Source organism: Streptomyces sp. WAC 04229 (assembly GCF_003947455.1).
Taxonomy (GTDB): domain Bacteria; phylum Actinomycetota; class Actinomycetes; order Streptomycetales; family Streptomycetaceae; genus Streptomyces.
In genome coordinates this window covers 1-42,838 of the sequence record NZ_QHJH01000054.1, presented here as the reverse complement: position 1 = coordinate 42,838, position 42,838 = coordinate 1, and the positions used below count along the sequence as shown (strand labels likewise).

At 71.5% G+C, this 42,838-nt stretch carries 40 protein-coding genes and 1 pseudogene; 23 read left to right on the top strand and 18 right to left on the bottom strand.

Annotated elements, in window-relative coordinates; all coding sequences use genetic code 11:
• The 6 genes from DMH12_RS17125 to mmsA form a co-directional block, all read right to left on the bottom strand.
• On the bottom strand, positions 1-1,321 hold a 1,321-nt coding region (locus DMH12_RS17125), incomplete at its 3' end, for an AMP-binding protein (RefSeq protein ID WP_260474235.1).
• Positions 1,322-1,440: 119 nt separating this feature from the next.
• Positions 1,441-3,030, bottom strand: a complete 1,590-nt coding sequence (locus DMH12_RS17120) for a VWA domain-containing protein (protein ID WP_125492444.1) — start codon at positions 3,028-3,030, stop codon at positions 1,441-1,443.
• 177 nt (positions 3,031-3,207) lie between these two features.
• On the bottom strand, positions 3,208-4,089 hold the full coding sequence (locus DMH12_RS17115; RefSeq protein WP_125492443.1) for an ABC transporter permease: 882 nt from the start codon (positions 4,087-4,089) through the stop codon (positions 3,208-3,210).
• Entirely contained in the window at positions 4,086-6,737 is a 2,652-nt protein-coding gene (locus DMH12_RS17110) for an alpha/beta fold hydrolase (RefSeq protein ID WP_185832365.1), read from the bottom strand. Before DMH12_RS17110 ends, DMH12_RS17115 begins: the two co-directional genes overlap by 4 nt.
• 113 nt (positions 6,738-6,850) lie before the next feature.
• Positions 6,851-8,278 (bottom strand): APC family permease, encoded by a 1,428-nt coding sequence (locus tag DMH12_RS17105; RefSeq protein WP_125492442.1) that lies wholly within the window; start codon positions 8,276-8,278, stop codon positions 6,851-6,853.
• A gap of 286 nt (positions 8,279-8,564) precedes the next feature.
• Positions 8,565-10,067, bottom strand: a complete 1,503-nt coding sequence (mmsA, locus tag DMH12_RS17100; protein ID WP_125492441.1) for a CoA-acylating methylmalonate-semialdehyde dehydrogenase — start codon at positions 10,065-10,067, stop codon at positions 8,565-8,567.
• A 346-nt stretch (positions 10,068-10,413) separates the two neighbouring features.
• Here mmsA and DMH12_RS17095 point away from each other — a divergent pair, with 346 nt between their 5' ends.
• The 5 genes from DMH12_RS17095 to DMH12_RS17075 all read left to right on the top strand — a co-directional run bounded on the left by DMH12_RS17095 (position 10,414) and on the right by DMH12_RS17075 (position 13,731).
• Positions 10,414-11,877 (top strand): condensation domain-containing protein, encoded by a 1,464-nt coding sequence (locus DMH12_RS17095; protein WP_125492449.1) that lies wholly within the window; start codon positions 10,414-10,416, stop codon positions 11,875-11,877.
• Between the two features lie 202 nt (positions 11,878-12,079).
• Positions 12,080-12,325 (top strand): hypothetical protein, encoded by a 246-nt coding sequence (locus tag DMH12_RS17090; protein ID WP_125492440.1) that lies wholly within the window; start codon positions 12,080-12,082, stop codon positions 12,323-12,325.
• A 56-nt stretch (positions 12,326-12,381) separates the two neighbouring features.
• Positions 12,382-12,738, top strand: coding sequence for a hypothetical protein (locus tag DMH12_RS17085; protein WP_125492439.1), 357 nt, complete (start codon positions 12,382-12,384; stop codon positions 12,736-12,738).
• 151 nt (positions 12,739-12,889) lie between these two features.
• Positions 12,890-13,153: a hypothetical protein gene (locus tag DMH12_RS17080; RefSeq protein WP_125492438.1), complete on the top strand. Its 264-nt coding sequence runs from the start codon at positions 12,890-12,892 to the stop codon at positions 13,151-13,153.
• A gap of 242 nt (positions 13,154-13,395) precedes the next feature.
• A complete protein-coding gene (locus tag DMH12_RS17075) occupies positions 13,396-13,731 on the top strand; it encodes a hypothetical protein (RefSeq protein WP_260474234.1) in 336 nt (111 codons plus the stop codon).
• A 167-nt stretch (positions 13,732-13,898) separates the two neighbouring features.
• Here the strand turns inward: DMH12_RS17075 and DMH12_RS17070 are convergent, their stop codons facing one another.
• The 3 genes from DMH12_RS17070 to DMH12_RS17060 form a co-directional block, all read right to left on the bottom strand.
• A complete protein-coding gene (locus tag DMH12_RS17070; RefSeq protein WP_125492437.1) occupies positions 13,899-14,177 on the bottom strand; it encodes a hypothetical protein in 279 nt (92 codons plus the stop codon).
• 144 nt (positions 14,178-14,321) lie between these two features.
• On the bottom strand, positions 14,322-14,603 hold the full coding sequence (locus DMH12_RS17065; protein WP_125492436.1) for a hypothetical protein: 282 nt from the start codon (positions 14,601-14,603) through the stop codon (positions 14,322-14,324).
• Positions 14,604-14,782: 179 nt separating this feature from the next.
• On the bottom strand, positions 14,783-15,262 hold the full coding sequence (locus DMH12_RS17060; protein ID WP_125492435.1) for a hypothetical protein: 480 nt from the start codon (positions 15,260-15,262) through the stop codon (positions 14,783-14,785).
• On the opposite strand from DMH12_RS17060, the gene DMH12_RS17055 reads away from it, so the two are divergent.
• The 3 genes from DMH12_RS17055 to DMH12_RS17045 all read left to right on the top strand — a co-directional run bounded on the left by DMH12_RS17055 (position 15,245) and on the right by DMH12_RS17045 (position 16,871).
• Positions 15,245-15,517 (top strand): hypothetical protein, encoded by a 273-nt coding sequence (locus DMH12_RS17055; protein ID WP_125492434.1) that lies wholly within the window; start codon positions 15,245-15,247, stop codon positions 15,515-15,517. The genes DMH12_RS17060 and DMH12_RS17055 overlap by 18 nt on opposite strands.
• 214 nt (positions 15,518-15,731) lie before the next feature.
• Positions 15,732-16,520: a hypothetical protein gene (locus DMH12_RS17050; protein ID WP_125492433.1), complete on the top strand. Its 789-nt coding sequence runs from the start codon at positions 15,732-15,734 to the stop codon at positions 16,518-16,520.
• Between the two features lie 78 nt (positions 16,521-16,598).
• Entirely contained in the window at positions 16,599-16,871 is a 273-nt protein-coding gene (locus DMH12_RS17045) for a hypothetical protein (protein ID WP_122620022.1), read from the top strand.
• A 102-nt stretch (positions 16,872-16,973) separates the two neighbouring features.
• Here the strand turns inward: DMH12_RS17045 and DMH12_RS17040 are convergent, their stop codons facing one another.
• Positions 16,974-17,714: a chaplin gene (locus tag DMH12_RS17040; RefSeq protein ID WP_125492432.1), complete on the bottom strand. Its 741-nt coding sequence runs from the start codon at positions 17,712-17,714 to the stop codon at positions 16,974-16,976.
• Between the two features lie 367 nt (positions 17,715-18,081).
• Between DMH12_RS17040 and DMH12_RS39100 the strand changes: the two genes are divergently transcribed.
• The 4 genes from DMH12_RS39100 (at position 18,082) to DMH12_RS17020 (ending at position 21,610) form a co-directional block, all read left to right on the top strand.
• The gene (locus DMH12_RS39100) at positions 18,082-18,273 is read left to right on the top strand and encodes an AlpA family transcriptional regulator (protein ID WP_161326861.1); all 192 of its coding nucleotides are present in this window, start codon (positions 18,082-18,084) and stop codon (positions 18,271-18,273) included.
• Between the two features lie 66 nt (positions 18,274-18,339).
• The gene (locus DMH12_RS17030) at positions 18,340-18,909 is read left to right on the top strand and encodes a GNAT family N-acetyltransferase (protein WP_185832364.1); all 570 of its coding nucleotides are present in this window, start codon (positions 18,340-18,342) and stop codon (positions 18,907-18,909) included.
• Between the two features lie 115 nt (positions 18,910-19,024).
• Positions 19,025-19,264: a heavy-metal-associated domain-containing protein gene (locus DMH12_RS17025; protein WP_125492430.1), complete on the top strand. Its 240-nt coding sequence runs from the start codon at positions 19,025-19,027 to the stop codon at positions 19,262-19,264.
• A 78-nt stretch (positions 19,265-19,342) separates the two neighbouring features.
• A complete protein-coding gene (locus DMH12_RS17020) occupies positions 19,343-21,610 on the top strand; it encodes a cation-translocating P-type ATPase (RefSeq protein WP_125492429.1) in 2,268 nt (755 codons plus the stop codon).
• Positions 21,611-22,261: 651 nt separating this feature from the next.
• Here the strand turns inward: DMH12_RS17020 and DMH12_RS17015 are convergent.
• The 3 genes from DMH12_RS17015 to DMH12_RS17000 all read right to left on the bottom strand — a co-directional run bounded on the left by DMH12_RS17015 (position 22,262) and on the right by DMH12_RS17000 (position 26,834).
• Positions 22,262-23,572, bottom strand: coding sequence for a citrate synthase (locus DMH12_RS17015; protein WP_185832363.1), 1,311 nt, complete (start codon positions 23,570-23,572; stop codon positions 22,262-22,264).
• A gap of 225 nt (positions 23,573-23,797) precedes the next feature.
• On the bottom strand, positions 23,798-26,065 hold the full coding sequence (locus DMH12_RS17005; protein WP_125492428.1) for an ATP-dependent RecD-like DNA helicase: 2,268 nt from the start codon (positions 26,063-26,065) through the stop codon (positions 23,798-23,800).
• Between the two features lie 91 nt (positions 26,066-26,156).
• Positions 26,157-26,834, bottom strand: a complete 678-nt coding sequence (locus tag DMH12_RS17000; RefSeq protein ID WP_260474236.1) for a TetR/AcrR family transcriptional regulator — start codon at positions 26,832-26,834, stop codon at positions 26,157-26,159.
• A gap of 111 nt (positions 26,835-26,945) precedes the next feature.
• Here DMH12_RS17000 and DMH12_RS16995 point away from each other — a divergent pair, with 111 nt between their 5' ends.
• Both DMH12_RS16995 and DMH12_RS16990 read left to right on the top strand, forming a co-directional pair.
• Complete coding sequence (locus DMH12_RS16995; RefSeq protein WP_125492426.1) at positions 26,946-27,335, top strand: VOC family protein; 390 nt, start codon at positions 26,946-26,948, stop codon at positions 27,333-27,335.
• A gap of 39 nt (positions 27,336-27,374) precedes the next feature.
• Entirely contained in the window at positions 27,375-27,974 is a 600-nt protein-coding gene (locus tag DMH12_RS16990; protein ID WP_125492425.1) for a dihydrofolate reductase family protein, read from the top strand.
• 150 nt (positions 27,975-28,124) lie between these two features.
• On the opposite strand, the gene DMH12_RS16985 is transcribed toward DMH12_RS16990, so the two are convergent.
• Positions 28,125-28,652, bottom strand: a complete 528-nt coding sequence (locus tag DMH12_RS16985; protein WP_125492446.1) for a sugar O-acetyltransferase — start codon at positions 28,650-28,652, stop codon at positions 28,125-28,127.
• Positions 28,653-28,765: 113 nt separating this feature from the next.
• Between DMH12_RS16985 and DMH12_RS16980 the strand changes: the two genes are divergently transcribed.
• Positions 28,766-29,695 carry a LysR family transcriptional regulator gene (locus DMH12_RS16980; RefSeq protein WP_125492424.1) on the top strand — a complete coding sequence of 310 codons (930 nt, stop codon included), beginning with the start codon at positions 28,766-28,768 and terminating at the stop codon, positions 29,693-29,695.
• Between the two features lie 178 nt (positions 29,696-29,873).
• Here the strand turns inward: DMH12_RS16980 and DMH12_RS16970 are convergent, their stop codons facing one another.
• Positions 29,874-30,881 (bottom strand): RNA polymerase sigma-70 factor, encoded by a 1,008-nt coding sequence (locus DMH12_RS16970; protein WP_260474233.1) that lies wholly within the window; start codon positions 30,879-30,881, stop codon positions 29,874-29,876.
• Positions 30,882-31,011: 130 nt separating this feature from the next.
• Here DMH12_RS16970 and DMH12_RS16965 point away from each other — a divergent pair, with 130 nt between their 5' ends.
• From DMH12_RS16965 to rbsD, 7 genes are all read left to right on the top strand, one after another.
• Complete coding sequence (locus DMH12_RS16965) at positions 31,012-31,497, top strand: carboxymuconolactone decarboxylase family protein (protein WP_125492422.1); 486 nt, start codon at positions 31,012-31,014, stop codon at positions 31,495-31,497.
• 238 nt (positions 31,498-31,735) lie between these two features.
• Positions 31,736-32,263 carry a DUF1062 domain-containing protein gene (locus tag DMH12_RS16960; protein WP_185832362.1) on the top strand — a complete coding sequence of 176 codons (528 nt, stop codon included), beginning with the start codon at positions 31,736-31,738 and terminating at the stop codon, positions 32,261-32,263.
• 146 nt (positions 32,264-32,409) lie between these two features.
• Positions 32,410-33,444 (top strand): LacI family DNA-binding transcriptional regulator, encoded by a 1,035-nt coding sequence (locus DMH12_RS16955; RefSeq protein ID WP_125492420.1) that lies wholly within the window; start codon positions 32,410-32,412, stop codon positions 33,442-33,444.
• On the top strand, positions 33,441-34,976 hold the full coding sequence (locus DMH12_RS16950; protein WP_125492419.1) for a sugar ABC transporter ATP-binding protein: 1,536 nt from the start codon (positions 33,441-33,443) through the stop codon (positions 34,974-34,976). Before DMH12_RS16955 ends, DMH12_RS16950 begins: the two co-directional genes overlap by 4 nt.
• Positions 34,966-36,921, top strand: coding sequence for a substrate-binding domain-containing protein (locus tag DMH12_RS16945; protein WP_125492418.1), 1,956 nt, complete (start codon positions 34,966-34,968; stop codon positions 36,919-36,921). Before DMH12_RS16950 ends, DMH12_RS16945 begins: the two co-directional genes overlap by 11 nt.
• Before the next feature lie 121 nt (positions 36,922-37,042).
• Entirely contained in the window at positions 37,043-37,945 is a 903-nt protein-coding gene (locus DMH12_RS16940) for a ribokinase (protein ID WP_125492417.1), read from the top strand.
• A complete protein-coding gene (rbsD, locus tag DMH12_RS16935) occupies positions 37,942-38,331 on the top strand; it encodes a D-ribose pyranase (RefSeq protein WP_125492416.1) in 390 nt (129 codons plus the stop codon). Before DMH12_RS16940 ends, rbsD begins: the two co-directional genes overlap by 4 nt.
• A 175-nt stretch (positions 38,332-38,506) precedes the next feature.
• Here the strand turns inward: rbsD and DMH12_RS16930 are convergent, their stop codons facing one another.
• From DMH12_RS16930 to DMH12_RS16920, 3 genes are read right to left on the bottom strand one after another with little or no spacing between them, the layout of a single operon-like run.
• Positions 38,507-39,322, bottom strand: a complete 816-nt coding sequence (locus tag DMH12_RS16930) for a sugar phosphate isomerase/epimerase (protein WP_185832366.1) — start codon at positions 39,320-39,322, stop codon at positions 38,507-38,509.
• 47 nt (positions 39,323-39,369) lie between these two features.
• Positions 39,370-40,530: a dihydrodipicolinate synthase family protein gene (locus tag DMH12_RS16925; protein WP_125492414.1), complete on the bottom strand. Its 1,161-nt coding sequence runs from the start codon at positions 40,528-40,530 to the stop codon at positions 39,370-39,372.
• A complete protein-coding gene (locus DMH12_RS16920) occupies positions 40,527-41,678 on the bottom strand; it encodes a Gfo/Idh/MocA family protein (RefSeq protein WP_185832361.1) in 1,152 nt (383 codons plus the stop codon). The genes DMH12_RS16925 and DMH12_RS16920 overlap by 4 nt, the downstream gene beginning before the upstream one ends.
• A gap of 191 nt (positions 41,679-41,869) precedes the next feature.
• On the opposite strand from DMH12_RS16920, the pseudogene DMH12_RS16915 reads away from it, so the two are divergent.
• Positions 41,870-42,820: pseudogene (locus DMH12_RS16915) on the top strand (LacI family DNA-binding transcriptional regulator); the annotation flags it as partial.
• Between the last annotated feature and the right edge of the window lie 18 nt (positions 42,821-42,838).

Genomic DNA, 42,838 nt, shown 5'->3' with positions numbered 1-42,838 from the left:
ACCAAGCACAGGCCACACGAGGTGCAGCGCCGCGTGTCTGATGTGATGCAAGGACGGGGGGTGCCTGAGGGGGCGGAGCGCCTGGCGGGCGCGGACCCGCGGCGGAAAAGGGGGGGGGTGAGGGCGCGGGGCGGGGGGGGGGCCCCGGCGGGGAGGCGGGCGCCGGCGGGCCGCCCAGTTCGGCCCGCACCCGCCGGTAGACCAGCAGGTCGTACAGGGCCCAGCCGGCCCACAGGCCGAGGGTGGGACGCTTGCCGCGGCCGAGGAAGCGTTCCAGGTGGGCGCCGCCGAAGCGGACGGCGAGGCGGTGGGCGCGCTCGAAGGAGGCGCCGCGGCCGATCTTCTCCGCGGTCGCCCGGCCGGTGTCGTGGATCTTCTCGAAGAGGTACGGGACGCCGACCAGGAAGGTGGGGCGGAACGACTTGAGCGCGGGGCGCAGTTCGTCGGGCCTGATGCTCGGGAAGTGGCCGATCTCGATGCGGGCCAGCAGGCAGGCGATCTGGATCGTGCGGCCCAGGATGTGGGCGAGCGGCAGGAAGAGGAGCGTCGAGGCGGTCTGGCCGGTGACCTCCTTGAAGATCGGGTGCAGCAGTTCGACCGTGTTGGCGGCCTCGGCGTGCAGGTTGGCGTGGGTGAGGACGCAGCCCTTGGGGCGGCCGGTGGTGCCGGAGGTGTAGCAGACCGTCGCCACCGCGTCCGGGGTCAGGGCGGTGCGGCGCTTGGTGACCTCCTCGTCACTCACGCCCGTGCCGAGGGCGGTGAGGTCGGCGAGCGCGCCCGCGTCGAGTTCCCAGACGCGCGGGCGTTCGGGGTGGGCGGCGGTGCCGGCCAGGACGGTGGCGGTGTTGGCGGCGGTCTCGGTGACGAGGTGCCGGGCGCCCGAGTCGCGGACGATCCACTCGACCTGGTCGGCGGAGGAGGTGGCGTAGACGGGGACGGTCTGGCCGCCGGCCGCCCAGATCGCGAAGTCCAGGACGGTCCACTCGTAGCGGGTGCGGGACATGACGGCGACCCGTCCGCCCGGTTCCAGGCCGCCCGCGATCAGGCCCTTGGCCACCGCGGTCACCTCGCGGGCGAACTCGGCCGCGGTGACGGGCCGCCAGGCGCCGTCCGCCTCGCGGCGCAGGACCACCGCGTCGGGGGCCTCGGCGGCGTTGGTGAACGGGATGTCGGCGATGCTGCCGGTGGTGGGGCGGGGCGCCAGGGGTGCGGTGCGGGCCTCGCGGACGGCGCCGTAGGCGTCCCTGACGGTCTCGGTGCTCGCGCGGGACACCAGGGCACCGCGGTTCCTCGCCCGTTTCAGGTCCTTGCGTACGCCCATGTCGGCTCCCGGTCGCTGATCGGCTGGCGTTGTGTCGTGCGCACCCAGACTTGCTTACTCCTGAGTAAACTTACTCAAGAGTAAGCATAGGTCAATGGGTGCGGCCGGACCGGGGCCCCTCAGGTCAGCCGGTTCGCCGTGCCGATCGCCTCGGCCAGCCGCCGGACGTCCTCGTCCTCGGTACGGCCGGCCAGAGAGCCGGCGCGCTCGGCGAGTTCACCGAGGCCGGGCGCGCCCGGCAGGGAGCCGTGGCGGGTGTCGCCGTCGTAGGAGGACGAGGAGGCCGACGAGGGCGAGGACCGGAGCGCGTCCGCGAAGTACGCGGCGGTCGCGGTGACCCGCAGGCCGCGGTCCGCCTCCCAGACCGAGTCCCCGAGGGCGTCGGTCTCCACGTCGCCGGACTCCTCGTGCGGGGTCCGGCTGTCGGGGTCGAGCCAGCGGACGGTGGCCGTCGCGAGGTGTCCGTCGGCGCCGGGCCGGGTGCGCACGGCGTACAGCGCGGTGACGGTGTGGCCGGGGCCCACCTCGCCGCCGTCGACGCGGTCGTCGCGGAAGTCCTCGTCGGCCACCTGCCGGTTGTCGTAGCCGACGAGACGGAACTCGGCGACCGTCTCCGGATCGAAGGCGACCTGGGCCTTGGCGTCGCGGGCGGTCAGCTCGATGTGGCGCGGGAGCTGCTCGCAGAAGACCTCGCGGGCGTCCTCGGCATCCGAGACGTACGTGGTGTGGCCGTCGCCCTTGTCGGCGAGGCGTTCCATCAGGGCGTCGCCGTAGTCGCTGCCGACGCCGACCCCGAACAGGGTGATGCCGTGCTCGCGGCGCTCGTCCGCGATGCGTTCGAGGATGGTGTCCGGGTCGGTGTCACCGGTGTTGGCGAGGGCGTCGGAGACGAGGACGACGCGGTTGGTGGCGCCCTCGCGGCGGCCCTCGACGGCGGTGTCGTAGCCGGTCTCGACGCCCGCGCCGAGGTTGGTGGACTCGGCCGGCTCCAGACTGTCGATCGCGTCGTGGACCCGGCCTCGGTGATCGCCGAGCCGGGTCATCGGCAGCACCGTCTCGGCCTCGTCGCTGAAGGTGACGAGCGCGACCGAGTCGTCGTCGCGCAGCCGGTCGGTCATGGTGGCGAGGGAATCCTGGGCGAGGTCCAGACGGCCGGGCTCGCCCATCGAGCCGGAGACGTCGATGACGAACGTCAGTGCGGCCGGCGGGCGTTCGCCGCGCTGCTCGGCGGTGCGGGTGGCGAGGCCCACGCGGACCAGCGACCAGTCCTTCTCGTCGGTTCGGGCGCCGTCCACGCTCACCGTGAAGCCGTCGCCGTCGGGGCGGTCGTAGTCCTGGCGGAAGCTGTTGACGAACTCCTCGGGCCGGACCGTCGACGGGTCCGGAAGCCGGCCCTCGGAGAGGGTGCGGCGGGCGTAGCCGTAGGAGGCGGTGTCCACGTCGAGGGCGAAGGTGGAGAGGAGGTCGGGGTCGGGGGCGACCTCACGGGAGTCGCCGTTCTCGCCCCTCTCCCCGGCCTCCCCGGTGGATGTGCCGCCGCGCGGGCCGTCGGGCGCGGGCGCGTAGCCGCCGCCCCGGGAGTCGGCGGCGGTGTCCTTCGCCCCCTGGGCCGCGTCGTCCCCTCCCCCGCAGCCGGTGAGCAGCAGGCCGCCCGCCGCCGTGAGCGCGAGCAGCGCGCCGACCGGCCTTCGTGTCCGGTACCGCTTCATCGTCCCTACCCCCTGGTTCCGTTGACGCCGACGTACGTGACTGTGACGGCGGGGCGGGGCGGAACGTGCGGGACGGGGCGTCACGGCTGTGTCTCGAAGTGGGCACGGCGGCGGGCCCGCGTGACCGGTGGGTGACCCTCCGGTGACCGGGCCGATGTCCAGCCTGTGGCACCCGGCCTACGACACCACGTCCTTGCGCGAGAAGTTCCGGAAGGCCAGGGCGAACAGGACCAGTGCGTACGTCACCGAGAGCGAGGTGCCCTGGATCAGGCGGGTCCAGTCCAGCTCGGGGCGGACCGTGTCCAGCCAGGCGTACTGCCAGTGGGCGGGCAGGAAGTCGCGCCAGTCGCCGAGGGCGGTCACCTCGTCCAGGACGTTGCCGATGATGGTCAGGCCGACCGCGCCGCCGACCGCGCCCAGCGGGGCGTCGGTCTTGGTGGAGAGCCAGAACGCCAGCGCGGCGGTGACCAGTTGCGAGACGAAGACGTACGCCACCGTGAGGGCGAGGCGCTCGGCGGCGGTGCCGGTGGGCAGGCTGCCGCCGGTGGGCAGCTCCAGCGGGCCCCAGCCGTAGGCGGCGGTGCCGACGGCGAGGGCGACCAGGGGGAGCAGGACGATCGCGGCGAGGCTGAGGGCGAGGGCGACGACCAGCTTGGACCAGAGCAGGCGGGCGCGGGGCACCGGCGCGGCGAGCAGGTAGCGCAGGGAGGACCAGCCGGCCTCGGAGGCGACCGTGTCCCCGAAGAAGAGGGCGACGGGCACGACGAGCAGGAAGCCCGCGGAGGCGAACAGGTTCACCGCGGCGAAGTTCGCCCCCGACGCGGTGGCCGAGTCCATCAGGCTGACCTGGTTGTTCGACCCGCCCGGTTCGCCGCCGATCCGGAAGGCGACGAGCAGCACGAACGGGAGGGCGAAGAGGATGCCGCCCATGACGAGGGTGCGCCGCCGCTTCAGCTGCCGGACCATTTCGACCCGGACGGGCAGCGTGCGGCCCGCGCGGTACCCCTCGGCGACCTCCTGGGCGCCGGTGGGCTCGGCGCGGTCGGCCAGCGTGCTCATGCCGAGTCTCCGATCAGGGTGAGGAAGGCGTCCTCGAGGCGCCGGTGGGGGCCCACCGACTCCACGGGCACGTCCAGGCGGACGAGTTCGGGGATGAGGTCGCGGGCGGTGCCGGTGGAGTCGAGGCGGACCAGGAGGCCGCCCTCGGTGACGGCCGCCGAGGCCACGCCGGGCAGCGCGGCGACCTTCTCGACGAGGGGCGCGTCCACGCGCGCGTGGGTGCCGACCAGCAGGGTGTCCCCGGAGCCGACGATCTCGCCGACCGGACCGGCCTGCACGAGCCGGCCGTGGTCCATCACCACCAGGTGGGTGCAGCTCTGCTCGACCTCGGACAGCAGGTGGCTGGAGACGATCACCGTGCGCCCGGCGGCCGCGTAGCGGATCATCACCTCGCGCATCTCGCGGATCTGGGGCGGGTCGAGGCCGTTGGTCGGCTCGTCCAGGATGAGCAGGTCGGGCAGGCCCAGCATGGCCTGGGCGATGGCCAGACGCTGCCGCATGCCCTGGGAGTAGGTGCGCACCGCGCGGGCGAGCGCGTCGCCGAGGCCGGCGATCTCCAGGGCCTCGTCCATGTGGGCGTCCTCGGCCGGGCGGCCGGTGGCCCGCCAGTACAGCTCCAGGTTCTCCCGGCCGGACAGGTGCGGCAGGAAGCCCGCGCCCTCGACGAAGGCGCCGACGCGGGAGAGCACGGGGGCGCCGGGCGCGATGGCGTGGCCGAAGACGCGGATGTCGCCGCCGTCCGGCGCGATCAGGCCCATCAGCATGCGCAGGGTCGTCGTCTTGCCCGCGCCATTCGGCCCGAGGAGGCCGAGCACCTGGCCCTTCTCCACGCGGAAGGACAGGTCCCGTACGGCGTACCGGTCGGCGGACTTGGCGTACCGCTTGGTCAGGCCGGTGATCTGGAGGGGTACGCCGGCCAGCGCGGGGTCGGGGGGCGGGGCCGAGGTGCGGCGGCGGGCGGTCAGCAGCAGGGCCGCGGCGACGGCGGCTCCCGCGAGGGGCGCCCACCAGACCCAGGCGGGCAGCCCGGCCGTCGCACCGGTGTCACCGAGGGCGGTCGGTACGGACAGGCCGCCCTGGAGGGAGACGGTGTAGGTGGCGGGGGCGGCCGGTGAGGCGTAGCCGAGGTCGGTGGAGGCGAGGACCAGGCGCAGCTTGTGGCCGCGTTCCACCTCGTGGTCGACGGCGGGCAGGGTGACCGTGACGTCCTCGCCGGCCTTGGCGTCCGCCACCCGCAGCGGCGTGACCAGTTGCGAGGGAAGCACCTGCTGGGCGCCGCCGGGGCCGACGTCGTACACCTTGGCGAAGAGCACGGCGTCCTCGGCGGTGGACTGCACGCGGACGGTCGCGGTGGGCGAGCCGGTGATCTGGAGGTCCTCGCGCAGGGGCGCCGACTCGAAGGCCGCGTACTGGCCGGGGAAGTCGAGGGAGATGCCGACGCCGAGCGAGGAGAGCTGGGAGAGGCCGCCGGATCCGCCGATGCCGGGCAGGGCGGAGACGGCGGGCGGGGCGGCCCCCGCCGGGTTCTCGAAGGTCTGCTCGCGTCCGCGCAGTTCGATCGCGCGCGGCTCGCCGCCGAGGCCGGGGTAGGAGTCGGCGCTCACGCCCTCCAGGCGGGGCTCTCCGTCGCCGCTGCCGGTGCCGACGGTGCGGGAGACGCGGAAGGCGGGGCCGGTGCCGGCCGACTCGTCGCCCTTCAGGTGGCGGTCGAACCACGCTCCGGTACGGGCCTCGACGCGGTCGGCCTCCAGGTCGCCGCCGTCGTGGCCGCCCGAGACCCAGTCGACGTCCACGGGGGCGCCGTTGGCGCGGATCGCCTTGGCGGCGGCGTCGGCCTGGCCGAGCGGGAAGAGCGAGTCGGTCTGGCCCTGGGCCAGCAGTGTGGGCACGTCGATCCGGTCGCCGACGGCCTGCGGGCTGCGCTCCTGGAGGAGCTTCACCGCCTCGGCGTCCGGCGCCCCCTTCTCGGCGACGCGCTGGTACATGCGGCAGAGCGCGGGCTCGAACTTCTCGCAGCCGCCGCCCATGTTGACGAAGATGCCGGCCCAGAGCTTCTTGAAGACGCCGTTCGGGAAGAGGGCGTCCGCCAGGTTCCAGTACGTGATGGCGGGGGCGATGGCGTCCACGCGGTCGTCGTGCCCGGCGGCCAGCAGCGCGACGGCGCCGCCGTAGGAGCCCCCGGCCATGCCCACGCGCGGGTCGCCCCTGCCGTCCAGCCGGACCTCGGGCCGCCCGGCGAGCCAGTCGATCAGCCGGGACACGTCGGCGACCTCGCCGTCCGGGGCGTTGAGCCCGATCTTCCCGGTCGACCTGCCGAAGCCGCGCGCCGACCACGTCAGGACCGCGTACCCGTCCTGGGCGAGGCGCTCCGCCTGGTCCCGGACGTCGGCCTTGCTGCCGCCGAAGCCGTGCGCGAGCAGGACCGCGGGGCGGCGGCCGTCGGATCCGGCCGTGAAGTACGAGGTGTCCAGGCGCACTCCGTCGCCCACTTCCACGACCCGGTCGGCGCGGTGGACCGGGGGCGGGTCGTCGCCGGCGACGGCCGTCCAGGTCCCGGCACCGGCGAGCACGACGACAGCGGCCGCGGCGGAGAGTATCCGCCGCGGCCCCCGTAGCAGCCCTCGCACGCGGGGCAGTCGAAGATCCATGCGTCAACGGTACGGGCAGCCGCCGACAACCGAGGCCCTCCCGGGGGTGAACCACCGCCCCTCCCAGGGAGGTACGAGCGCGGTGGCGCGTACCGCGGACGCGGTAGGCCGGGTCACGGCCCGGCGGGCTCCCGTACGTCGTCGGGGACGGAGACCAGCCAGCGGGTGTCCCGGCGCGGGCGCAGGTACAGGGCCCAGTAGAGCGTGGCCACGGCCGCGATGCCGCCGGTCCACAGCAGGTGGCTCGCCTCCTGCTGGGTCAGGATGTAGGCGAGGACCGAGATCAGCAGGACCGGCACCACCGGCCACAGGGGCATGCGCCACGCGTGCGTGTGCCCGTGGGCGCCGCGCCGGGACAGCAGGGCGGCGACCGCGACCAGCAGGTACATCGCGGTCACGGAGACGCCGGTGACGCCGTACAGGGTGTCGAGGTTGACGTAGCACAGCGCGGCGCCCGGCACGCCCACGGCGAGGGTGGCGACCCACGGCGAGCCGAACCGGCCGAGCCTGGCGAAGAGCCGGTTGACCGGCGCGGGCCACGCCTTGTCGCGGGCGGAGGCGAACAGGACGCGCGAGTTCTGGATGACCATCACGATGCCGGCGTTGATGATGGCGAGGGCCACGCAGAGGCTGACGAAGGTGCCGACGGCGGAGTTGGACCAGGCGGTGACCATGGCGCCGATGTCGCCGCCGGTCAGCTCCGCCAGGTCGGAGGCGCCGAAGGTGATGGCGACGACCGGGACGAGGATGATCACCGTGGAGATGGCGAGGGTGGCCAGCACCGTCCGGGCGACGTTGCGGCGTGGGTTCTCCAGTTCCTCGGAGAGGTAGACGGCGGTGGAGAAGCCCTGCGTGATGAAGAGGGCGATGGCGAGCCCGGAGACGACCAGCATGGCCGTCACGGGGTCCGTTCCGCCGCCCGCACCGCCCACCTCCATCGACGTGAGGCTGCCGGGGCCGCGCTCGGCGTGGGCGAAGCCCAGCACGGCGACGACGGCCGCGGCGATGACCTCCAGGACCAGGAAGACGCCGGTGATCCAGGCGTTGGCGCGCAGGTCGAGGAGGCCGGCGAGGGTGGCGAGCAGCATGACGGCTGCGCCCGCCAGGGACGGATCGAGGTGCAGGATCGGTTCGAGGTAGTCGGCCGTGCCCATCGCGATCACCGGCGGGACGATCATGACGACCAGCAGGGACAGTACGAAGACCAGCCAGCCCGCCAGGCGCCCGGCCATCGTCGACACCATGGCGTACTCGCCGCCCGCGCTGGGGACCAGAGTGCCCAGCTCCGAGTAGCAGAACGCCACGGCGACGCAGAGGAGCGAGCCGACGGCGATGGTCAGGGCGGTGGCGGTGCCGAGCGAGCCGAACAGGTCGGGGACGACCACGAACAGCGTGGAGGCGGGGGTCACGCAGGAGAGCGTGAGGAGCGTGCCGCCGACGACCCCGATGGACCGCTTCAGCGTCCGCGACCGGTCCGGATGGTCCCCGAGGTCCTCGGGTGCCGTCGCAGCGGTCTGGGCGGGACGGAGCGTGTCGGTCATACGCGGTTTCCGATCGACTCGTGCGGCACGGTGCGCGGCGGAGCGCCACCGCCTCCGGTTCGCTCCCGCGGCAAGATGGAATACCGACGGAAACCAGTGCGTCAATGGCAGTTCATCTACGGAATCCGTCGCCTGAAGCGCGTAGAGCTTTCGAAAACGGCATCAGATGCGTAGGCCCAACGGCCGTTCCGGGTGCGCGGGATCCGTTGCGGACGGAGGAAAAAAATACGGCCGTCCGGATGACGGACGGCCGTACGGGGCTTCCCCGGGCTCTGCCGGGCAGTCCTCAGTGGTTGCGCGGGAAGCCCAGGTCCACGCCGGCGGGGGCGTCGGCCGGGTCCGGCCAGCGGGTGGTGACGACCTTGCCGCGGGTGTAGAAGTGCGTGCCGTCGTTGCCGTAGATGTGGTGGTCGCCGAAGAGCGAGTCCTTCCAGCCGCCGAAGGAGTGGTAGCCCACGGGGACCGGGATCGGGACGTTCACGCCGACCATGCCGGCCTCGATCTCCAGCTGGAAGCGGCGGGCCGCGCCGCCGTCCCGGGTGAAGATCGCGGTGCCGTTCCCGAACGGCGAGGCGTTGATGAGGGCGACGCCCTCCTCGTAGGTGTCCGCGCGCAGCACGCACAGCACCGGGCCGAAGATCTCGTCCTGGTAGGCCTTCGCCGTGGTCGGCACCCGGTCGAGCAGGGAGATGCCGATCCAGTGGCCGTCCTCGTGGCCGTCGACCGTGTGACCGGTGCCGTCCAGGACGACCTCGCAGCCCTCGGCCGCCGCGCCCTCGACGTAGGAGGCGACCTTGTCGCGGTGCGCCTTGGTGATGAGCGGGCCCATCTCGGACGTCGGGTCGTTGCCGGGGCCGATCTTGATCTTCTCCGCGCGCTCGCGGATCTTCTCGACCAGTTCGTCGCCGACGGCGCCGACGGCGACGACCGCGGAGATCGCCATGCAGCGCTCGCCCGCGGAACCGTAGGCCGCGCTCACGGCCGCGTCGGCCGCCGCGTCGAGGTCGGCGTCGGGCAGCACCAGCATGTGGTTCTTGGCGCCGCCGAGCGCCTGCACGCGCTTGCCGTTGGCGGAGGCGGTGGTGTGGATGTAGCGGGCGATCGGGGTCGAACCGACGAAGGAGACGGCCTTGACGTCCGGGTGCTCCAGGAGGCGGTCGACGGCCACCTTGTCGCCGTGCACGACGTTGAAGACGCCGTCCGGCAGCCCGGCCTCGGACAGCAGCTCGGCGATCCTGACGGCCGCCGACGGGTCCTTCTCGCTCGGCTTGAGCACGAAGGTGTTGCCGCAGGCGATGGCGAGCGGGAACATCCACATCGGCACCATGGCCGGGAAGTTGAACGGCGTGATGCCGGCGACCACACCGAGCGGCTGCCGGATCGAGGACACGTCGACGCGGGTGGCGACCTCGGTGGACAGCTCACCCTTGAGCTGCACGTTGATGCCGCAGGCCAGGTCGACGATCTCCAGTCCGCGGGCGACCTCGCCGAGCGCGTCGGAGTGCACCTTGCCGTGCTCGGCGGTGATCAGCGCGGCGATGTCGTCGCGGTGCGCGTCCAGCAGCGACCGGAACCTGAAGAGGATCGAGGTGCGCTGCGCCAGCGAGGACTGGCCCCAGCTCAGGTACGCCTCCTTGGCGGCGGCGACCGCGGCGTCCACCTCGCCGACCGAGGCGAAGGCGACCTTGGTGGTGACCGCGCCGGTGGCCGGGTCGGTCACCGGCCCGTACGTGCCCGAGGCGCCTTCGGCGGGCTTGCCGCCGATCCAGTGGTTGACGATGTTCGTCATGACCGAGAACTCCTTCACAGATGGCGGCGACGGGTACAGACGTGCCGTTCGTACAGCTCAGGGCCTTTGACCACGGACGGTCCGGCCGCGGTCTCGGCCATGTCTCCATCTCACCAGGCGCGGGCCCTCCCATGCGCCCGACACAGTGTCTGCGGTTTGGGTGCGGGCGTAGACACATGTTGCGGGCGTCCGGCAGGGCGGGCGCTGCGGGCGCCCGCCGCGGAGGATTCGGCTCGTTGTTCGGAGTGTCGCTCGTTGTACTGGAATGCGGGCGACACAGTGGTCGTCGCGTGTATGGCGCGCTGCCTTGATCAAGCTGGTGTCTTCTGCGAATGGAGACGCCGTCATGCGAGTTTGCGACATTCAGCGGTGTGAGGTGCGGCCGGGGCGGCTGGTCGAGTTCACATTCAGTGAGGCGACAGTGGGGGCCATGGCGTCACTGGCGCCGGACCCGCGGCCGCCGGCGTACATCCAGGAGTCGCACATCAGGACAGCGCGGTCGGTGCGCGAGGGCGGGCTGTTCGTGCCGACGTGGCTGGGGGCGGCGTTCGATCTGCCGGGCCGGGTGGATCTCGATGTGCTGGAGCGGGCGTTGCGGGGCTGGACGCTGCGCCACGAGACGCTGCGCAGCGGCTTCAGGTGGGCCGGTGACGAGATGCAGCGGTTCACGCTGCGCGAGGGCGATGTCTCGCTGCGGCGTGAGGTGATCGGTGACTTCGCGGACGCGGGCGCGCTGGTCCGGTATCTGCAGAACCGATTCGACACGGCAGCGGACGCGCTGCGCTGGCCGAACCTGATCTACACCGCGGTCGTCCGGGACGATTCCACGAGCGTGTACATGGCTTTCGACCACACGAACGTGGACGCCTACTCCCTCCAGCGCATTCCGGAGGAGATCCACGAGCTGTACTCGGCGGGTCTCACGGGGCGGCCCGTCGCCGGGATGCCGACGGGCAGCTATGTCGACTTCTGCCGGCAGGAGCGCAGGGACGCGGACGGGATCGGTGACACACACGCAATCGTCGCACGCTGGCGGGAATTCATCGGCCGGTGCGGTGGGCGGCTGCCGGCGTTCCCCGTCGATCTCGGCCTGCAGCCCGGTGATGTGCTGCCTGCGCAGAAACTGGTGTGCGAGCCGCTCGTCGACGCGAACGCGGCCGCGGCGTTCGAGGCGTACTGCCGGCCCTACGGCGGCAGCCTGGTGGGGATCCTGGCCGCGACGAGTCTGATCGTCCACGAGATCGGCGGCGAACCCGTCTACCGCACGGTCGTGCCGTTCCACACCCGGCTGAAGTCGGCGTGGTCGGATTCGGTGGGCTGGTACGTCGGTGGCGCACCCATCGAGGTGCCCGCGGCGCGCGACTTCCGCGGGGCGCTGGAGACGGTCCGCGCCGAGTTGCGCGCCAACCGGTCGCTGGCACGCATTCCGCTGGCCCGGGTGCTGCCGCTGCTGGGCGCGGAATTCCGCCCGACGTCGCCCGACTTGTATTCGATCGTGTCGTACGTGGACGCCCGCCTGCTCCCCGGATCGTCCCGCTGGACCGAGAGCAAGGCGTACGGGCTGATCAGGGTTTCGTACGGCGACCAGGTGTGCGTATGGGTCAACCGGCTGCACGAGGGGCTGTGGTTCGCCTGCCGCTACCCGGACACCGACATCGCCTACAAGAACGTGCGCATGTACATCGAGAGGCTGCGGGACGTGATCGCGTCCGTGCCCACCCATGACGCTTCTCCGCCGCCCAGCCGACGCCCTGTTGACGCAACGCCACTTCCCTTGAGCGGTGTTGGTACGGCGCCGGGACGTGCGTGACAGCCAATTCACACGATGTGAAGGCATCTACTGCAGAGCAACCCAGCTTTTAATAGGGGGATTTACTTCCACTCGGTGATGCCGTCAATTCGTTGTCCCCCGAGAGGGACGCGCGGCGCGGAAGCCCCTTGATTACTGATAGCGTTCGGCCAGTCACGGTAGGCAATCAGCCTCTCTGTACGAGCGGAAATCCGAGGGTCTTATGCGCAAGCTTCAGCATGTCGTGATCGCAGCGGTGGCAGCGGCGGGCGGCCTGTCCGCCGCCGGCGCCGGCACCGCCGTCGCCGACACCTCCGACAACGCGCCGAAGGTGTACGACATCTACCGCCCCTACCAGGAGTGCAGCCCGCAGACGGTGTCCCAGAACGACGTCCCGATCGGCGTGCTCGGTATCGCCGGGACCCTGGACACGACCTGCGACCAGTACAACTACGACTTCACCGGCTGAGCCCGGCCCGCCCGGCGCCCGGGTACGCCGCACTCCTACGAAGGAAAGCGCATCACATGTTCAGCAGGAAGAAGATGACGGCGGTCTCGGTGCTCGCCGGCGGCCTCGCCATGGCCTGCGCCGGCCTCGCCCACGCGCACGCCGGGAAGGACCCGGGGACCTGCACTCGCGACCTCTTGGGTGGCTTCACCTGCAGTCAGCGGATCCACGGCCAGCTCTCCGAGGACGGCGAAATCCCCCACCAGGAGACGTGCACGCCGGTACAGCCCCTCACGCTGCCCGCCGCCCTGGGCCAGGGGCAGCTGCAGCTGGGCCCCAAGGTGACCTGTTCTCCCACTACTACGGGAGCGACCGACGAGGTCGAGAGCGGACAAGGACCGTTCGCCCTGCAGCCCCAAGTCCTGCATGGGTGACCCTTCCGGCAGGCATTGCGCCTGAGCCGGCGAACGACGTATGGGTCGACACGACGCGTAAGGCACAATCCCGACATATGACGAAATGCGTGTATAGGCTAACGCTCAGTAGTCAAGCCGGGCTTCGTGCCCGAGTACGGAAAGGTCACTCATGCGTAAGTTTCAGCGTGCCGCGGTCGTAGCCATGGCGGTTGCGGGGCTGTCGGCGTTCGGTGCCGGGGCCAGCTTCGCCGGTGAGGGCGACGCGCCCGCGCCGGTCTCCGCCGTGGCCAACTCGTCGGCCAACGCGCTGGCGGTCACCGGCGGTTACTACTTCGCGCCGCCGGCGCAGCCGCAGGGCGAGCCGCAGGCCGCCCCGGAGGAGGAGCGGCACGCCGAGCCCGAGCAGTACGGCCACGAGGGCGAAGGCCAGTAAAGACGTTGCCGGGAGTTCGTTCTCCCGGTGCCGCCACGGGCCACCGGCCCGTGGCGAACGCAGCCCGGACACGCCACGGTTACTCAGTGCGCGCGTCCGGGCTGCGGCCCATTCGGCCGCCGGTCGCAGGTGACAGCGCGTCCAGGCGCCGACTGATCGGTTCCGACACCTTCACGGGCCCGGGCGCACACCGGTCAACGGCAACCAGCGCCCGGGCCCTATCCGGTAAAGGAATGCAGCACATGTTCACTCCGCGGAAGATCGCCGCCATCTCGGGGATCGTCGGAAGTCTCGCCGCCCTCTGCGCAGGCGCCGGGCAGGCGTACGCGGACGGAGGCGCCGGTGACTGCGAGAGCAGGGACGGAGTCTGCGTCCGCAAGAGCGAGACTCGCATCGACAAGGACGGCGAGCACATCCTCAGGCAGGATCAGAGCTGCTCGACGATCGACCGGCCGAACGTGGTGTTCCAGGAGCACCAGGTACTGGGCGACGGAGGGTCGGCCAGTGCCGGGCCGGTGGTGGACTGCTCCAACACGGCGAAGCTGCCGAAGGGGTTCAAGAAGCCGCACTTCGTATGAGAGCTGCCGGCGAATGCCGGGCCGGGATCATTCCCGGCCCGGCATTTCCTTGTCCGCCCGCAGCCGTGCCGGCACGAACGAGCGCGGGAGCCCAAGGGCGCCCCGCTCACGCAAAAGCGGGCGCCCCGTGACCGGGACGCCCGCAGCCCACATCTGTGGGCCGGCCTTCAGCCGCCGACCGTGTTGTTGCAGCCCATCGTCGAGCCCAGGGAGGTCTTCTGCGCGCCCGGGTTGCCCTCGCCGTTCAGCAGGTTGCCGCCCAGGCCGTTGCCGATGCCCACCTGGCCGAGGATGTCGATGTTGCTGTCGTGCGACCCGCAGCTGCTGGTCTGGCTGACGGTGTAACCGCCGTTGCCGCCCTGGTCGGCATGGGCGGTGCCGACGCCCAGGAGTCCAGCGCTCCCGAACGCGGCGACGAGGACGGCGGCCATGCGGAGGTTGTGCATGTCATCTCCGGTGGAGTGAGGTGGAGAACGATCGGCTTTGGTGCGGAAGCGAAGGCTGATGCAAAGAACGGTCCCGGCGCCCTGCCCCGAGGGCCCGGTGCCGGGACCGTTCACTGGCCGACGCCGTGGCGTCGGCCCGGAAGGTCAGAAGGCGCTGTTGTTGCAGCCCATGGTGGAACCGAGGTGGGTGGACTGGGCGCCCGGGTTGCCCTCGCCGTTGAGCGCGTTGCCCAGCACGCCGTTGAGGAGGCCGACCTGGCCGAGGATGTCGAGGTTCAGGTCGTGCGACCGGCACTGGGAGCTCTGCGAGATCTTGAACTTGTCGCCCTCGCCGCCCTTGCCCTGGTCGGCGTGGGCCGTACCGCCCACGAGTCCGATGCTGCCGAGCGCGGCGACCAGGACGGCAACGTTGCGAAGCTTGCGCATTTCATCTCCGGTGAGGTGAGTGGGTGCGATCCGGGAGAGATCGACTTTGTACAATTCAGGAGATTAATGCGAAATAAGAACAAAACGTGCAACGACGCGCCGTTTTGGTGGCGAAAAGGCAAATACACCCAAAAGACCTATCGCGCATCCCCGGCCCCGCCGCCCGGCAGCCGACTGCCCTACTGCGCCTGCGCGCTGGCGAGGGAGTTCGCCTGGCTGTTGGCCTGGGTGCAGTCGACCCCCCGGGTCTGCGAGGCGGCGAGCAGCGCGACCGGCACATTGGCGGCGAGCAGGTTCTGCGGGCTGCACTCCTGGGACGGACGGAACAGGTTGGCCTGCTGCACCGGGCCACCCTGCTTCGGCTGCGGGGCCTGCGGAGAAACCTGGGGGCTGATCTGCGGGTTCAGCTGAGGGTTGACCTGCGGGCTGACCGTGGTACCCCGCTGGGGAGCCGCCTGCTGCGGCGCCGGCGAGCCGTACGACTGCACGGACGCCTGCGCCGAACTGGCCGAGGCGGCCTGGGCGTCAGGCTGTGAAACCGGCGTCGGCACAGCACCGTTGTGGCCGACCGGAGTCACAGCGGCGCTGGGTCCGGCCCCGGCGGCGGTCAGACCGCCGGCCGCTGCGACGATGAGCGCGACGTGCTGAAGCTTGCGCATGAAATCCTTTGGCCCTTCATTGAACCTGTGCACGGACTGGGCGAAATGCTCGATACGAAAGCGCAGTTGATCTGCACTGCTGCCTTGGGCGGCCGCAATAGAGCGTCGTTCCTGCCCCGTGCGGAACGAGGTGGGCGAGAGCCCGGATACGGGTGCGGCGCCGCCGTCACCCGTTTGCCGCAAGGGGTGCACGACCCTGCCGTCAACTCCCTTTCGGACAGCGGCAAATGGGTGACGGACTTTCACGTGCCGTGACCAGAACGAGGAAACCCTCGTTCCCCGTGGGGAGGGCAGCGGCCGTGGACCTGAGCAGGGGAGAAGGCGATTCGCTGCTGACTCCGACGCATAGTCCGTGTGCTGCTCACTGTGACCGCTGCCGACGATGCGGTGCGAGTCTCGCGCCGACTGCACGCGTGACGCGCTGAATTCAGTGGATTTCCAGTTCAGGTATCGAAGGGCCGAGGGTTTCATGCGCAAGCTTCACAAGGTCGCGCTCGTGGTGGCAGCAGCCGGCGGTCTGACCGCCGCCGGCGCCGGCGCCAGCCACGCCGCACCCGTCGGACAAGTCGGTGCCGTTCCAGCATCGACTCCTGACTACCCCGCCACGCACGCCGCCCCGCCGCCCCAGCCGACCGGCCCCTACGCCGCGGCCGGGACGCAGGGGACGGCTCAGGCCACCGCCACGCCGCAGCAACAGCACTACGCTGCGCCGGCGCCCCAGCCGTACGCCCAGCCGGCACCCCAGCCATACGCCCAGCCGGCACCCCAGCCATACGCCCAGCCGGCGCCCCAGCCGGCGCCCCAGCCGTACGCTCCGCCGGCGCCCCAGCCGTACGCCCAGCCGGCACCCCAGCCGTACGCTCCGCCGGCGCCCCAACAGACGGGCCACGCCTACGCCGCGGCCTCCTCGCACGGGACGGCGCAGGCCTCCACCTCGCCTTACCAGCCGCAGGCGGCTCCCATGCAGGCGGCTCCCATGCAGGCGCCCCAGGCCGCCCCCACGCAGCCTCAGGTCGTTCCTCAGGTCGTGCCGCAGGTGATGCCACAGGTCGCCCCCCAGGTGGCCATGCCCCAAGGCCTCGCGGCAGAGCCCCCGACCCAGGTCGCCCCGCAGGTGAACCCCCAGGTGAACCCTCAGGTGAACCCGATCCTCAACCCGCAGATCTCGCCGGCGGACGCACCGCAGCTGTCGCCGGTCGGCCTCGGACAGGTCGCGGCACCTCCGCTCGGCCAACTGGGGCTCCCCCGACTCGGCTGACGGCCCTCCGGCGCAGCCGCCCGCAATCGTCACTCCTCTGTTCCGACACCCCATCCGCTCGACCAACGGAGAACCCCCATGCGTACGTTCCAGAAGGCCGTCCTCGTGAGCGCCCTGCTCGGCAGCGTCGGCGCCCTCAGCGCCACCACCGCCGTCGCCAATGACTGGGGCAGCGACCTCGACATCACGCAGGGCACCGAGTGCCGTTCGCACGACATGAACATCGAGGTGCTCGGCAGCGTCGGTGCCCTCACCGGCCTGGCGGGCAACATCCTGAACGGCGAGGGCAACCCCGGCGCGCAGCAGAACCACCTCGGTTCCGACATGGGCTGCAACAGCCAGGCGCTCTGACGTCTCCCCCGGCCAGGCGCCGGGGTCAGTGCGGCGCAGCACGTCACGGGCACCGGAGGGAGTCGACATCCCTTCCGGTGCCCGTTTGTCGCTGCGTCCGGGTCAGCGGGTGGGGTCCGGGCGGAAGCGGCGGTACAGGACACCACCCGCAAGGAGAAGCGCGGCGCTCCCGGCGGCGGCGCCGACCGTGAGGTCCGCTCCGGTGTGGGCCAGCATGGCCGACTCGGAGCCGGGCTGGGTCCAGGCGTGGACCGGGGTCTCCGGTGCCGGGGTGCTCGGGACCGTCCGCTCCGGGGCGGCCGGCTTCGGCGCCGAGGTGTCCGGGGCCGGGCGGGTCTGGTCGTCGGGGCCGTTGACCGACTCGTTTCCGAAGACCGGGTTGCCCAGGCCGACCACACTGACGCTGTTCCCGGACACGTTCACCGGCAGGTCGACCGGGAGCTGAAGACCGTTGCCGGAGAGCAGGCCGGGCGAGTCGGCGGTGTGGCTCTGAGCCGACGCCCCGCTGGAGGCCGCCTCTCCGCCGCTCTCCGGGGAACTGCCGCTGGAGGCCGATCCGCTGCTGCTCTGCGAACTGCCTTTCTTCGCACCGCTTTTGTTAGCGCAGGAGTTGCCCGCGGCCGGGTTGAGCAGCCCCGCGACGTCCACCGTGTTTCCGCAGATGTTCACCGGCACGTCCACCGGGACCTGGATGGCGTTGCCGGAGATCAGCCCGGGCGAGCCGTCCGCCGCAGCGTCGGCGCCGGCTCCGTCGGCCGCGAATGCCGAGGACACCGGTAGTGCCAGGGCCATCACGCCGGACGCGGCGGCGGCGAGTACACCGTTTCGGGTAGCCAGTCCCATGGGTTTTTGCCTTCCTGACAATTCGCGGGCACTCACCCGCACCCCATGAAACGCAAGGGATCCCAGCAGAGTTATGGGTACCGCCTTCGATGCCACCCTCGGGCACCAGTCCGCCCGCTGTTCCACAACAAACCGACAAGCGGCGGATATTACGGACCCGGGGCCACGACCGTGTCACAAGTACCACCGTCGTGTCACAACTGTCGCGCCTCCACGGGCCTTCCGTCACAGGCGCGCACGGGCCCTCTCCGGCCATCACTCCCGGTCGTTCACCCGGCACACGCTTGGTGATCGCCAGCGCAGCGCCCGGCTCCCCCCGGTGGCCGTCCCCGGCCGCCGCCGCGGCGCGCGCGGGGAGGTGCGACTAGTGACCGACCGAAGGCTCTGGTCCTACAAGGACATCGCGGCCCACATCCGGGTGCAGCCCGACACCGTGCGGTCCTACCGCAAGCACGGACTGCTGCCGCCGCCCGACCACGTGGAGGGCGGCAAGCCCTACTGGTACGCGGACACGATCCGGGCCTGGGTGGCGTCCCGGCCACGCAACCGGAACCGGTAGCGGGGCCGGGCCGCGCGGGAGAAAACCGTTCTGTGCCCCACCGCCGCGTGAGGCACAGTGCCGCCCATGGACTTCTCAGAGAAACCCGTCCTCACCGGCGAGCGGACCGTCCTGCGGCCGTTCACCGCGCGGGACGCGGACGTGATGTGGGAGATCGTCAACGACCCCGAGGTCGTCCGCTTCACGTTCGAACCCAGCACCGAGCTCACCCGGGAACGGCTGCGCTCCTGGTACGGCGTGCGCACCGCCGACCCCGACCGCCTCGACCTCGCCGTCACCGACCGCGCGACCGGCGAGCTCGTCGGCGAGGTCGTCCTGTACGACTGGGACCCGGCCGCCCGCAGCTGCACCTTCCGCACCCTCATCGGGGCCCAGGGCCGCGGCCGGGGTCTGGGCAGCGAGGCGACCCGGCTCATCGTCGGGCACGCGTTCGAGCGGGTCGGCCTGCACCGCGTCCAACTGGAGGTCTACGCCCACAACCCGCGGGCCCGCCGGGTGTACGAGAAGGCCGGCTTCGTGGTGGAGGGGATACGCCGGGAGGCGGCCCTGCGCGACGGCGTGTGGGTGGACGACGTCCTGATGGCGGTCCTCGACCACGAGTGGGCCGCCCACGGAGGCGTCGCGCGTGACGGGTGAGGCCGGGTGAGGCCCGGCGGGGTCCGCTTCCATACCCCCTAGGGGTACAGTGGGGTACGTGGTCCACGCTGGGCCACGGGTACCCGCCGTGCACACCCCGACGAGGAGTAACGACATGACCGCCCAGACCGACACCCAGGGCTCCGTCACCACCGTCTACAAGGTGAGCGGAATGAGTTGCGGACACTGCGAGGGCGCCGTCTCCGGCGAGATCTCCGAGATCGCGGGCGTCACCTCGGTACGGGCCGTCGCGTCCACCGGCGAGGTCACCGTCGCCTCCGGGGCACCGCTGGACGACGACGCCGTACGCGCCGCCGTGGACGAGGCCGGCTTCGAGCTCGTCGGCCGGGCCTGAGCACCGGCGCCCCGCAGCAGCCACCGTCCCCCGGCCGGGCCGCGTACGGTCCGGCCGGACCCGTCTGGAGCCCGGCCCATGACCAGCACCACCGCGGACACCGCCACGACCGCCCAGGCCGCCGAACCCGACCTCGCCGAGGTCGAGCTGCTCATCGGCGGGATGACCTGCGCCGCCTGCGCGGCCCGGGTCGAGAAGAAGCTCAACCGCATGGACGGCGTCACCGCCACGGTGAACTACGCGACCGAGAAGGCCCGGATCACGCACCCGGCGACCACCACCGTCGCCGACCTGATCACCACCGTCGTACGCACCGGGTACACCGCCGAGGAGCCCGCGCCGCCGCCGGAGCCGGAGAGTCCCGAGGACGCGGCGGCGTCCGGACCCGCCGCCGATCCCGAGTCGGCCGCCCTGCGCGGACGTCTGGTCGTCTCCGCCCTGCTCGCCGCCCCCGTGGTGCTGCTCGCGATGGTCCCGGCGCTCCAGTTCGACAACTGGCAGTGGCTCTCGCTCACCCTGGCCGCGCCGGTCGTCGTCTGGGGCGGGCTGCCGTTCCACCGCGCCGCCTGGACCAACGTCCGGCACGGCGCGGCCACCATGGACACGCTGGTCTCGCTCGGCACGCTCGCGGCGTTCGGGTGGTCGCTGTGGGCGCTGTTCTTCGGGGACGCGGGCATGCCGGGCATGCGGCACGGCTTCGACCTCACCGTCTCCCGCACCGACGGCGCCTCCGCGATCTACCTGGAGGCCGCCGCCGGGGTCACCGTCTTCCTCCTGCTCGGGCGCTGGCTGGAGGCCCGCTCCAAGCGCCGGGCCGGGGCCGCGCTGAGGGCGCTGATGGAGCTGGGCGCGAAGGACGTCGCCGTCCTGCGCGAGGGCCGCGAGGTGCGGATACCGGTGGCCCGGCTGGCGGTGGGCGACCGGTTCGTCGTCCGGCCGGGCGAGAAGATCGCCACCGACGGGACGGTGGCCGAGGGCGCCTCGGCGGTGGACGCCTCACTGCTGACCGGCGAGTCCGTGCCGGCCGACGTGGGCGTCGGCGACGCCGTCACGGGCGCCACGGTCAACGCCGGGGGCCGGCTGGTGGTCGAGGCGACCCGGGTCGGCGCGGACACCCAGCTGGCCCGGATGGCGCGGCTCGTGGAGGACGCGCAGAGCGGCAAGGCAGAGGTGCAGCGGCTGGCCGACCGGGTGTCCGGGGTCTTCGTGCCCGTCGTGCTGCTGATCGCCGCCGCCACCTTCGGCGGGTGGCTGGGGGCGACCGGGGACGCCGTCGCCGCGTTCACCGCCGCCGTCGCCGTACTGATCATCGCCTGCCCGTGCGCGCTGGGCCTGGCCACGCCGACCGCCCTCATGGTGGGCACCGGCCGGGGTGCCCAGCTCGGCATCCTCATCAAGGGCCCCGAGGTCCTGGAGTCCACCCGGCGGGTCGACACGGTCGTCCTGGACAAGACCGGCACCGTCACCACCGGCCGGATGACCCTGCACGAGGTGTACGCCGCCGAGGGCACCGGCGAGGAGGAGGTGCTGCGGCTCGCGGGCGCCGTCGAGCACGCCTCCGAGCACCCGGTCGCCCGCGCGGTCGCCGCCGGTGCCGAGGAGCGGGTCGGCCCGCTGCCGGACGTCGGGGAGTTCGCGAACGTCCCCGGGCGCGGCGCGCGCGGTCGCGTGGAGGGCCGTGAGGTGGCCGTGGGGCGCCTCCACGACGAGCTGCCGCCCGACGTGGCCCGCGCCAGGGACGAGGCCGAGAGCAGGGGCCGTACGGCCGTCGTGGTCGGCTGGGACGGCGCGGCGCGCGGGGTCCTCGCCGTGGCGGACGCCGTCAAGGAGACCAGCGCCGAGGCGGTGGCCGAGCTGCGGCGGCTGGGCCTCACGCCCGTGCTGCTGACCGGCGACAACCGGCGCGTCGCCGAGTCCGTCGCCGCCGCCGTCGGCATCGACGAGGTGATCGCCGAGGTGCTGCCCGAGGAGAAGGTCGCCGTGGTGGAGCGGCTGCGGGCCGAGGGCCGTACGGTCGCCATGGTCGGGGACGGCGTCAACGACGCGGCCGCGCTCGCCACCGCCGATCTGGGGCTGGCGATGGGCACGGGGACGGACGCGGCGATCGAGGCGGGCGACCTGACGCTGGTCCGCGGTGACCTGCGGGTGGCGGCGGACGCGATCCGGCTGTCCCGGCGGACGCTCACGACGATCAAGGGAAACCTCGTGTGGGCCTTCGGCTACAACGTGGCCGCGCTGCCGCTGGCCGCCGCCGGGCTGCTGAACCCGATGATCGCGGGCGCGGCGATGGCCTTCTCCTCGGTGTTCGTGGTCACCAACAGCCTGCGGCTGCGGGCGTTTCACTGAGGTCTCGATGCGGTGGCCCCTCTGGAGTCCGGCACGTACCTCACATAAGCTCTTCACAAGGCTCGCGCATCTTCCTTACGCTGGAGTCCCGGTCGACGTATCGGGGCCCTTGCGCCAGTAAGGGACATATGCAGCATATGCAAGAGACGCAGATCACAGTGATGCGAACGTAACCATCGAAGGGGTTCGAAGGTCTAAGTTGGCGATGTCAGGGAGCGTCTTGGGGGGCGCCACCTGGCATCTGGGGATGTCTTGGGGGACTTTCCCAGAGCTGCGTTGCCGGGACACGTACACCGGGAAGCTTTGAGCGGCCCTCCCGGGCGTGCGCTGTCCCGGCAGACCGCACGACAGTACGAACGCACGACACGTATGGACGCATGACACGTACGAGCACGACGCGTACGAGCACGACACAGCGAATTCAGGCGCTGTCCTCACAGACGCCCGGCCGGATCCCGTGGGGGGAATCCGCACCGGGACATGGGAAGGCGCCCTGGATCGTCGGCCCGTGGGGGGACCGGCGCCAGGGCGCCTTCTGCTGTTCCGGGGCAGGGACGTCCCGGTGCGCGCGCACTCCGGACACGAGAGAGTCCCGTACCGCTCCGGGCGGTGCGGGACTCTCCTGGTGCGCGTGCGGGGGTGCCTTGCGGCTCAGCGCTCCTCGACCGGGACGAAATCGCGCTCGACGACGCCGGTGTAGATCTGGCGCGGGCGGCCGATGCGGGAACCCGGCTCCTTGATCATCTCGTGCCACTGGGCGATCCAGCCCGGGAGGCGGCCGAGGGCGAACAGGACCGTGAACATCTCGGTCGGGAAGCCCATGGCCCGGTAGATCAGACCGGTGTAGAAGTCGACGTTCGGGTAGAGGCTGCGCGAGACGAAGTAGTCGTCGGAGAGCGCGTGCTCCTCCAGCTTCAGGGCGATGTCCAGCAGCTCGTCGGACTTGCCGAGGGCGGAGAGCACGTCGTGCGCGGCGGCCTTGATGATCTTGGCGCGCGGGTCGAAGTTCTTGTAGACCCGGTGGCCGAAGCCCATCAGGCGGACGCCGTCCTCCTTGTTCTTCACCTTGCGGATGAAGGAGTCGACGTCACCGCCGGCGTCGCGGATGCCTTCCAGCATCTCCAGCACCGACTGGTTGGCGCCGCCGTGCAGCGGGCCCCAGAGCGCGTTGATGCCGGCGGAGATCGAGGCGAACATGTTCGCCTGCGAGGAGCCGACCAGGCGGACCGTGGAGGTCGAGCAGTTCTGCTCGTGGTCCGCGTGCAGGATCAGCAGCTTGTCCAGGGCGGAGACGACGATCGGGTCGAGCTCGTACTCCTGCGCCGGCACGGAGAAGGTCATCCGCAGGAAGTTCTCGACGTAGCCGAGGTCGTTGCGGGGGTAGACGAACGGGTGACCGATCGACTTCTTGTACGCGTAGGCCGCGATCGTCGGAAGCTTCGCGAGCAGCCGGATGGTGGAAAGGTTGCGCTGGCGCTCGTCGAACGGGTTGTGGCTGTCCTGGTAGAAGGTCGACAGCGCCGAGACCACCGACGACAGCATGGCCATCGGGTGGGCGTCGCGCGGGAAGCCCTTGTAGAAGTTCTTGACGTCCTCGTGCAGCAGGGTGTGCTGCGTGATGTCGTCCTTGAACGAGGAGAGCTGGTCGACGGTGGGCAGCTCGCCGTTGATCAGCAGGTAGGCGACCTCCACGAAGGAGGAGCGCTCGGCCAGCTGCTCGATCGGGTAGCCGCGGTACCGGAGGATGCCGGCCTCGCCGTCCAGATAGGTGACGGCGGATTTATAGGCGGCGGTGTTGCCGTAGCCGCTGTCCAGCGTCACCAGACCGGTCTGGGCGCGGAGCTTCCCGATGTCGAAGCCCTTGTCACCGACGGTGCTGTCGATCACCGGGTAGGTGTACTCGTCGTCGCCGTACCGCAGTACTACCGAGTTGTTGGTGTGCTCGCTCACGTCTTCCCTCACCGACGTAGTGCCTCATCTTCGAGGTGCCCTGACTGTCTCTACCATCCCCCACTTGGCTCAGGAGAGTGCACTCGGGGTCGACCATCGGGCCTATCGGCGGCACTCAGTGCCGCCAACTTGCTCATCCTGCCCCCTCTTTCCCGCTTCCGGAAGTGCTCTGTGACCTTTGCGACTCGTTTGATCGATCATTTTTTTCACACGGGTCGAGAGGTTTACCGGAAGGTTTCAGGGGCGAGGGCCCGCCAGCCGGAAGTCGAGCGCCGTACAGCGCCGGCCGGCCGAGACCGTGCGCACCGCCTGTCCGATCGCCCTGCGGGAACCGACGAGGACGACCAGCTTCTTGGCCCGGGTGACCGCCGTGTACAGCAGGTTCCGCTGGAGCATCATCCAGGCGCCGGTGGTCACCGGGATGACGACCGCCGGGTACTCGCTCCCCTGGGAACGGTGGATGGTCACCGCGTAGGCGTGGGCCAGTTCGTCCAGTTCGTCGAATTCGTACGGAACCTCCTCGTCCTCGTCCGTCAGTACGGTGAGGCGCTGGTCCACCGGGTCGAGTGAGGTGACCACGCCGACGGTGCCGTTGAAGACGCCGTTCTCACCCTTCTCGTAATTGTTGCGAATCTGGGTGACCTTGTCGCCGACCCGGAAGACACGGCCGCCGAACCGCTTCTCCGGCACGTCGGGACGGCCCGGGGTGACGGCCTGCTGGAGCAGTCCGTTCAGCGTGCCCGCGCCGGCCGGTCCGCGGTGCATGGGAGCGAGGACCTGCACGTCCCGGCGCGGGTCGAGGCCGAACCTGGCGGGGATGCGGCGGGCGGCGACGTCCACGGTGAGGCGGCCGGCCTCCTCCGTGTCGTCCTCGACGAAGAGGAAGAAGTCCTTCATGCCGTCGGTGACGGGGTGCTGCCCGGCGTTGATGCGGTGGGCGTTGGTGACGACGCCGGACTGCTGGGCCTGCCGGAACACCCGGGTGAGGCGGACGGCCGGGACGGGGCCGCCGTCGGCGAGCAGGTCCCGCAGCACCTCCCCGGCGCCGACGCTGGGGAGCTGGTCGACGTCACCGACGAGCAGCAGGTGGGCGCCCGGGGGGACGGCTTTGACGAGTTTGTTGGCGAGGAGGAGATCGAGCATGGATGCCTCGTCGACCACGACGAGGTCGGCGTCGAGCGGCCGGTCCCGGTCGTAGGCGGCATCGCCGCCCGGCTTCAGCTCCAGCAGGCGGTGCACGGTCGACGCCTCGGCGCCGGTCAGCTCGGCGAGGCGCTTGGCGGCCCGGCCGGTCGGGGCGGCGAGCACCACCTTCGCCTTCCTGGCACGGGCCAGTTCGACGATCGAGCGGACGGTGAAGGACTTGCCGCAGCCGGGTCCGCCGGTGAGGACGGCGACCTTCTCCGTGAGGGCGAGCCTGACGGCGGCCTCCTGCTCGGGGGCGAGGTCGGTGCCCGTGCGCTGCTTCAGCCATCCCAGCGCCTTGTCCCAGGCCACGTCCTGGAAGCCGGGCATCCGGTCCTCGTCGGTGCGCAGGAGGCGGAGCAGCTGGGCGGAGAGGGACAGCTCGGCGCGGTGGAAGGGGACGAGGTAGACGGCGGTGACGGGCTCGCCGCCCTCCGGGTCGGGGATCCGCTCCCGCACCACGCCGGGGTCGTCGCCGTCCTCGGCCGGCTCGGCCGCCAGTTCGGCGAGGCATTCGATGACGAGGCCGGTGTCCACCTGGAGCAGCTTCACCGCGTCGGCGATGAGCCTCTCCTCGGGGAGATAGCAGTGCCCTTGGTCGGTCGCCTGCGAGAGCGCGTACTGGAGGCCCGCCTTCACCCGGTCCGGGCTGTCGTGCGGGATGCCGACGGACTGGGCGATCTTGTCGGCGGTCAGGAAGCCGATGCCCCAGACGTCGGCGGCCAGGCGGTACGGCTGGTTCTTCACGACGGAGATGGAGGCGTCGCCGTACTTCTTGTAGATGCGGACCGCGATCGACGTCGACACCTCGACGGTCTGGAGGAAGACCATGACCTCCTTGATCGCCTTCTGCTCCTCCCAGGCGTCGGCGATCTTCTTGGTCCGCTTGGGTCCGAGGCCGGGGACCTCGATGAGCCGCTTGGGCTCCTCCTCGATGACGGTGAGGGTGTCGAGTCCGAAGTGCTGTGTGATGCGGTCGGCGAAGACCGGCCCGATGCCCTTGACCAGGCCGGAGCCGAGGTAGCGCCGGATGCCCTGGATGGTGGCCGGCAGGAGGGTCGTGTAGTTCTCCACGTGGAACTGCTTGCCGTACTGGGGATGCGACCCCCAGCGTCCCTCCATCCGCAGGGACTCCCCGGCCTGCGCGCCGAGCAGCGCGCCGACGACGGTGAGCAGGTCACCGGCGCCGCGGCCGGTGTCGACGCGGGCGACCGTGTAGCCGTTCTCCTCGTTGGCGTACGTGATGCGTTCCAGGACGCCGGTGACTTCGGCGAGGCCCGCCCGGCTCCCCCGGTCCGCACCGCTTCCCGCGCCGGACACCGCCCCACCTGCCCCTTCGCGTCCCCGTTCCGAGTCCTGGAAGGAGGCTACCGGGAGCCACCGACAGGCCGAGTGGTCGGCGCTCTCGGCCTCAGGCGATCGCGTAGTCGTGGATGGCCGGTTCGAGAAGACCGAAGGCGCGTGCCGCTTCCTTCGCGACGGTCTCGGCGATCTCGTCGTGTGTGTGTCCGGCCAGGGTGAGGTCCTGAATGCGCTGGAACAGGACGCGGTGCACGGCGCCGAGCAGCGCGGCGACGGTGCGGACGGTCATGTCGTTGGGCCGTGCGCCGACGGCCTCGGCGAGGGCCTCGGCCAGCGCCTGCTCGCGCCGGTCGTGCAGGGTGCGCAGGCACGCCGACAACGTGGGGCTGTCGTCGACCATGCGGGAGAACTCGGGGCCCGCGAATCCGGCGACCGGGTCCTGCGCCGCGACAGAGGAGTCGAAGGCACGGCGAAGCGCCGCGAGGGCGGACTCCCCGGGGCGGCGGGAGGCCACGGTGCGCGCCAGCGTGGCGCTGAACTCGTCCTGGTGGTCGAGGGCCAAGTCCTCCTTGCGCGCGAAGTAGTTGGTCACCGTCTTCTTCGCGACGCGGGCCGCCGCCGCGATCTCGGCGATGGTGGTGTCCTCGAAGCCCTGCTCGATGAAGAGCCGGGTCGCGTGGTCGGAGATCAGCTGTCGCGTCTCCCGCTTCTTCGCCTCGCGCAGGCCAGGTGGGGCGGTGGCGTCGGCTGCGGTGGCACTCGCCGGGGGGCTCGTCCTCGTCTCCATCTCCATGAGGCGAATCTTACCTCCGTAGTAAAAATAGGTTTACAGCACTGAGCGCATGGAAGTAATCTTACTACCGACGTAAGATCAGCTCTCCAGGGAAGGAAACCCCGCTTGAGGATCACCGCCTCCACCGTGTCTCTCACGGTCGAAGACGTCGCCGCCTCCCGCCGCTTCTTCACCGAGCACCTCGGCTACCAGGAGCAGGCCGCGGCCGAGGGATTCGCCTCCCTCACCCGTGACGATGCCGCCGTCGACATCGTCCTGCTCCGGCGGGGCATCGACGTCCTGCCGCCCGACCAGCGCGACCGGCACGCCGACGGACTGATCCTCGCCTTCACCGTCACCGGGCTCGAAGCGGAGGAGAAGCGACTGCGCTCCGAGGGCGTCGACATCACGATGCCGCTGCGCGAAGAGCCGTGGGGAGAGCGCCTGTTCCAGGTCACCGACCCCAACGGGGTCGTCGTCCAGCTCGTCGAATGGGCCGCACCGGACCCCTCCTGATTCCGATCCGATCACGCAGACCGAACGAAGGAGCACCGCGTGCGAAAGCTCGTGTACTACATCGCCACCACGCTGGACGGCTTCATCGCGGGCCCGGACGGCGCCGACCCCACGGGCCCGGACGGCTTCTGGCCGATCCCCGAGGACTACATCCGGCACCTGGTGACGGAGTACCCGGAGACCTTGCCCGTCCAGGCCCGGGCGGCGCTGTCCGTCACCGCGCCCGGCACACACTTCGACACCGTCCTGGAAGGACGGCGCAGCTACGAGATCGGCCTCAAGGCGGGCATCACCGACGCCTACCCCCACCTGCGTCACCTGGTCTTCTCCCGGACCCTCACCGAGAGCCCGGACCCGGCCGTCGAACTGGTCGCCGGCGACCCCGTGGACAAGGTGCGTCAGCTGAAGCGGGAGGACGGCAAGGACATCTGGCTGATCGGCGGCGCGGAACTGGCCGGCGCCCTGTACGGCGAGATCGACCGGCTCATCCTCAAGATGGCACCGCTGACCATCGGCGCCGGAATTCCGCTCTTCTCCGACAAGGCCACGTTCGATCCGCGCGGCTGGCAACTCACCGGCCGCACCGTGCTCGACAGCGGCGCGGCGTTCATGACCTTCACGCGGGCCACCGGCGAGTGAGGTCGTCCCCGCGGTTCCCAGGAGCGCGCGTAGCCGGGCGTCGCCGGCTTCAGCCCCGCGATGGGACACCCAAGCCGTGTGGCAGGAAACGCGGGCGGCCGGCCACCTGGTGAGGCCGCCCGCGATCCGCCGATGTCGGCCCTGCCCGGTTCAGTCGACCGTCTTGATCACCCGGGCAGGGACTCCCCCGACCAGGGTGCCGGCAGGAACATCACGACTGACCACCGCACCAGCGGCGACGACCGCACCGGCACCGATGGTCACCCCCTGCAGGATCACGGCCGACGTCCCGATCCAGACGTCGTCCTCGATGACGATCGGGGCGAAGGAGAGGTACTCGCGACGCTCGGCGAGCGGCAGAGGGTGCCCTCCGGTGATGAGACTGACCTTCGGGGCGATCATGACACCGTCGCCGATGCGGATGCCGCCCTTGTCCATGAACGTGCATCCCTGGTTGACGAAGACGTTCTTCCCGAACGTCGTGTTCAGCCCGTACTCGGTGAAGAACGGCGGGTAGATCGTCACCGACTCCGGGAGCGGGCCACCGAACACAACAGAAAGTAGTTCCGCACGACCTTTGCTGTCGCTGAACGGCAGCACGTTCAGTCGAGACGTCGCGTCGGTCACCTCTTCGATGCGCTCCGCATGGCATGCGAACTCGGGTGTTTGGACATACATGACCTGCTCTGTGCGGGTGGACATGCGACGATCCCACCACCCTGAAGAGTGCGTGATCAAACAACCGCAGACCTGCCAGAAACAACCACCTGTTGTGGCAGTAGGTTGAAGACGTGGATGTGGAAGCGCTGCGGACGTTCGCGGCAGTCGCCGGGACCGGCCAGTTCCAGGCGGCGGCGGACGAACTCGGAATCAGCCAGCAGGCGGTCTCCAAGCGGATCGCGACCCTGGAGCGACACCTCGGGGCCACGCTCCTGGTGCGCACCTCGCGAGGCTCCCGGCTGAGCCTGGACGGGCAGGTCTTCCTGCCGCACGCCAGGAAGGTCCTCGCGGCCGTCGAGCGGGCCGAACAGGCCGTGCGCCCCGGAAGCCGGCCCTTGCGCATCGACGTCCTCAACCGGCGCATCGCTCCGGCCCAGGCCGTCTACCGGTTCTACCGCCCCCGCCCCGAGATGAACCTGGACGCGGTCACACTGAGCGACGAGAACGCCGCCCAGGCCGCCCAAGCGGTGCTCGAAGGGACCGTCGACGCGTCCTTCCGCGCCCTGCCGGCGGACCAGGTCCCAGCCGGGATCAGCGCCGAACGGCTCCTGGACGCACCGCTGGAGGTCCTGGTCGGGCCCGGCCACCCGTTGGCGAACGCCCCGTGGGTCAAGCCCGCGGACCTGGCCGGCCACCGCATCTGGATCCCCGGGATCAGGCCGGGCACGGAGTGGGCGGCGTTCTATCAGGCACTGTCCGAGGCCTTTGGTCTGAGCATCGACGCGCTCGGCCCCAACTTCGGTGACGAGGCCCTGATGGACGCGCTGGCCGACTCGGCCTCGCTGGCCACCCTCGTCGGCGGCGGGGACCGGTACCTGTGGCCCCACACCCACGACCTGCGCCGCATCCCGTTGCGCGAACCGACCCCGGTGTACGCGCACATGCTGCTGTCCCGGACCGGAGACCGGCACCCCGTACTGACCGCACTGCGCGACCATCTGCGCTCTTCGAGGCAGAGCACCCCGGACGACGTATGGCTGCCGGAGTGGATGGACCGCTGACCGGACACCCTTTCCACGCCTGGCACACCTTCACGCCCGAGAGGGCCCGGGCCAACGGGTTCGAGGACGGCAGCACCGTGCGCGAGATGATCCGGCACGGGCCCGCCCTCGTCTCCGGGCTCAAGACGCTGCGGGAGACCGGGGATACGCGCCCCAGCCCCAGCCCCAGCCCCAGTAGTCAGCGGTGCAGGGTGGTCTCCCGTTCCATGCGTGTGAGCTTCTCGGGGTTGCGCACCGCGTACAGGCCGGAGATGCGGCCGTCGTCGAAGCGCACCGCCATGACCGTGTCCAGTTCGCCGTCGAGGCGGATGACCAGGGCCGGGTGGCCGTTGACCTGGGCCGGGTGCATCGACATCGCGACGGGCAGCTTGACCAGGCCGCCGAGCAGCAGGCGGGCCACCTTGTCGGCTCCCATGACGGGCCGCAGGATGGCCTGCTTGATGCCGCCGCCGTCGCCCAGCATGACGACGTCCGGGGCGAGGATGTCGAGCAGGCCCTGCAGGTCGCCCGTCCGCACGGCCCGCTGGAACGCATCCAGCGCGTCCCGGCTCTCGGCGCGGGAGACGACGCCGCGCGGCCGGCGGGCCGCCACATGCGCGCGGGCCCGGTGCGCGGTCTGACGGACGGCGGCCGGGGTCTTGTCGACGGCATCGGCGATCTCGTCGTACTCCAGGGCGAACACCTCGCGCAGCACGAACACCGCCCGCTCGGTCGGCGTGAGCGTCTCCATGACCAGCATCATCGCCATCGAGACGCTGTCGGCCAGTTCGATGTCCTCGGCCACGTCGGGGGTGGTGAGCAGCGGCTCGGGCAGCCACTCGCCGACGTAGGACTCCTTGCGGCGGCCGAGCGTGCGCAGCCGGGTCAGTGCCTGGCGCGTGGTGATCCGGACCAGGTAGGCGCGCCGGTCGCGCACCGAGTCGAGGTCGACGCCCGCCCAGCGCAACCAGGTCTCCTGGAGGACGTCCTCGGCGTCGGCGGCCGAGCCGAGCATCTCGTAGGCGACGGTGAAGAGGAGGTTGCGGTGGGCGACGAAGGCCTCGGTGGCGGGGTCCGGGGGGCCGCCCCCGGGGTCCGTGCGTTCGTCGCCCGCGCCCGCCCCGGTCGTCGCGTCCTGTTCGTGGCTGCCGTACTCGCTCATGACCAGCTGCTTCCGCTCGTTCGCCTTCGACGGTGTCACGCGCACAGGACGCCGGCCACCGCCGGTCTGTGACATCCCCCGCCGGTGTTCCAGGTCACACCCGCCTCCCGTCACAGGGTCCGGGGCGGCGGCGTCTTGTGTGCGTCAACGCGGCACCGAGAGTGAGGACGGGGTCATGGAAACCCGATTCAACCTGTTCGAGAACGAGATCGGCGGCCGGTTCGCCAAGCGGTTCGCCGGCGTCGCCCTGGTGCTCCAGCAGTCGTCGCTGCCGAAGTCCACGCAGGAGCTGATGGCGCTGCGGGCCAGCCAGATCAACGGCTGCGGGCACTGCATCGACATGCACACCAAGGAGGCCACGGCCGCCGGGGAGAGCGCGGTCCGGCTCCACCTGGTCGCGGCCTGGCGCGAGTCCACCGTGTTCACCGAGGCCGAGCGGGCGGCGCTGGCCCTCGCCGAGGAGGGCACCCGGCTCGCCGACGCCCACCAGGGCGTGTCCGACGAGACCTGGGCCCAGGTGCGCAAGCACTACGACGACGACCAGATCGCCTCACTGGTCGGCACCGTCGCCATGATCAACGCGGCCAACCGGCTCGCCGTGATCACCCACCAGGCGGGCGGCTCCTACGAGGCCGGCAAGTTCGACGCGGCCTTCGACTGAGACCTGCCCGGCCGGACGGCGGCGCGGCTCCCCCGGTGAAAACCGGTGGAGCCGCGCCGCCGTGCGCAACTACCCTCCTGCCGGACCGAGTCGTCTGGTGAAGGGCGGGCCGTTGTACACCGCGTGAGACCCCCCGAGTGCTGATCTGTCGCGCGTCGCACCTGTGCGCCGTGCTGCTTTCCGCTGCGGATTCTCACACTGAAACCGGTGTACTCCTGTGCTCAACGACTGGGTTGTCATGCCCACTTGCCTGCCACTCGTCCTCCGCCGCTGCCACGCGTGCGGGGGCGGGCGCTTCCGGGCGAACGGCAAATTCCGCGCCAACGCCCACCACAAGCTCATCGACGCCTGGCTCCTCGTGCTCTGCACCACCTGCGGGGGCACCGCCAAGCTCACGGTCTTCGAGCGCATGCGCGTGCGCTCGGTGCGGCCCGAGCTGCTGGACCGGCTGCACGGCAACGACCCCGCCCTGGCGGCGGAGTTGCTCCAGGATCCTGGCGTCCGGCGCCGTAATCGCGTCGCCCTCGACTGGGCCGGTGCCTGGCGCCTCGACACCGGGGGGTCGGACCACCTGGACCGCGAGGTGATCGACGTCTCGGTCCGCTTCGCCGCCCCGATCCCGGTCCGGCCGGTGCGGCTGATCGCCGAAGGGTGCGGTCTCTCCCGGGCCGAGGTCGAAAGGCTGGCCGCGGAGGGGAAGGTCGTCTCGGCCGTCCGGCTGGGCGCCCGACTCAGCGGCGACTTCACCTTCACGCTCAAGCGCTGAGGCCGCTGAAGCCGCCGAGGTCGCCGGCAGCCGCGCCGAGACCCGGTCACGATTGGGTCTCGGCGCGGCACCACCCCTTGCCCCAAGCTCCTGCAATCGTTTCCAATCCTCCGTGTAATCGATTCCACGAGGAGGTGGAAACGGCGATGGCGAGCATCAAGGACGTCGCCGCCGAGGCGGGCGTCTCCGTCGCGACGGTCTCGCGCGCGCTCAACGGCCACCCGTCGGTCAGCGCCGCCGCGCGCCGCCGCGTACTGACCGCGGTCGAGACGCTGGGCTACCGCCCGAACGCCGTCGCCCGGTCACTGCGCACCGACCAGACCCGCACCCTCGGCCTGGTCATCAGCGACGTCATGAACCCGTACTTCACGGAACTGGCCCGCTCCGTCGAGGAGGAGGCCCGCGCGCTCGGCTACAGCGTCATCATCGGCAACGCCGACGAGCGGCCCGATCTCCAGGACCACCACGTGACGACGCTGCTGGACCGCCGGATCGACGGGCTCCTCGTCTCCCCCACCGACGGCGGCTCCCCGCACATGCTGGCCGCCGCGCGGGCCGGGACGCCCATGGTCTTCGTCGACCGGTGGATCCCCGGCGTGGACGTCCCCGTCGTCAGGTCGGACGGGCGGGCCGCCGTACGGGACCTCGTCGCCCACCTGCACGGGCTCGGGCACCGCCGGCTCGCGATCATCGCCGGGCCCGCCGCCACCACCACCGGACGCGAGCGCGTCGACGCCTTCCGCGAGGCGCTCGGCGCGTACGGGCTGCCCCTCCCCGGCGCCTACATCGGGCAGGGCGACTTCCAGGCGGACAGCGGCCGCCGGGTCACCGAGGGCTTCCTCGCCCTGCCCGAGCCGCCCGAGGTCGTCTTCGCCGCCGACAACCTGATGGCGCTCGGCGCGCTGGACGCCGTACGGGCCCGGGGTCTTCGAGTCCCCGAGGACATCGCGCTCGCCGCGTTCGACGACATCCCGTGGTTCGTGCACACCGATCCGCCGGTCACCGCGATCGCCCAGCCCACGCGCGACCTCGGGCGGGCCGCCGTCCGCGCGCTCGTCGACCGGATCGGGGGGCGGACCGGCGAGTCCGTCACCCTCCCCGCGCGGCTCGTCGTCCGCCGCTCCTGCGGTGAGGCGAACCCACAGGAACACCCGTCCCCCGTACGAAGGAGTACGCCGTGAGCAGCCGCAGTCCGGACGAGTTGCTGCGCATCGAGGGCATCCGCAAGACCTTCCCCGGCGTGGTCGCGCTCGACAGCGTCGACTTCGACCTGCGCCGGGGCGAGGTGCACGTGCTGCTCGGTGAGAACGGCGCGGGCAAGAGCACCCTCATCAAGATGCTCTCCGGCGCGTACACCCCCGACGCCGGTCGGATCCTGGCCGGTGGCGAGGAGGTGCGCATCCACGGTGCGCAGGACTCCGAGCGCCTCGGGATCGCCACCATCTACCAGGAGTTCAACCTCGTCCCCGACCTGACGGTCGCCGAGAACATCTTCCTGGGGCGGCAGCCGCGCCGCCTGGGAATGATCGACCGGAAGAAGATGGACGCGGACGCCGAGGTGCTGCTGAAGCGGGTCGGCCTGAGCGTGTCCCCCCGCACGCGCGTGCGGGAACTCGGCATCGCGCGGCTCCAGATGGTCGAGATCGCCAAGGCGCTCAGCCTGGAGGCGCGCGTGCTCATCATGGACGAGCCGACCGCCGTGCTGACCTCCGAGGAGGTCGAGAAGCTGTTCGCCATCGTGCGGCGGCTGCGCGAGGACGGCGTCGGGATCGTGTTCATCACGCACCACCTGGAGGAGATCACCGCCCTCGGCGACCGCGTCACCGTCATCCGGGACGGGCGCAGCGTCGGCCAGGTGCCCGCCTCCACCCCCGAGGACGAGCTGGTACGGCTCATGGTCGGGCGGTCGATCGAGCAGCAGTACCCGCGTGAGCGCACCGGCACCGGTGAGGCGCTGCTCAAGGTGGAGGGGCTGACCCGGGACGGTGTCTTCCACGACGTCGGCTTCGAGGTGCGGGCCGGTGAGGTCGTCGGCATCGCGGGCCTCGTCGGTGCCGGGCGGACCGAGGTGGCGCGCGCGGTGTTCGGCGCCGACCCCTACGACGCCGGGACCGTGCACGTCGCGGGCGCGCCGCTGCGGCGGCACGACGTGAACGCCGCCATGGCCGCCGGGATCGGGCTGGTGCCCGAGGACCGCAAGGGGCAGGGGCTCGTCCTGGACGCGTCGGTCGAGGAGAACCTCGGGCTCGTCACCCTTCGGTCGAGCGCCCGCGCGGGGCTCGTCGACCTCAAGGGCCGGCGTGCGTCGGCGGAGCGGATCGCCGGGCAGCTCGGTGTGCGGATGGCCGGTCTCGGCCAGCACGTGCGCACCCTCTCCGGCGGCAACCAGCAGAAGGTCGTCATCGGCAAGTGGCTGCTGGCGGACACCAAGGTGCTCATCCTCGACGAGCCGACGCGCGGCATCGACGTCGGCGCCAAGGTCGAGATCTACCAGCTCGTCAACGAACTGACGGCCGCCGGCGCCGCCGTGCTCATGATCTCCAGCGATCTGCCCGAAGTACTCGGCATGAGCGACCGGGTGGTCGTCATGGCGCAGGGACGGGTCGCCGGTGAACTCCCCGCCGAGCGGGCCACCCAGGACGCCGTCATGGCGCTCGCCGTCAGCACCCCCCACACCGATGGAACCGGAACGGAGGCCGACCGTGGCCACTGACACGCTCAAGAGCAAGCCGGGCGCGCAGGGCGCCTCGGGCGGTGTGCGCCGCCTGCTGCTGGAGAACGGCGCGCTGACCGCGCTGATCGTCCTCGTCGTCGCCATGTCGGCGCTCTCCGGGGACTTCCTGACCGCCGACAACCTGCTCAACGTCGGCGTCCAGGCGGCCGTGACGGCGATCCTCGCCTTCGGTGTCACCTTCGTCATCGTCTCGGCGGGCATCGACCTGTCGGTCGGCTCGGTCGCCGCGCTGTCGGCCACCGTGCTGGCCTGGAGCGCCACCGAGGCCGGGATACCGGTCGCGCTCGCGGTGCTGCTGGCCGTCGCGACGGGCATCGCCTGCGGTCTGGTGAACGGTTTCCTGATCTCGTACGGGAAGCTGCCGCCGTTCATCGCGACGCTCGCCATGCTGTCGGTCGGGCGCGGTCTGTCGCTGGTCATCTCCCAGGGGTCGCCCATCGCCTTCCCGGAGTCGGTCTCGCACCTCGGGGACACGCTCGGCGGGTGGCTGCCGGTGCCGGTGCTGGTGATGATCGTGATGGGGCTGATCACCGCGTTCGTCCTCGGGCGGACCTACATCGGCCGCTCCATGTACGCCATCGGCGGCAACGAGGAGGCCGCGCGGCTGTCCGGGCTGCGGGTCAAGCGGCAGAAGCTCGCCATCTACGCCTTCTCCGGCCTGTTCGCCGCCGCCGCGGGCATCGTGCTCGCCTCCCGGCTCTCCTCCGCGCAGCCGCAGGCCGCGCAGGGCTACGAACTGGACGCCATCGCCGCCGTCGTCATCGGCGGTGCCTCGCTCGCGGGCGGTACCGGCAAGGCGTCCGGCACGCTGATCGGCGCGCTGATCCTCGCGGTGCTGCGCAACGGCCTCAACCTGCTGTCCGTCTCCGCGTTCTGGCAGCAGGTCGTCATCGGTGTGGTCATCGCGCTGGCGGTGCTCCTGGACACCCTGCGGCGCAAGGCCGGCGCGACCACCCCCGCGGCCGGGACCTCCGGCGGCGGGAACCGGGGCAAGCAGGCGCTGACGTACGTCGTCGCGGCGGTCGTCGCCGTCGCGGTGGTCGGCGCGACCTCGCTGCTGCACAACGGATCCTCGGGCGGCACGTCGAAGAAGGTCGGGTTGTCGCTGTCGACGCTGAACAACCCGTTCTTCGTGCAGATCAGGGACGGGGCGGAGGAGCAGGCGAAGAAGCTGGGCGTGGACCTGACCGTCACCGACGCGCAGAACGACGCCTCCCAGCAGGCGAACCAGTTGCAGAACTTCACCAGCGAGGGCCTGTCCTCGATCATCGTCAACCCGGTGGACTCGGACGCCGCGGGCCCCTCGGTGCGCTCGGCGAACAAGGACGACATCCCCGTCATCGCCGTGGACCGCGGCGTCAACGACGCAGAGACCGCCGCGCTGGTCGCCTCCGACAACGTCGAGGGCGGTGAGCTGGGCGCCAAGGCCCTCGCCGAGAAGCTCGGCGGCAAGGGCACGATCGCCATCCTCCAGGGCCAGGCCGGCACCTCCGCCAGCCGGGAGCGCGGGGCGGGCTTCGCGGCCGGCCTCGAGGAGTACCCGGGGATCAAGGTGGTCGCCAAGCAGCCCGCGGACTTCGACCGCACCAAGGGCCTGGACGTGATGACCAACCTGCTCCAGGCGCACCCGGACATCGACGGCGTCTTCGCGGAGAACGACGAGATGGCGCTCGGCGCGATCAAGGCGCTGGGTTCCAAGGCGGGCAAGTCGGTCCAGGTCGTCGGCTTCGACGGCACGCCGGACGGGCTGAAGGCGGTCCAGCAGGGCACGTTGTTCGCGTCCGTCGCGCAGCAGCCGAAGGAACTGGGCAGGATCGCCGTACAGAACGCGCTGCGGGCGGCCGAGGACAAGAAGGTGGAGCAGACGGTGAAGGTGCCCGTGAAGGTGGTCACCAAGGAGAACGTGGCCGGCTTCGAGGGCTGACAGAGGCGCACGGGAGTGCACGGGCGGACGGTCGCGGCGACCGTCCGCCCACCTCACTCGGTTCACTCGGATCATTCGGGTTCACTCGGATCACCGGATCACTCGGATCGGAGAACGACTGATGTACGACTACGACCTCCTGGTCGTGGGGTCGGCCAACGCCGACCTCGTGATCGGCGTGGAACGGCGGCCGGGCGCCGGGGAGACGGTGCTCGGCTCCGACCTGAGCGTCCACCCGGGAGGCAAGGGCGGGAACCAGGCGGTGGCCGCCGCCCGGCTCGGCGCCCGTACGGCCCTGCTGGCCAGGGTCGGCGACGACGGCCACGGACGGCTGCTCCTCGACGCGCAGCGCGCGGCCGGTGTCGACACGGTCGGCGTGCTGGTGGGCGGCGCCCCGACCGGCGTCGCGCTGATCACCGTCGACCCGTCGGGTGACAACAGCATCGTGGTCTCGCCGGGCGCCAACGGCCGGCTGACGCCGGGCGACGTCCGCGCGGCCGCCAGCCTCTTCCACGCCTCCCGGGTCGTCTCCACGCAGCTGGAGATCCCGCTGGAGACGGTCGTGGAGGTGGTCCGGAGTCTGGCGCCGGACAGCCGCTTCGTGCTGAACCCGTCGCCGCCGCGTCCGCTGCCGCCGGAGGTCCTCGCGGCCTGCGACCCGCTGATCGTCAACGAGCACGAGGCGAAGGTGATCCTCGGCGACGCCGTGGTCAGCGAGCGCCCCGAGGACTGGGCCCGCATCCTGCTGGCCAAGGGGCCGCGTTCGGTGGTCGTGACCCTGGGCGCCGAGGGCGCGCTGGTGGCGTCGGGCGCGGGCGTCTCGCGGGTGCCGTCGGTGAAGGTGGACGCCGTGGACACGACGGGCGCGGGCGACGCGTTCACCGCGGCGCTGGCCTGGCGGCTCGGCACCGGCGACTCGCTCGCCGAGGCGGCGGCGTACGCGGCGCGGGTGGGCGCGGCGGCGGTCACGAAGGCGGGGGCGCAGGAGTCGTACCCCACCGCGGCGGAGGCCGAGGCGCTGTGAAGAGGGCAGGGATACTCAACCGCCACCTCGCGGGCGCGCTCGCCGAACTCGGGCACGGCGACGGGGTCCTGGTGTGCGACGCGGGCATGCCCGTCCCGAACGGCCCGCGCGTCGTCGACCTGGCCTTCCGCGCCGGGGTGCCGTCCTTCGCGGAGGTGCTGGACGGTCTGCTCGCCGAGCTGGTCGTGGAGGGCGCGGTGGCGGCGACGGAGGTGCGGGAGGCCAACACCGGCGCCGCGGCACTGCTCGACGGCCACTTCCCCGGCCTGACCCTGGTCCCGCACGAGCGGCTCAAGGAGCTGTCGGCGGGTGCGCGTCTGATCGTCCGCACCGGCGAGGCCCGGCCGTACGCGAACGTGCTGCTGCGGTGCGGGGTCTTCTTCTGACGGGTGCCGGCCGGGGACGCCGAAAACTTTGAGAGGGCCCGGTCGCGACCGGGCCCTCTCGGGTTTCCCCTCCCCTTCAGAACCCCACGGATCCCCCCCCGGGTCCCCCCACAGGGGTTCTGATGCCACGTACGACCCGCGGGGTGCCGAAAGGGTTGCACGCGTCACCGTGAATTTATTTTTCCGGCCCGGCGTCCCCCGCGTGGGCGGCGAACCGCTCCGCCGTCTCGGCGAGTACCTCGCGTCCGTCGCGCGCCCACAGCGCCTCGTTGAACAGTTCGACCTCGATGGCGCCGGTGTATCCGGCCGCCTCCACGTAGCCCTTCCATTCCCGCATGTCGATCGCGCCGTCGCCGATCTGGCCGCGGCCGTTGAGGACGCCCTCGGGCAGGGGGGTGGTCCAGTCGGCGAGCTGGAAGGTGTGGATGCGGCCGCCCGCCCCGGCCCGGGCGATCTGCTCGGGCGCCCGGTCGTCCCACCAGACGTGGTACGTGTCGACGGTGACGCCGACCTGGTGGGCGGGGAAGCGTTCGGCCAGGTCCAGGGCCTGGGCGAGGGTGGAGACCACGCAGCGGTCCGAGGCGTACATCGGGTGCAGCGGCTCGATGGCGAGGCGTACGCCGTGCTGCTCGGCGTAGGGGGCGAGTTCGGTGAGGGCGTCCGCGATGCGTTCGCGGGCGGCGCGCAGGTCCTTGTGGCCGGCAGGGAGGCCGCCGGAGACCAGGACGAGGGTGTCGGTGCCGAGGGCGGCGGCCTCGTCGACGGCACGGCGGTTGTCGGCCAGGGCGGCGGCGCGCGCCTCCGGTTCGACGGCCGTGAGGAATCCGCCGCGGCACAGGGTGGTGACGGTCAGGCCCGCGTCGCGGACCAGCTTGGCCGCCGCCTCGACGCCGTACGCCTGGACCGGCTCGCGCCACAGGCCGACGTTGCCGATGCCCAGGTCGCGGCAGGCGGTGGTCAGTTCGGGCAGCGTCAGCTGCTTGACCGTCATCTGGTTGATGCTGAAGCGGGTCAGGCCGGGGGCCGGGCGGGTGTCGCTCACTGGGTGACTCCGTACAGGTCGAGCAGGGTGCGCATGCGCTCCTCGGCGAGTTTCGGGTCCGGGAAGAGGCCGAGGCCGTCCGCGAGTTCGTAGGCGCGGGCGAGGTGCGGCAGGGAGCGGGCCGACTGGAGGCCGCCGACCATCGTGAAGTGGCTCTGGTGGCCGGCCAGCCAGGCCAGGAACACCACGCCCGTCTTGTAGTAGCGGGTAGGGGCCTGGAAGAGGTGGCGGGAGAGTTCGACGGTGGGGTCGAGGAGGGCACGGAAGCCCTCCGTGTCGCCGGTGTCGAGGTGGCGGACCGCCTCGGCGGCCAGCGGGCCCAGGGGGTCGAAGATGCCGAGCAGGGCGTGGCTGAAGCCCTGTTCGTCGCCCGCGATCAGCTCCGGGTAGTTGAAGTCGTCCCCGGTGTAGCAGCGCACGCCCCGCGGGAGGCGGCGGCGCAGGTCGATCTCGCGCCGGGCGTCGAGGAGGGAGACCTTGATGCCGTCGACCTTGTCGGGGTGGGCGGCGATGACCTCCAGGAAGGTGTCCGTCGCCGCATCGAGGTCGGACGAGCCCCAGTAGCCCTCCAGCGCCGGGTCGAACATCGGGCCCAGCCAGTGCAGGACGACCGGTTCGGCGGACTGGCGGAGGAGGTGGCCGTAGACCTCCAGGTAGTCGTCCGGGCCCTGCGCGGTCGCGGCGAGGGCCCGGGAGGCCATGAGGATGGCCTGGGCGCCCGACCCCTCGACGAGGGCGAGCTGTTCCTCGTAGGCCGCCCGGACCTCGGCGAGGGTGCCGGCCGTGAGCTGGTCGGTGCCGACGCCGCACGCGATGCGGCCGCCGGTCGCCCGCGCCTCGGCGGCGGATCGGCGGATCAGCTCGGCCGCCGTGGCCCAGTCCAGGCCCATGCCGCGCTGGGCGGTGTCCATCGCCTCGGCGACGCCGAGTCCGTGGGACCACAGGTGGCGGCGGAAGGCGAGGGTGGCGTCCCAGTCGACGGCGGCGGGCGAGTCGGGGGTGGTGTCGGCGAACGGGTCGGCGACCACGTGCGCCGCCGAGAAGACCGTCCTGGAGGTGAAAGCGCTTCCCGGGGCTTCCCGGGTGACGGCGAGCGGCTCGGTGCGCGGCTCGTGGGCGCGCAGGGTGCCGTCCGCGCCCGGCAGGTGGAGGGTCACAGCGAGATCTCCGGTACGTCGAGGCGGCGGCCCTCCGCCGAGGACCTCAGGCCCAGTTCGGCGAGCTGGACGCCGCGGGCGCCGGCCAGCAGGTCCCAGTGGTAGGGGGCGTCGGCGTAGACGTGCTTGAGGAACAGCTCCCACTGGGCCTTGAAGCCGTTGTCGAAGTCGCCGTTGTCCGGGACCTCCTGCCACTGGTCGCGGAAGGCCTCGGTGGCGGGGATGTCCGGGTTCCAGACCGGCTTGGGGGTGGCGGAGCGGTGCTGGACACGGCAGTTGCGCAGGCCGGCCACCGCCGAGCCCTCGGTGCCGTCGACCTGGAACTCGACCAGCTCGTCGCGGTTGACACGCACCGCCCAGGAGGAGTTGATCTGCGCGATGGCGCCGCCGTCCAGCTCGAAGACGCCGTAGGCGGCGTCGTCGGCGGTGGCGTCGTAGGGCTTGCCGTTCTCGTCCCAGCGCTGCGGGACGTGGGTGGCGGTGAGGGCCTGTACGGACTTCACCCGGCCGAACAGCTCGTGCAGGACGTACTCCCAGTGCGGGAACATGTCGACGACGATGCCGCCGCCGTCCTCGGTGCGGTAGTTCCACGAGGGGCGCTGGGCCTCCTGCCAGTCGCCCTCGAAGACCCAGTAGCCGAACTCGCCGCGCACGGACAGGATCCGGCCGAAGAAGCCGCCGTCGACGAGGCGCTTGAGCTTGAGCAGGCCGGGGAGGAAGAGCTTGTCCTGGACGACGCCGTGCCGGACGCCCTTCGCGTCGGCGAGGCGGGCGAGGTCGAGGGCTCCGTCCAGGCCGGTGGCGGTGGGCTTCTCGGTGTAGACGTGCTTGCCCGCGGCGATCGCCTTCCTGATCGCCTCCTCGCGGGCCGAGGTGACCTGGGCGTCGAAGTAGATGTCGACGCTGTCGTCGGCCAGGACCGCGTCCAGGTCGGTGGAGACGTGGTCGAGTCCGTGCCGTTCGGCAAGCGCCTTCAGCGCGTGTTCGCGGCGGCCGACCAGGACCGGCTCCGGCCACAGCACGGTGCCGTCGCCCAGGTCGAGGCCGCCCTGTTCGCGGAGGGCCAGGATGGAGCGGACGAGGTGCTGGCGGTAGCCCATGCGCCCGGTCACGCCGTTCATGGCGATACGCACCGTCTTGCGTGTCACGTCATTCCCTTCGTACGAGCCGTACGCCCAGTAGCAAGCGCTTTCTATGCAGAACGAAGCTAGCCTGTGAACGGTGGTCTGGACAAGACCGCGATTCGGGTGAGTTGTTCGAGGGGGCGAACGACGACGCGTGGTGGCCGTAGGGTCACCGCGACGGCGTTCGGCTCACGCGCGATGCGGAGGACGAGGACATGACGGTGACACTTGCGGACGTGGCGGCCCGCGCCCAGGTCTCCCCCGCGACGGTGTCGCGCGTGCTGAACGGGAACTACCCGGTGGCCGCCACCACCCGGGAGCGGGTGCTGAAGGCGGTCGACGAGCTGGACTACGTGCTCAACGGCCCCGCGAGCGCCCTGGCCGCGGCCACGTCCGACCTGGTCGGCATCCTGGTCAACGACATCGCCGACCCCTTCTTCGGCATCATGGCCGGCGCCATCCAGTCCGAGATCGGCGGGCCGGGCGGCAGAGCGGGCGGCGAGCGGCTCGCGGTGGTCTGCAACACCGGCGGCTCCCCGGAGCGCGAGCTGACCTACCTCACCCTGTTGCAACGCCAGCGCGCGGCGGCCGTCGTGCTGACCGGCGGGGCGATGGAGGACGCGGCGCACCAGGCGGCGGTGGCGGCGAAGCTGCGGAAGCTGACGGAGGCCGGGACGCGGGTGGTGCTGTGCGGGCGGCCGCCGGCGCCGGAGACCGGGGCCATCGCGCTGACCTTCGACAACCGCGGGGGCGGCCGGGAGCTGACCGAGCACCTGCTCGGGCTCGGCCACCGGCGGCTCGGCTACATCGCCGGCCCCCAGGAGCGGACCACCACCCGGCACCGGCTGGAGGGGCACCGCGCCGCGCTCGCCGCGCACGGCGTCGAGGAGGACCCCCGCTGGACGGTCCACGGCCGCTACGACCGGCAGTCCGGGTACGAGGCGACGCTGGAACTCCTGCGCAGGGATCCGTCCCTGACGGCCGTCGTCGCCGCGAACGACTCCGTCGCGCTGGGGGCATGCGCGGCGCTGCGGGACTCGGGGCTGCGGATCCCGGACGACGTGTCCGTGGCGGGCTTCGACGATCTTCCGTTCAGCATCGACGCGGTGCCCGCGCTGACGACGGTCCGGCTGCCGCTGGCGGAGGCGGGGGCGCGGGCACCGCGTCGATGCTGAACGGAAGAT

Bases quoted from the DNA above. Each gene is read 5' to 3' on its own strand.
- DMH12_RS17120 (WP_125492444.1), bottom strand. From the start codon at position 3,030: ATGAAGCGGTACCGGACACGAAGGCCGGTCGGCGCGCTGCTCGCGCTC.
- DMH12_RS17115 (WP_125492443.1), bottom strand. From the start codon at position 4,089: ATGAGCACGCTGGCCGACCGCGCCGAGCCCACCGGCGCCCAGGAGGTC.
- DMH12_RS17110 (WP_185832365.1), bottom strand. From the start codon at position 6,737: ATGGATCTTCGACTGCCCCGCGTGCGAGGGCTGCTACGGGGGCCGCGG.
- DMH12_RS17105 (WP_125492442.1), bottom strand. From the start codon at position 8,278: ATGACCGACACGCTCCGTCCCGCCCAGACCGCTGCGACGGCACCCGAG.
- mmsA (WP_125492441.1), bottom strand. From the start codon at position 10,067: ATGACGAACATCGTCAACCACTGGATCGGCGGCAAGCCCGCCGAAGGC.
- DMH12_RS17095 (WP_125492449.1), top strand. From the start codon at position 10,414: ATGCGAGTTTGCGACATTCAGCGGTGTGAGGTGCGGCCGGGGCGGCTG.
- DMH12_RS17090 (WP_125492440.1), top strand. From the start codon at position 12,080: ATGCGCAAGCTTCAGCATGTCGTGATCGCAGCGGTGGCAGCGGCGGGC.
- DMH12_RS17085 (WP_125492439.1), top strand. From the start codon at position 12,382: ATGTTCAGCAGGAAGAAGATGACGGCGGTCTCGGTGCTCGCCGGCGGC.
- DMH12_RS17080 (WP_125492438.1), top strand. From the start codon at position 12,890: ATGCGTAAGTTTCAGCGTGCCGCGGTCGTAGCCATGGCGGTTGCGGGG.
- DMH12_RS17075 (WP_260474234.1), top strand. From the start codon at position 13,396: ATGTTCACTCCGCGGAAGATCGCCGCCATCTCGGGGATCGTCGGAAGT.
- DMH12_RS17070 (WP_125492437.1), bottom strand. From the start codon at position 14,177: ATGCACAACCTCCGCATGGCCGCCGTCCTCGTCGCCGCGTTCGGGAGC.
- DMH12_RS17065 (WP_125492436.1), bottom strand. From the start codon at position 14,603: ATGCGCAAGCTTCGCAACGTTGCCGTCCTGGTCGCCGCGCTCGGCAGC.
- DMH12_RS17060 (WP_125492435.1), bottom strand. From the start codon at position 15,262: ATGCGCAAGCTTCAGCACGTCGCGCTCATCGTCGCAGCGGCCGGCGGT.
- DMH12_RS17050 (WP_125492433.1), top strand. From the start codon at position 15,732: ATGCGCAAGCTTCACAAGGTCGCGCTCGTGGTGGCAGCAGCCGGCGGT.
- DMH12_RS17045 (WP_122620022.1), top strand. From the start codon at position 16,599: ATGCGTACGTTCCAGAAGGCCGTCCTCGTGAGCGCCCTGCTCGGCAGC.
- DMH12_RS17040 (WP_125492432.1), bottom strand. From the start codon at position 17,714: ATGGGACTGGCTACCCGAAACGGTGTACTCGCCGCCGCCGCGTCCGGC.
- DMH12_RS17030 (WP_185832364.1), top strand. From the start codon at position 18,340: ATGGACTTCTCAGAGAAACCCGTCCTCACCGGCGAGCGGACCGTCCTG.
- DMH12_RS17025 (WP_125492430.1), top strand. From the start codon at position 19,025: ATGACCGCCCAGACCGACACCCAGGGCTCCGTCACCACCGTCTACAAG.
- DMH12_RS17020 (WP_125492429.1), top strand. From the start codon at position 19,343: ATGACCAGCACCACCGCGGACACCGCCACGACCGCCCAGGCCGCCGAA.
- DMH12_RS17000 (WP_260474236.1), bottom strand. From the start codon at position 26,834: ATGGAGACGAGGACGAGCCCCCCGGCGAGTGCCACCGCAGCCGACGCC.
- DMH12_RS16985 (WP_125492446.1), bottom strand. From the start codon at position 28,652: ATGTATGTCCAAACACCCGAGTTCGCATGCCATGCGGAGCGCATCGAA.
- DMH12_RS16965 (WP_125492422.1), top strand. From the start codon at position 31,012: ATGGAAACCCGATTCAACCTGTTCGAGAACGAGATCGGCGGCCGGTTC.
- DMH12_RS16960 (WP_185832362.1), top strand. From the start codon at position 31,736: ATGCCCACTTGCCTGCCACTCGTCCTCCGCCGCTGCCACGCGTGCGGG.
- DMH12_RS16955 (WP_125492420.1), top strand. From the start codon at position 32,410: ATGGCGAGCATCAAGGACGTCGCCGCCGAGGCGGGCGTCTCCGTCGCG.
- DMH12_RS16940 (WP_125492417.1), top strand. From the start codon at position 37,043: ATGTACGACTACGACCTCCTGGTCGTGGGGTCGGCCAACGCCGACCTC.
- DMH12_RS16930 (WP_185832366.1), bottom strand. From the start codon at position 39,322: ATGACGGTCAAGCAGCTGACGCTGCCCGAACTGACCACCGCCTGCCGC.